Annotated in this window: 52 protein-coding genes and 3 tRNA genes (1 of these 55 only partly in view); 32 read left to right on the top strand and 23 right to left on the bottom strand. The window is 70.6% G+C overall.

The features are described 5' to 3' along the window. The 10 genes from dnaA to DEI93_RS00050 all read left to right on the top strand — a co-directional run bounded on the left by dnaA (position 1) and on the right by DEI93_RS00050 (position 11402). Positions 1 to 1455 (top strand): chromosomal replication initiator protein DnaA, encoded by a 1455-nt coding sequence (dnaA, locus tag DEI93_RS00005; protein WP_111010780.1) that lies wholly within the window; start codon positions 1 to 3, stop codon positions 1453 to 1455. 499 nt (positions 1456 to 1954) lie between these two features. Continuing rightward, positions 1955 to 3100, top strand: a complete 1146-nt coding sequence (gene dnaN, locus DEI93_RS00010; RefSeq protein WP_111119605.1) for a DNA polymerase III subunit beta — start codon at positions 1955 to 1957, stop codon at positions 3098 to 3100. 50 nt (positions 3101 to 3150) lie between these two features. Further along, entirely contained in the window at positions 3151 to 4035 is an 885-nt protein-coding gene (gnd, locus tag DEI93_RS00015; RefSeq protein ID WP_111119604.1) for a phosphogluconate dehydrogenase (NAD(+)-dependent, decarboxylating), read from the top strand. 23 nt (positions 4036 to 4058) lie between these two features. Then, positions 4059 to 5324 (top strand): DNA replication/repair protein RecF, encoded by a 1266-nt coding sequence (gene recF, locus DEI93_RS00020; RefSeq protein WP_111119603.1) that lies wholly within the window; start codon positions 4059 to 4061, stop codon positions 5322 to 5324. Between the two features lie 2 nt (positions 5325 to 5326). Next, positions 5327 to 5827, top strand: coding sequence for a DciA family protein (locus DEI93_RS00025; protein ID WP_111010819.1), 501 nt, complete (start codon positions 5327 to 5329; stop codon positions 5825 to 5827). Between the two features lie 168 nt (positions 5828 to 5995). Further along, positions 5996 to 7969, top strand: a complete 1974-nt coding sequence (gene gyrB, locus DEI93_RS00030) for a DNA topoisomerase (ATP-hydrolyzing) subunit B (RefSeq protein WP_111119602.1) — start codon at positions 5996 to 5998, stop codon at positions 7967 to 7969. A gap of 93 nt (positions 7970 to 8062) precedes the next feature. Then, the gene (gyrA, locus tag DEI93_RS00035; RefSeq protein WP_111026528.1) at positions 8063 to 10693 is read left to right on the top strand and encodes a DNA gyrase subunit A; all 2631 of its coding nucleotides are present in this window, start codon (positions 8063 to 8065) and stop codon (positions 10691 to 10693) included. Beyond that, complete coding sequence (locus DEI93_RS00040; protein ID WP_111010786.1) at positions 10686 to 11093, top strand: DUF3566 domain-containing protein; 408 nt, start codon at positions 10686 to 10688, stop codon at positions 11091 to 11093. The genes gyrA and DEI93_RS00040 overlap by 8 nt, the downstream gene beginning before the upstream one ends. Before the next feature lie 74 nt (positions 11094 to 11167). Next, positions 11168 to 11241 (top strand) — tRNA-Ile (locus DEI93_RS00045). Positions 11242 to 11326: 85 nt separating this feature from the next. Beyond that, positions 11327 to 11402, top strand: a tRNA-Ala gene (locus tag DEI93_RS00050). A 335-nt stretch (positions 11403 to 11737) separates the two neighbouring features. On the opposite strand, the gene DEI93_RS00055 is transcribed toward DEI93_RS00050, so the two are convergent. Beyond that, the gene (locus tag DEI93_RS00055; protein WP_111119601.1) at positions 11738 to 12328 is read right to left on the bottom strand and encodes a hypothetical protein; all 591 of its coding nucleotides are present in this window, start codon (positions 12326 to 12328) and stop codon (positions 11738 to 11740) included. 121 nt (positions 12329 to 12449) lie between these two features. Here DEI93_RS00055 and DEI93_RS00060 point away from each other — a divergent pair, with 121 nt between their 5' ends. After that, entirely contained in the window at positions 12450 to 13004 is a 555-nt protein-coding gene (locus tag DEI93_RS00060; protein ID WP_111010788.1) for a peptidylprolyl isomerase, read from the top strand. Then, the gene (locus tag DEI93_RS00065) at positions 13004 to 13858 is read left to right on the top strand and encodes a rhomboid family intramembrane serine protease (RefSeq protein WP_111011932.1); all 855 of its coding nucleotides are present in this window, start codon (positions 13004 to 13006) and stop codon (positions 13856 to 13858) included. The genes DEI93_RS00060 and DEI93_RS00065 overlap by 1 nt, the downstream gene beginning before the upstream one ends. Before the next feature lie 174 nt (positions 13859 to 14032). Here DEI93_RS00065 and DEI93_RS00070 read toward each other — a convergent pair whose 3' ends face one another. Beyond that, entirely contained in the window at positions 14033 to 14287 is a 255-nt protein-coding gene (locus DEI93_RS00070; RefSeq protein WP_111010790.1) for a cell division protein CrgA, read from the bottom strand. Between the two features lie 72 nt (positions 14288 to 14359). Between DEI93_RS00070 and DEI93_RS00075 the strand changes: the two genes are divergently transcribed. From DEI93_RS00075 to DEI93_RS00085, 3 genes are read left to right on the top strand one after another with little or no spacing between them, the layout of a single operon-like run. After that, positions 14360 to 15142 (top strand): class E sortase, encoded by a 783-nt coding sequence (locus DEI93_RS00075; protein ID WP_111119600.1) that lies wholly within the window; start codon positions 14360 to 14362, stop codon positions 15140 to 15142. Between the two features lie 8 nt (positions 15143 to 15150). Next, positions 15151 to 15312, top strand: a complete 162-nt coding sequence (locus DEI93_RS00080; RefSeq protein WP_181434571.1) for a hypothetical protein — start codon at positions 15151 to 15153, stop codon at positions 15310 to 15312. Then, positions 15309 to 15959: an anthranilate synthase component II gene (locus DEI93_RS00085; RefSeq protein ID WP_111011934.1), complete on the top strand. Its 651-nt coding sequence runs from the start codon at positions 15309 to 15311 to the stop codon at positions 15957 to 15959. The genes DEI93_RS00080 and DEI93_RS00085 overlap by 4 nt, the downstream gene beginning before the upstream one ends. Before the next feature lie 171 nt (positions 15960 to 16130). On the opposite strand, the gene pknB is transcribed toward DEI93_RS00085, so the two are convergent. From pknB to DEI93_RS00120, 7 genes are all read right to left on the bottom strand, one after another. Next, entirely contained in the window at positions 16131 to 17915 is a 1785-nt protein-coding gene (gene pknB, locus DEI93_RS00090) for a Stk1 family PASTA domain-containing Ser/Thr kinase (protein ID WP_258372221.1), read from the bottom strand. A 97-nt stretch (positions 17916 to 18012) separates the two neighbouring features. Then, positions 18013 to 19833 (bottom strand): protein kinase domain-containing protein, encoded by a 1821-nt coding sequence (locus tag DEI93_RS00095; RefSeq protein WP_111119598.1) that lies wholly within the window; start codon positions 19831 to 19833, stop codon positions 18013 to 18015. Beyond that, positions 19830 to 21284: a peptidoglycan D,D-transpeptidase FtsI family protein gene (locus DEI93_RS00100; RefSeq protein WP_111011937.1), complete on the bottom strand. Its 1455-nt coding sequence runs from the start codon at positions 21282 to 21284 to the stop codon at positions 19830 to 19832. Before DEI93_RS00100 ends, DEI93_RS00095 begins: the two co-directional genes overlap by 4 nt. A gap of 7 nt (positions 21285 to 21291) precedes the next feature. Then, a complete protein-coding gene (locus DEI93_RS00105) occupies positions 21292 to 22716 on the bottom strand; it encodes an FtsW/RodA/SpoVE family cell cycle protein (RefSeq protein WP_111010796.1) in 1425 nt (474 codons plus the stop codon). Beyond that, positions 22709 to 24037, bottom strand: a complete 1329-nt coding sequence (locus tag DEI93_RS00110) for a Stp1/IreP family PP2C-type Ser/Thr phosphatase (protein ID WP_111119597.1) — start codon at positions 24035 to 24037, stop codon at positions 22709 to 22711. Before DEI93_RS00110 ends, DEI93_RS00105 begins: the two co-directional genes overlap by 8 nt. Positions 24038 to 24043: 6 nt before the next feature. Further along, entirely contained in the window at positions 24044 to 24592 is a 549-nt protein-coding gene (locus DEI93_RS00115) for an FHA domain-containing protein FhaB/FipA (RefSeq protein WP_111010798.1), read from the bottom strand. Then, positions 24592 to 25269 carry an FHA domain-containing protein gene (locus DEI93_RS00120; RefSeq protein WP_111010799.1) on the bottom strand — a complete coding sequence of 226 codons (678 nt, stop codon included), beginning with the start codon at positions 25267 to 25269 and terminating at the stop codon, positions 24592 to 24594. The genes DEI93_RS00115 and DEI93_RS00120 overlap by 1 nt, the downstream gene beginning before the upstream one ends. A gap of 86 nt (positions 25270 to 25355) precedes the next feature. On the opposite strand from DEI93_RS00120, the gene DEI93_RS00125 reads away from it, so the two are divergent. Both DEI93_RS00125 and DEI93_RS00130 read left to right on the top strand, forming a co-directional pair. Then, positions 25356 to 25442 (top strand) — tRNA-Leu (locus DEI93_RS00125). A 92-nt stretch (positions 25443 to 25534) separates the two neighbouring features. Next, positions 25535 to 25849: a hypothetical protein gene (locus DEI93_RS00130; RefSeq protein WP_111119596.1), complete on the top strand. Its 315-nt coding sequence runs from the start codon at positions 25535 to 25537 to the stop codon at positions 25847 to 25849. 28 nt (positions 25850 to 25877) lie between these two features. Here DEI93_RS00130 and DEI93_RS00135 read toward each other — a convergent pair whose 3' ends face one another. Further along, positions 25878 to 26564: an SDR family NAD(P)-dependent oxidoreductase gene (locus DEI93_RS00135; protein ID WP_111049424.1), complete on the bottom strand. Its 687-nt coding sequence runs from the start codon at positions 26562 to 26564 to the stop codon at positions 25878 to 25880. 140 nt (positions 26565 to 26704) lie between these two features. Between DEI93_RS00135 and DEI93_RS00140 the strand changes: the two genes are divergently transcribed. Continuing rightward, positions 26705 to 27970, top strand: a complete 1266-nt coding sequence (locus DEI93_RS00140) for an MFS transporter (RefSeq protein WP_111035746.1) — start codon at positions 26705 to 26707, stop codon at positions 27968 to 27970. A 99-nt stretch (positions 27971 to 28069) separates the two neighbouring features. On the opposite strand, the gene DEI93_RS00145 is transcribed toward DEI93_RS00140, so the two are convergent. Continuing rightward, positions 28070 to 29089: a GlxA family transcriptional regulator gene (locus tag DEI93_RS00145; protein ID WP_111119595.1), complete on the bottom strand. Its 1020-nt coding sequence runs from the start codon at positions 29087 to 29089 to the stop codon at positions 28070 to 28072. 94 nt (positions 29090 to 29183) lie between these two features. Here DEI93_RS00145 and DEI93_RS00150 point away from each other — a divergent pair, with 94 nt between their 5' ends. From DEI93_RS00150 to DEI93_RS00165, 4 genes are all read left to right on the top strand, one after another. Further along, entirely contained in the window at positions 29184 to 29552 is a 369-nt protein-coding gene (locus DEI93_RS00150) for a cupin domain-containing protein (protein ID WP_111010377.1), read from the top strand. A 643-nt stretch (positions 29553 to 30195) separates the two neighbouring features. After that, on the top strand, positions 30196 to 31536 hold the full coding sequence (locus DEI93_RS00155) for an extracellular solute-binding protein (RefSeq protein ID WP_111119594.1): 1341 nt from the start codon (positions 30196 to 30198) through the stop codon (positions 31534 to 31536). A gap of 34 nt (positions 31537 to 31570) precedes the next feature. Beyond that, positions 31571 to 32530 (top strand): carbohydrate ABC transporter permease, encoded by a 960-nt coding sequence (locus tag DEI93_RS00160; RefSeq protein WP_111119593.1) that lies wholly within the window; start codon positions 31571 to 31573, stop codon positions 32528 to 32530. A gap of 1 nt (position 32531) precedes the next feature. Further along, positions 32532 to 33446, top strand: coding sequence for a carbohydrate ABC transporter permease (locus tag DEI93_RS00165; RefSeq protein ID WP_111010374.1), 915 nt, complete (start codon positions 32532 to 32534; stop codon positions 33444 to 33446). A gap of 147 nt (positions 33447 to 33593) precedes the next feature. Here DEI93_RS00165 and DEI93_RS00170 read toward each other — a convergent pair whose 3' ends face one another. The 3 genes from DEI93_RS00170 to DEI93_RS00180 form a co-directional block, all read right to left on the bottom strand. Next, positions 33594 to 34355, bottom strand: coding sequence for an SDR family NAD(P)-dependent oxidoreductase (locus DEI93_RS00170; RefSeq protein ID WP_111035744.1), 762 nt, complete (start codon positions 34353 to 34355; stop codon positions 33594 to 33596). Positions 34356 to 34440: 85 nt separating this feature from the next. Then, positions 34441 to 35241 carry a L,D-transpeptidase gene (locus DEI93_RS00175; RefSeq protein WP_258371927.1) on the bottom strand — a complete coding sequence of 267 codons (801 nt, stop codon included), beginning with the start codon at positions 35239 to 35241 and terminating at the stop codon, positions 34441 to 34443. An 89-nt stretch (positions 35242 to 35330) separates the two neighbouring features. Further along, positions 35331 to 36383: a hypothetical protein gene (locus DEI93_RS00180; RefSeq protein ID WP_111119592.1), complete on the bottom strand. Its 1053-nt coding sequence runs from the start codon at positions 36381 to 36383 to the stop codon at positions 35331 to 35333. 441 nt (positions 36384 to 36824) lie between these two features. Between DEI93_RS00180 and DEI93_RS00185 the strand changes: the two genes are divergently transcribed. The 7 genes from DEI93_RS00185 to DEI93_RS00215 all read left to right on the top strand — a co-directional run bounded on the left by DEI93_RS00185 (position 36825) and on the right by DEI93_RS00215 (position 46416). Beyond that, a complete protein-coding gene (locus tag DEI93_RS00185) occupies positions 36825 to 38702 on the top strand; it encodes an arabinofuranosidase catalytic domain-containing protein (protein WP_111011946.1) in 1878 nt (625 codons plus the stop codon). A 179-nt stretch (positions 38703 to 38881) separates the two neighbouring features. Then, entirely contained in the window at positions 38882 to 39925 is a 1044-nt protein-coding gene (locus tag DEI93_RS00190; RefSeq protein WP_111119591.1) for a LacI family DNA-binding transcriptional regulator, read from the top strand. Between the two features lie 124 nt (positions 39926 to 40049). Beyond that, positions 40050 to 41312, top strand: a complete 1263-nt coding sequence (locus DEI93_RS00195; RefSeq protein WP_111119590.1) for an ABC transporter substrate-binding protein — start codon at positions 40050 to 40052, stop codon at positions 41310 to 41312. Beyond that, positions 41309 to 42280 carry a carbohydrate ABC transporter permease gene (locus DEI93_RS00200; protein WP_220037869.1) on the top strand — a complete coding sequence of 324 codons (972 nt, stop codon included), beginning with the start codon at positions 41309 to 41311 and terminating at the stop codon, positions 42278 to 42280. Before DEI93_RS00195 ends, DEI93_RS00200 begins: the two co-directional genes overlap by 4 nt. Continuing rightward, positions 42270 to 43202, top strand: coding sequence for a carbohydrate ABC transporter permease (locus DEI93_RS00205; protein ID WP_111035740.1), 933 nt, complete (start codon positions 42270 to 42272; stop codon positions 43200 to 43202). Before DEI93_RS00200 ends, DEI93_RS00205 begins: the two co-directional genes overlap by 11 nt. After that, entirely contained in the window at positions 43202 to 44518 is a 1317-nt protein-coding gene (locus tag DEI93_RS00210) for a glycoside hydrolase family 1 protein (RefSeq protein WP_111119589.1), read from the top strand. The genes DEI93_RS00205 and DEI93_RS00210 overlap by 1 nt, the downstream gene beginning before the upstream one ends. Further along, positions 44515 to 46416: a glycoside hydrolase family 2 protein gene (locus DEI93_RS00215; RefSeq protein ID WP_111119588.1), complete on the top strand. Its 1902-nt coding sequence runs from the start codon at positions 44515 to 44517 to the stop codon at positions 46414 to 46416. Before DEI93_RS00210 ends, DEI93_RS00215 begins: the two co-directional genes overlap by 4 nt. 46 nt (positions 46417 to 46462) lie before the next feature. On the opposite strand, the gene DEI93_RS00220 is transcribed toward DEI93_RS00215, so the two are convergent. From DEI93_RS00220 to DEI93_RS00230, 3 genes are all read right to left on the bottom strand, one after another. Continuing rightward, positions 46463 to 47458, bottom strand: a complete 996-nt coding sequence (locus tag DEI93_RS00220; RefSeq protein ID WP_111049365.1) for a helix-turn-helix transcriptional regulator — start codon at positions 47456 to 47458, stop codon at positions 46463 to 46465. 140 nt (positions 47459 to 47598) lie between these two features. After that, positions 47599 to 48099 (bottom strand): MarR family winged helix-turn-helix transcriptional regulator, encoded by a 501-nt coding sequence (locus DEI93_RS00225; RefSeq protein ID WP_181436019.1) that lies wholly within the window; start codon positions 48097 to 48099, stop codon positions 47599 to 47601. Positions 48100 to 48157: 58 nt separating this feature from the next. After that, positions 48158 to 48529, bottom strand: a complete 372-nt coding sequence (locus tag DEI93_RS00230) for a VOC family protein (RefSeq protein ID WP_111010363.1) — start codon at positions 48527 to 48529, stop codon at positions 48158 to 48160. Between the two features lie 81 nt (positions 48530 to 48610). On the opposite strand from DEI93_RS00230, the gene DEI93_RS00235 reads away from it, so the two are divergent. Together DEI93_RS00235 and DEI93_RS00240 are read left to right on the top strand one after the other, a co-directional pair. After that, a complete protein-coding gene (locus tag DEI93_RS00235) occupies positions 48611 to 49267 on the top strand; it encodes a nucleoside/nucleotide kinase family protein (protein WP_111119586.1) in 657 nt (218 codons plus the stop codon). 32 nt (positions 49268 to 49299) lie between these two features. Next, a complete protein-coding gene (locus DEI93_RS00240) occupies positions 49300 to 50169 on the top strand; it encodes an SDR family oxidoreductase (RefSeq protein WP_111119585.1) in 870 nt (289 codons plus the stop codon). Positions 50170 to 50192: 23 nt separating this feature from the next. Here DEI93_RS00240 and DEI93_RS00245 read toward each other — a convergent pair whose 3' ends face one another. The 4 genes from DEI93_RS00245 to DEI93_RS00260 form a co-directional block, all read right to left on the bottom strand. Then, positions 50193 to 51437, bottom strand: coding sequence for an MFS transporter (locus tag DEI93_RS00245; protein ID WP_111035733.1), 1245 nt, complete (start codon positions 51435 to 51437; stop codon positions 50193 to 50195). Then, complete coding sequence (locus tag DEI93_RS00250; protein WP_111011957.1) at positions 51437 to 52087, bottom strand: HAD hydrolase-like protein; 651 nt, start codon at positions 52085 to 52087, stop codon at positions 51437 to 51439. Before DEI93_RS00250 ends, DEI93_RS00245 begins: the two co-directional genes overlap by 1 nt. 105 nt (positions 52088 to 52192) lie before the next feature. Further along, positions 52193 to 52888 carry an endonuclease NucS gene (gene nucS / locus DEI93_RS00255; protein ID WP_111119584.1) on the bottom strand — a complete coding sequence of 232 codons (696 nt, stop codon included), beginning with the start codon at positions 52886 to 52888 and terminating at the stop codon, positions 52193 to 52195. 13 nt (positions 52889 to 52901) lie between these two features. Continuing rightward, positions 52902 to 54200 (bottom strand): MFS transporter, encoded by a 1299-nt coding sequence (locus tag DEI93_RS00260; RefSeq protein ID WP_111119583.1) that lies wholly within the window; start codon positions 54198 to 54200, stop codon positions 52902 to 52904. Positions 54201 to 54287: 87 nt separating this feature from the next. Here DEI93_RS00260 and DEI93_RS00265 point away from each other — a divergent pair, with 87 nt between their 5' ends. Further along, the gene (locus DEI93_RS00265) at positions 54288 to 55418 is read left to right on the top strand and encodes a LacI family DNA-binding transcriptional regulator (protein WP_111011960.1); all 1131 of its coding nucleotides are present in this window, start codon (positions 54288 to 54290) and stop codon (positions 55416 to 55418) included. Between the two features lie 88 nt (positions 55419 to 55506). Here the strand turns inward: DEI93_RS00265 and DEI93_RS00270 are convergent, their stop codons facing one another. Continuing rightward, entirely contained in the window at positions 55507 to 56934 is a 1428-nt protein-coding gene (locus DEI93_RS00270) for an MATE family efflux transporter (RefSeq protein ID WP_258372220.1), read from the bottom strand. After that, a protein-coding gene (locus tag DEI93_RS00275; protein ID WP_111119582.1) for a uracil-xanthine permease family protein crosses the window boundary here: on the bottom strand, positions 56931 to 57267 show its end. 1091 nt of this gene lie beyond the right edge of the window; only the last 337 of its 1428 coding nucleotides appear in the window; the start codon falls outside the window, past its right edge; the stop codon is at positions 56931 to 56933. The genes DEI93_RS00270 and DEI93_RS00275 overlap by 4 nt, the downstream gene beginning before the upstream one ends.

Raw genomic sequence — 57267 nt, forward strand, 5'->3', positions numbered from 1 at the left:
ATGACGATCCCGGCACCCGTCGAGGACCTCTGGGCCTCGGTGCTCGGACTCCTCGAGGACGACGACCGGATCACCCCGCAGCTGCACGGATTCCTCAACCTGGTCGAACCGAAGGGCGTGCTCGCCGGGACGCTCTACCTCGAGGTCCCCAACGACCTGACGCGGGGCATGCTCGAGCAGCGGATCCGGGTCCCCATCACCGAGGCCGTCTCGCGCCTCGGTGACGACTCGGTCGCCAACTTCGCGATCACGGTGAACCCCGAACTGACCCCGGAACCCCGCACGGATCCGGTGGTCCCCGCGTACGCGGCATCGGCACCCGTCCCGCCGATGGAGCAGGGCACGGCCCCGCGCCAGTACGTCGAGGCCCCGTTCGTGCCCGCGCCGGTGGACAACCCGTCGAGCGCCGGCCGCCCGGACTCGCGCCTCAACCCGAAGTACAACTTCGACAACTTCGTCATCGGCGGTTCCAACCGCTTCGCACACGCCGCCGCCGTCGCAGTCGCCGAGGCCCCGGCGAAGGCCTACAACCCGCTGTTCATCTACGGCGACTCCGGCCTGGGCAAGACGCACCTCCTCCACGCCATCGGGCACTACGCCGAGAGCCTGTACCCGGGCATCCGCGTCCGGTACGTCTCGAGCGAGGAGTTCACCAACGACTTCATCAACTCGATCGCGAACAACCGCTCCGCGCAGTTCCAGCAGCGCTACCGCGACATCGACATCCTGCTCATCGACGACATCCAGTTCCTGCAGGGGAAGGACTCCACGCAAGAGGCCTTCTTCCACACCTTCAACACCCTGCACGACCACAACAAGCAGGTCGTCATCACGTCGGACCTGCCGCCGAAGCACCTGACCGGCTTCGAGGACCGCATGCGCAGCCGGTTCGAGTGGGGCCTGATCACGGACGTCCAAGCACCGGACCTCGAGACCCGCATCGCGATCCTCCGCAAGAAGGCGCAGAGCGACCACCTGCAGGTGCGCGACGACATCCTCGAGTTCATGGCGTCCAAGGTGTCGAGCAACATCCGCGAGCTCGAGGGGACGCTCATCCGGGTCACCGCGTTCGCGAGCCTGAACCGGACCGAGGTCGACATGGCACTCGTGCAGACGGTGCTCAAGGACCTCATCACGCTCGACGAGGACAACGTCATCGCACCGGTCGACATCATCACGCACACCGCGGACTACTTCAAACTGTCCGTCGACGACCTCTACGGCTCCTCCCGCTCCCAGGCGATCGCGACCGCCCGGCAGATCGCGATGTACCTCTGCCGCGAGATGACGAGTCTGTCCCTGCCCAAGATCGGGCAGCTGTTCGGCAACCGCGACCACACGACCGTGATGTACGCGAACAAGAAGATCACCGAGCTCATGAAGGAACGTCGGTCGATCTACAACCAGGTGACCGAGCTCACGAGCCGCATCAAGCAGGACCGCCGCTACAAGTAGCACCGCCAACGTCGACCTCGTACCCCCCTCCGCGCGCCGGCCGGGAGGCCCACCGCGGCCCGCCATGCGTCCCCCGGTCCGGCTCCGGGACGGCCGCGGGACGGCCGCGACGCCGCCTCCGGAGAGCACGACCGCCCGGTCTCCACAAGATGTGCACAACGTGTGGATAACTGTGGATGACACGCCGCTCCCCTGTTCATGGACGAGGGCCCAGCTGTGGACGTCGTCGGGATGGAGTTCCCGACGAGGTTTCCTCGTCCACGGCCGCTCCACACACTGCTCACAAGTCACACGGTTGTAGTTCCCCGTCCTGACAACGATCAACAGAGTTATCCACACTGTGCACAAGCGTTAAGACCATTACTCCTGGTTAACGATCTCTCTCAGGGGGCCAACCTTGTGGACGGTCCCCAGCGGCCGAACGACACGGATCCCGCCCCCGCCCGCTGTGCCACAATGGGGGCCGCCGTCACCGAACCGAAGGACAGGGGTCCCAGCTGTGCAGTTCCATGTCAACCGGGACGTCTTCAGCGAAGCGGTCTCCTTCGCGGTCAAGCTCCTCCCCCAGCGCACGACGCTCCCGATCCTGTCGGGTGTGCTCATCCACGCCGAGGACGACCACCTGACGCTCTCGTCGTTCGACTACGAGGTCAGTGCGCAGACCCGCATCCCGGCGCAGATCGACGACCCCGGCACCGTGCTCGTGTCCGGGCGCCTCCTCGCTGACATCGCCAGCCGCCTCCCGAACGCGCCGGTCGTGTTCAGCACCGACGAGTCCCGGATCACGGTCACGTGCGGATCGGCACACTTCACGCTCCTGAGCATGCCCGTGGCCGAGTACCCGACCCTGCCCGAGATCGGTCCCCAGACGGGCGTCATCCCGGGCAACGCCTTCTCCGAGGCCGTCGCGCAGGTGGCGGTCGCCGCCAGCCGTGACGACGTCACCCCCGTCATCACAGGTGTGCAGCTCGAGGTCGGCGACACCGACCTGTCCCTCGTCGCGACGGACCGCTACCGGGTCGCCGTCCGGACGATCGCATGGGACAGCGGCCGCGTCGGCGCTGACCCGATGCACGCCCTGGTACCCGCGCGTACCCTCCAGGAGGTGGGACGCACCTTCGGATCAGCGAGCACCGTGTCGGTGTCGATCAGCGGCAACCAGGACCGCGAACTCATCGCGTTCCGTGCCGACGACAAGACCGTCACCTCGCTGCTCATCAAGGGCAACTACCCGCCGGTCCGCCGGCTGTTCCCCGACACCGTCCCCGACCACGCGGTGCTCAACACCGCGGAACTGGTCGAGGCCGTCCGTCGCGTCTCCCTCGTCCTCGAGCGCGAAGCCGCGCTCCGATTCACCTTCTCGGTCGACGGGCTCACGCTCGAGGCGATCGGATCCGAACAAGCGCAGGCATCAGAGTCGATCGACGCGCAGTTGACCGGAGAGGACACCGTGGTCTCGCTGAAGCCGCAGTTCCTCCTGGACGGGTTGAACGCGGTGCACTCCGAGTTCGTCCGCATCTCCTTCACCAAGACGGAGAACCCGAACAAGCCGGGGCCTGTGCTCATCACGGGACAGACCTCGCGTGAGGACGCGGCCGCGGACGGCTACCGGTACCTGCTCCAGCCCAACCTCCTCCTGCGCTGACGCCGGGGCACCACCGGGCGTCGCGCGAACTCAACGAGAAAAGGGAAATCATGCACATCGGTCTTGTCGGCCTCGGGAAGATGGGCAACAACATGCGTGCCCGCCTGCGCAACGCAGGGATCGAGGTCACCGGTTACGACGCCAACCCCGCCGTCTCCGATGTCGCCAGCCTCGCGGACCTCGCGGCGGCTCTGCCCGGCCCGCGCCTCGTGTGGGTCATGGTCCCCCACGGCAAGATCACCGACGACGTGATCTCGGGCCTCGCCGACGTCCTCGACGCGGGCGACCTCGTCATCGACGGTGGCAACTCGAAGTGGCTCGACGACGAGGTGCACGCCAAGCAGCTCGACGCCAAGGGCATCCGCTACATGGACGCCGGTGTGTCCGGTGGTGTCTGGGGCCTCGACAACGGTTACGGCCTCATGGTCGGTGGCGCGGACGAGGACGTCGCGACGGCGATGCCCGTGCTCGACGCGCTCCGCCCCGAGGGTCCGCGCGAAGAGGGCCTGGTCCACGCCGGTCCGGTCGGTGCCGGCCACTACACGAAGATGGTCCACAACGGCATCGAGTACGCGATCATGCAGGCGTACGGCGAGGGCTACGAGCTCCTCGAGGCCAAGGACCTGGTCAAGGACGTCCCCGGGACCTTCAGGGCATGGCAGCGCGGGACGGTCGTGCGTTCCTGGCTGCTCGAGCTGCTCGTGCGCGCGCTCGACGAGGACCCCACGCTCAAGGACCTCGAGGGCTACGTCGAGGACTCCGGTGAGGGTCGCTGGACGCTGGAGGAAGCGATCGAGCACGCCGTGCCCATGCCCGCGATCAGCGCCTCGATCTTCGCGCGCTTCGTGTCCCGTCAGGGCAGCGAGTCGCCGACGATGAAGGCGGTCGCCGCCCTCCGCAACCAGTTCGGCGGCCACGCCGTCAAGAAGGCCTAGCGGTCCTCGCTCGTCCGGCCCGCGTGCACGTCGACCATCTCCAGCTGACCGACTTCCGGAACTACCGGGAGGCGGACGTCGACCTCGCACGCGGGCCGAACCTGTTCGTGGGCCGGAACGGACAGGGCAAGACCAACCTCGTCGAGTCGATCGGGTACCTGTCCACCCTCGGTTCGCACCGGGTCCCGACCGACGCCGCGCTCGTGCGACAGGGGTGCGACGCGGCGATCGTCCGGGCACGGCTCGCGTACGAGGAGCGCACGATCCTCGCCGAGGTGCAGATCAACCGGACCGGCTCGAACCGCGCCCAGGTGAACCGGGCACCCATCAAGCCCCGGGATCTCCCCCGCTACTGCACGAGCGTGTTGTTCGCCCCCGAGGACCTGGCCCTGGTGCGCGGCGAGCCCGCCGGCCGGCGCCGGATGCTCGACGAACTCCTCGTGCTCATCGCCCCGCGCATGCAGGGGGTGCTCGCGGACTACGACCGGACGCTCCGCCAGCGGAACACGCTCCTCAAGTCGGCGCGCGGTTCGGGTGTCAGCGGCGCCGCGATGTCGACCCTGGACGTCTGGGACGACCGCCTCGTCGCGCTCGGGTCCGAGGTCATCGCCGGGCGCGACCACCTGGTCCGACGACTCGCACCGTTCGTCGCCGAGGCCTACGCGGCGGTCGCGGGTGCGGCCCACGAGGCGTCACTCGCGGGCGTCCTCAGCATCCGGGGCGGCGACCCGGAGACCGAGCAGGAGCTCGGGAGCGAGATCGAACCCGTGACGGTGGCCGCCGCGGCGGACGGGTTCCGAGCCGGCCTGGCCCGTCGGCGCCGGGACGAGCTCGACCGCGGACTGACCCTCGTCGGTCCGCACCGAGACGACGTCCTCTTCCGGCTCAACGGGTTACCGGCCCGTGGCTACGCCAGTCACGGCGAGTCGTGGTCGTTCGCACTGGCGGTCAAGCTCGCGGCCGCGGCCGTGCTCCGCGCGGAGTCGTCCCTCGGCGATCCGATCATCGTGCTCGACGACGTGTTCGCGGAACTCGACGAGACCCGCCGCGGCCGACTCGCGAACGCGGTGTCCGGGTACGAGCAGGTGCTCATCACGGCGGCCGTCCACGGTGACGTGCCGCCGGTCCTCGCCGCGCACACGGTGCACATCGACTCCGGGAGGATCGTGGACGCGCCGGACGACGCCGCGGCGGTCGCCGAGACGGGGACCCCGGCGACCGGATCGACGGACGGGACCGACGGGGCGGACGCGCACCGTTCCTCCCGTCCGGCCGCGCAGGAGGTGTGACGGTGCCACGACCGGACCGGCCGACCGAACCGACGCGGTTCTACCTCCACCTGAAGGCGGTGTTCGGTGACCCCGCGAAGCGATCCGTCGACGCGCGTCGGCGTCGTCGACGCGAGGCCTCCGCGGACTCGGAGCCCTACGGCGTCGGACGCGAGCCGCGGGGGCTCGGCGACGTGGTGGGGAACCTGACGAGCGAGCTCGGGTGGACCGAGCCCCTGGCGCAGTCCGAGGTGATCGCCGCGTGGCCCCATGTCGTCGGCGCCGAGCTCGCGGCGCACTCGGAGCCGGTGTCGATCGACGACCACGCGCTGCTCATCCGGTGTGACTCGACCGCCTGGGCCACACAACTCCGACTCATGCGCGCGCAGATCACGACGACGATCGCGGAGCGCTACCCGGAGGCGGGGGTCGAGTCGGTGCGCGTTCTCGCCCCGGACGCCCCGACCTGGAAACGCGGTCTCAGATCGGTCCAGGGGCGCGGCCCTCGCGATACCTACGGTTGAGGCGACAAATCAATCCTCTGGGAGCGGAATCGGCCCGCAGATCGGCGTCTCAGCCCTCGGGAGCAGGCCTGCTGCGGTAGACTCGTGGGGTTGCACGCGGGCGCTGGCGCACGCCGGACACGCCGTGCTGCACGACCGAATCGCAGGCGGGCAGGAGCCACAACGACCATGTCATCAGAATCTGGCGACACCCCTCAGGACAACGCGTACGGTGCCGATCAGATCCAGGTGCTCGAAGGCCTCGAAGCGGTCCGCAAGCGCCCCGGCATGTACATCGGCTCCACCGGACCACGTGGGCTCCACCACCTCGTCCAGGAGATCGTCGACAACTCGGTCGACGAAGCCCTGGCGGGGTACTGCGACCAGATCGACATCGTCATCCGCGAGGACGGCGGCGTGCGCGTCACCGACAACGGCCGTGGCATCCCGGTCGACATCCACCCGAACGAGGGCATCTCGACCGTCCAGCTCGTGCTGACGGTCCTGCACGCCGGCGGTAAGTTCGGCGGCGGCGGGTACGCGGTGTCCGGTGGCCTGCACGGTGTCGGGTCGTCGGTCGTGAACGCCCTGAGCTCGGAACTCGACGTCGAGGTGCGCCGACAGGGCCACGTGTGGCGGCAGAGCTACACCGACGGCGTGCCCGTCGCGCCGCTCTCCCAGGACGAGGAGACCGACACCACCGGCACGACGATCACGTTCTGGCCGAACGCGGACATCTTCGAGACCGTCGACTTCGACTACGAGACCCTGCGCACGCGGTTCCAGCAGATGGCGTTCCTCAACAAGGGGCTCCGGATCACGCTCCACGACGAGCGTGTCCCCGACGAGGGCGAAGAAGCACGGAAGGACGTCTTCCACTACGAGCGCGGGCTCGTCGACTACGTCGAGCACCTCGTCAGCACGAAGAAGGCCGAGGTGATCCACCCCGACGTGATCTCCCTCGAGTCCGAGGACACCGACCGGAAGATCTCGCTCGAGCTCGCCATGCAGTGGAACACCTCGTACCAAGAGAGCGTCCACACCTTCGCGAACACGATCAACACGCACGAGGGCGGCACCCACGAAGAGGGCTTCCGCGCCGCGCTCACCTCGCTCGTCAACAAGTACGCGCGCGACAAGAACATCATCAAGGAGAAGGACGACAACCTCACGGGTGACGACATCCGCGAGGGGTTGACCGCCGTCATCTCCGTCAAGCTCGCCGAACCGCAGTTCGAAGGACAGACCAAGACGAAGCTCGGCAACACCGAGGCGAAGTCGTTCGTCCAGCGTGTCGTCGGTCAGGAACTCGGCGACTGGCTCGAGCGCAACCCGACGCAGGCGCGCGACGTCGTCCGCAAGGCGATCCAGGCCTCCCAGGCGCGCATGGCGGCGCGGAAGGCGCGCGAGACCACGCGGCGCAAGGGCCTGCTCGAATCCGGCGGGATGCCGGGCAAGCTCAAGGACTGCCAGTCCAAGGACCCGACGGTCAGCGAGATCTTCATGGTCGAGGGCGACTCGGCCGGCGGATCAGCGGTGCAGGGGCGCAACCCGCTCACCCAGGCGATCCTCCCGCTGCGCGGCAAGATCCTCAACGTCGAGAAGGCCCGACTCGACCGCGCGCTGGCGAACCAGGAGATCCAGTCGATGATCACGGCGTTCGGTGCCGGCATCGGCGAGGACTTCGACCCGGACAAGGCGCGGTACCACAAGATCGTGCTCATGGCCGATGCCGACGTCGACGGCCAGCACATCACCACGCTGCTGCTGACGCTCCTGTTCCGCTACATGCGTCCGCTCATCGAACGTGGCTACGTGTACCTCGCGCAGCCCCCGCTCTACCGACTCAAGTGGTCGAACTCGGCCCACGAGTACGTGTTCAGTGACCGCGAGCGCGACGTCCTGCTGCAGGCCGGTCTCGCGGCGGGCAAGCGGATCCCCAAGGACAACGGGATCCAGCGCTACAAGGGCCTCGGCGAGATGGACTACAAGGAGCTCTGGGACACGACGATGAACCCGGACACCCGCACGTTGCTCCAGGTCACCCTCGAGGACGCCGCCGCGGTCGACGGCGTGTTCGCCACCCTCATGGGCGAGGACGTCGAGTCGCGTCGTCAGTTCATCCAGCAGAACGCCAAGGACGTCCGCTTCCTGGACATCTGAGGCACCGCGCGCCCCGCGCGCCCCGACCACCTGCCGGCGCGACGCCCGAGCAGGACGGAACCACGGCCTCCCGGCCGATGAGAGAGGCAGCACATGGCTGACGACAACGACAACGGCGGCGACGAGCCCGAGGTCGTGCACGGCGACGCCGGCGACATCGTGCTCTCGGGCGACCGCATCTCGCAGGTCGACCTCCAGCTCGAGATGCAGCGGTCCTACCTCGACTACGCCATGAGCGTCATCGTCGGGCGTGCGCTCCCGGAGGTCCGTGACGGCCTCAAGCCCGTGCACCGGCGCGTCCTCTACGCGATGTACGACGGCGGGTACCGCCCGGACCGCGCCTTCTCCAAGTGCTCGCGCGTGGTCGGCGACGTCATGGGGCAGTTCCACCCGCACGGCGACTCCGCCATCTACGACGCCCTCGTCCGCCTGGTGCAGCCGTGGAGCCTCCGGTACCCGCTCGCGCTCGGCCAGGGCAACTTCGGGTCCCCCGGCAACGACGGTGCCGCCGCCCCGCGGTACACCGAGACGAAGATGGCTCCGCTCGCGCTCGAGATGGTGCGGGACATCGAGGAAGACACCGTCGACTTCCAGGACAACTACGACGGCCGCACGCAGGAACCGTCGATCCTGCCGTCGCGCTTCCCGAACCTGCTCGTCAACGGGTCGGTCGGCATCGCGGTCGGCATGGCCACGAACATCCCGCCGCACAACCTGCGTGAGGTCGCCGAGGGCGCGAAGTGGGCGCTCGAACACCCGGACGCGACGCGTGAGGAGCTCCTCGAGGCGCTCATGCAGCGGATCAAGGGCCCGGACTTCCCGACCGGCGCGCAGATCCTCGGCGTCCGCGGGATCCAGGACGCCTACCGCACGGGCCGCGGTTCGATCACCATGCGCGCGGTCGTCAACGTCGAGGAGATCCAGGGTCGGACCTGCCTCGTCGTGACCGAGCTGCCGTACCAGGTGAACCCGGACAACCTCGCGGTCAAGATCGCGGAACTCGTCAAGGACGGCCGCCTGGCGGGCATCGCGGACATCCGCGACGAGACCTCCGGCCGCACGGGACAGCGGCTCGTGATCGTCCTCAAGCGCGACGCGGTCGCCAAGGTCGTGCTCAACAACCTGTACAAGCACACGCAGCTGCAGGAGAACTTCGGCGCGAACATGCTCGCGATCGTCGACGGTGTCCCGCGCACGCTCGCGCTCGACGGCTTCATCTCGGCGTGGGTCGACCACCAGGTCGAGGTCATCGTCCGGCGGACCCGCTTCCGGCTCCGCAAGGCGGAGGAGCGGGCGCACATCCTCCGCGGGTACCTCGCCGCCCTCGACGCGCTCGACGAGGTCATCGCGCTCATCCGCCGGTCGCCGACGGTCGAGGAGGCCCGGGACGGCCTCATGGCGCTGCTGTCGGTCGACGAGGTCCAGGCACGCGCGATCCTCGACCTGCAGCTCCGTCGTCTCGCCGCTCTCGAGCGACAGCGGATCCACGAGGAGGCCGAGGAGCTCGAGCGCCTCATCGCGGACTACCAGGACATCCTCGCGCGTCCCGAGCGCCAGCGCGTGATCATCGGCGAGGAGCTCGACGAGATCGTCGCCAAGTTCGGCGACGACCGCCGCACCGAGGTGATGTTCGGGTTCGACGGCGACATGAGCGTCGAGGACCTCATCCCCGAGGAGGAGATGGTCGTCACCATCACGCGTGGTGGCTACGTCAAGCGCACGCGCAGCGACAACTACCGGTCCCAGCACCGCGGCGGCAAGGGCGTCAAGGGCGCCCAGCTCCGAGCGGACGACGTCGTCGACCACTTCTTCGTCACGACGACGCACCACTGGCTGCTGTTCCTGACCGACAAGGGTCGCGTCTACCGCGCCAAGGCGTACGAACTCCAGGAGGCCGGGCGCGACGCCAAGGGCCAGCACGTCGCCAACCTGCTCGCCATGCAGCCGGACGAGCAGATCTCGCAGGTCCTCGACATCCGCGACTACGAGGCAGCCCAGTACCTCGTGTTGGCGACCCGCGACGGCCTGGTCAAGAAGACCGCGCTCACCGAGTACGACACGAACCGCACCGGCGGGATCATCGCGATCAATCTCCGCGAGGGTGACGCACTCGTCTCCGCACTCCTGGTGGACGAGTCCGACGACCTCCTCCTGGTCTCGCGGCACGGCATGTCGCTCCGGTTCACCGCGACGAACGACGCCCTGCGTCCGATGGGCCGCTCGACGTCCGGCGTCAAGGGCATGACCTTCCGTGGGGACGACTCGCTGCTGTCCGCGTCGGTCGCGCACGACGAGGGATTCGTGTTCGTGATGACGGAGGGCGGCTACGCCAAGCGCACCGCCGTGGACCAGTACCGCGTGCAGGGGCGCGGTGGTCTCGGCATCAAGGTGGCCAAGCTCGCGGTCGACCGGGGTGACCTGGTCGGCGGTCTCATCGTCAGCGGGGACGACGAGGTGCTCGTCGTGCTGGCTTCCGGCAAGGTGGTAAGGTCTGCCGTGGCCGAGGTCCCTGCCAAGGGGCGCGACACCATGGGCGTCGTGTTCGCACGCTTCGCCGACGACGACCGGATCATCGCAGTGGCCCGGAACAGTGAACGGAACCTGGACGACCAGGCCGACGCCGAGATCGAACCCGCGGGCCCGGTCGAAGCAGTGAGCCCCGCCGAGGCAACGGACGAGCCCGCCGACCCGCAGGCCGGAGAGGACCAGTCAACGAATGAGTAGTGTCGCCGAGAAGCTCCAGCGCAAGACGAAGCGACCCGTCGGCACCAAGCAGGTCCGGCTGCGCCTGGTGTACCTCGACTTCTGGTCGTGCGTGAAGCTGTCGTTCCTCATCGCGCTGGCCGGCAGCATCGTGATCGTCGTGGCGACCATGCTCGTCTGGATCATCCTGAACCAGACGGGTGTGTTCACCCAGATCGACAAGCTGCTGCAGGACGTCACGGGCAAGAACAACTACTCGATCATGGACCAGTTCTCGCTGGGCCAGGTCATGGGGTTCTCGATCGTCGTCGGGATCCTCAACGTGGTCGTCGGCACGGTACTCGGCGCGATCGTGAGCGTGCTGTACAACCTCAGCGTGCGGATCACCGGTGGTCTGCTCGTCGGGTTCACCAACAACTGACCCGGATCACCGGTCTGGAGGCCCCACCCGATTCGCGCCCGCGGCGCGCGTCATGTAGGCTTTCATCCGGTCTCGGGGCTATAGCTCAGGCGGTTAGAGCGCTTCGCTGATAACGAAGAGGTCCTAGGTTCAAGTCCTAGTAGCCCCACTCCGACGGTTCGCCGTCATCGTGACTGCACCACCGAGCCCGTATGACCCGTCGGCTGCTCCTCCGGTAGCATGGCCGACCATCCGGGGCCTTAGCTCAATTGGCAGAGCACCGCCTTTGCAAGGCGGGGGTTAGGGGTTCGATTCCCCTAGGCTCCACCAGCTGTCTGGGCTGCTCGGCGCTTCGCGCCTTCGCAGCCCGCTGGTTCAGTGCTTCATGCGCGCCGCCGCCCCTGCGGGGCGACGTCGCGGGGCGTGCCTGAGCGCTCCGTGCTCGGCGCTCGGCGCGCGGCGCCGGCCCAGTGCCTTCGGTCCGGGCGTCCCTTCCGGTCCTCCTCTTGCGTGAGATCGCAGGAGGTGCCGCTTCGGACCGCGCCGAAACGACATCTGCTGCGATCTCGGCGGAGGGCTGCCGGCGACGCCGGGTGAGATGGCCCTCCCGGCATGACGAACGGCCCGCGCCGAGTGGCACGGGCCGTTCGTGTGGTGCGATCCGATCAGGCGGCGGGCTTGTCCGCCGCGTCCGCGTCGTCGGCGACCCACAGGTCGTCGTCGGCACGGAGGGTCTGGTACGCCGCGTACGCGGCTCCGATGACGGCGACGGCACCGACGACGATGAGCGCGACGCCGCCGAAGCCGAGTCCGCTCTTCTGCTTGGGCGCGGCCTTGACCACCGTCTTGGCGGCCTTGCGGCCCTTCTTCGAGGCCTTGGCCGCCTTCTTGGTGGCGTCGGCGACGATCTTGCTCACCTTCGGGTCCTTGGCCAGGTCCACGACGCTCATCGCGGACCCGAGGGTCGACACGAGGCTCGGGACGACCTCGGTGGTCAACCGGGTCTTGGTGGCGGTCGCCGCGGACGTCGCCGCGTGCACGCCGGTGGCGACAGCGGGCTTGACCCCGTTGTCGATGGCGTCCTTGACGCGGGGGCCGAGGTCGTTGCGAGCGGCGTCGGCAGCGTGCAGTCGGGCCTCGGCCAGGATGGCGTTCGCGTGCTCGAGGACCTTGCGCTGCTCGCCGAGGAGGGTGGTCGTCTGACCCTTGAGCTTCTTGATCTGCTTCTTGCGCTTGCGGGAGAGTTCCATGGTCATGAGCTACCTCCATCGGATCGGGCGGTGAGATGCCCATCCTGCCACCGGAGACCCTGGCAGGTCACGGTGCCTCGTCTGGAAGTACCATGAACGACCCGGGAGCGCATGCGAGAATGGCAACATGTCTTCGCACACCGCTGTTGCAACCATCCACACCAACCTCGGCGACATCCGCGTCAACCTCTTCGGCAACCACGCACCCAAGACGGTCGCGAACTTCGTCGGACTCGCCACGGGCACGCAGGAGTGGACGCACCCGGGTACCGGCAAGGTGTCGACGGACAAGCTGTACGACGGCGTCGTGTTCCACCGCATCATCAAGGACTTCATGATCCAGGGCGGCGACCCGCTCGGCCAGGGCATCGGCGGCCCGGGCTACCGGTTCGACGACGAGATCCACCCGGAGCTCACGTTCCAGCAGCCGTACATCCTGGCGATGGCGAACGCCGGCACCCAGGGTGGCCGCGGCACCAACGGCTCGCAGTTCTTCATCACGACCGTCGCCACCCCGTGGCTGCAGGGCAAGCACACGATCTTCGGTGAGGTCGCCGACGACGAGTCGCGCGCGGTCGTCGACGCGATCGAGGCCGTGCCCACCGACGGCCGCGACAAGCCGCGTGAGGACGTCGTCATCCAGAGCATCGACGTGACCGACTCCGCTGGCGCCGGGGCGTAGTGACCGACTTCTCCCAAGACCGAGCGAACTTCTGCTACCGGCACCCGGACCGGCAGAGCTTCATCCTGTGTCAGCGCTGCGGGCGGACGATCTGCACCGAGTGCCAGACGCCGGCCGCCGTCGGGGTGCACTGCCCCGAGTGCGTGCGTGAGCAGCGCGCGCAGTTCTCGTCGAACCGCCGGACCGTCGGCCCGAGCACGTTCACGGTGGCACGGCGTCGCTTCGGCATGATCGACCAGAAAGCGACGACGGTCATCGTCGTCGTCAGCGTCGCCATCTGGCTGCTGCAGATGCTGACCGGCGGGACGAACGGGCCGGTCACCGCCGCGCTCGACTACAACCCGTACTGGCTGCCGACGCAGCCGTGGCGGTTGATCACGACGATGTTCGTGCACGGCAGCTTCCTGCACATCCTGTTCAACATGTGGGCCGTGTGGATCTTCGGCCGCATGCTCGAGCAGATGCTCGGGACCTGGCGGTTCGTGGCGCTGTACTTCATCAGCGGTCTCGTCGGTTCGGTGGCGGTGACGGTGCTGGCGCCGCAGACCACGGTGATCGGCGCCTCCGGGGCGATCTTCGGACTGTTCGCGGTGTTCTTCGTGCTCCAGCGGAGTCTCGGCGGCAACGCGGTCCAGATCCTGGTCATCATCGGGCTCAACCTGGTGATCGGGTTCCTGGTCGCCGGCGTCGCATGGCAGGCGCACGTCGGCGGCGTCGTCGCGGGGTTCGTGACGGGGTTCATCTTCACCCGGACCCGCAATGTCCGACGGCGTGGGCTCCAGATCACCCTGCTCGTCGCCGAGGCCGTCGTCGCGGTCGCCATCGCCGCAGCGGCCTACGCCGTGTACACGTGAGCACCGTCGGGAGGTTCGACACACGAAGGCCCGCGGACCGTCCGGTCCGCGGGCCTTCCGCCTCCCCCCGAAGAGGGGGATGAGTTATCCACAGCCATGTCCACATTGGGGATAATCACAGCTGTGTAAGTCCACTAGGCTCCGCCGTCACCCGGCGGACAGATCGTGTTCGCCTCAGCGCCACTTCGTCGTCATGAGGAACCCGATGAACATGATCCCGAAGCCGATCAGGATGTTGAGCGACCCGAGCGTCGGCACGGGGAGCGTTCCCTGCGAGACGTAGAACACGATGACCCAGGCGAGGCCGACGAGCATGAAGCCGAACATGACCGGCTTGAACCACACCGGGTTCGGTGCACCGCCGGCAGTGTCGACCGAGTCGGCTCGGGCCTGCCGGGCGGGCTTCGTACGGTCCTTCTGCTTGGCCATGGCCGGTATCCTACCGTCAACACATCTGCCACCCGCTCGGGTGGGTGGGCTGTCGGACGGGGGACGAACCACATGACCGTGACCGAGGTGCCCGTCGAGGGCGACGCTCACGCCCCGTCCCCGGACGCGGGCGGCCGTCGTCGACGCCGAGGCCACGTGACCGTCCTCGGTGTCCTGGGCGACCTGCTCATCACGGCGGGTGTGCTCGTCCTCCTGTTCATCGCCTGGCAGCAGTGGTTCAACGACCTGGTCGTCGCCAAGCAGCACGAACACCAGGCCCAGCAGTTCAGCAAGTCGCTCGGCGCGATCTCGACGCCAGCGCCCACCCCCACGCAGGGGTACGGTCCGCCGAAGGTCAGCGCGCAGCCCGGCAACACCAAGGTGTTCGGCGTCATGTACGTGCCCCGGTTCAGTGCGACCTACGCCGTCCCCATGGCCGGCGGCACGACCACGGCGGGCACACTCGACACGATCGGCATCGGGCACTACGACCACACCCAGATGCCCGGGCAGGTCGGGAACTTCGCCGTCGCCGGTCACCGCACGACGCACGGCGCCCCGTTCAACCAGATCGCGAACCTCCAGGTCGGCGACAAGATCTACCTCGAGACCGCGGACGGCTTCTACACCTACACGTTCCGCAACCTGGAGTACGTGCCGCCGACGCAGGTGACGGTCCTCGACCAGGACCCCGACGACGTCGGCGTCGCGACGAAGGACCGGATCATGACGATGACGAGCTGCAACCCGATGTACTCGGCGCAGGAGCGCATCGTCGCCTTCAGTGTGTTCGATTCGTGGCAGCCACGGTCCGCGGGAGCGCCGACGGCCATCGCGTCCGAGGTCAAGGGTTAGGAGACCACATGTACGGTGCGCTCTGGCGGGTCCTGCCCGGTCCGGTGTGGGTACGGATCGTCGAGGTCCTGGTCCTCGTCGCGATCGTCCTCGCCGTCCTCGACCTGTGGGTGTTCCCCTGGGTGCAGGAGCTGATCCCCACCCCCGACGTGACGGTCGGCCACCGATGAGCCGGATCCTGGTCGTGGACAACTACGACAGCTTCGTCTACACGCTCAACGGCTACGTGCAACAGCTCGGTGCCGAGACCGACGTGGTCCGCAACGACGCGATCGATGCGGACGCCATCGCCGACCGCATCGCCGAGTACGACGGCGTCCTGCTGTCGCCGGGGCCCGGCGCTCCCGCCGCCGCCGGTGTCTCGATCCCCGCCGTGCATGCTGCGATCGGTGCCGACGTGCCGTTGCTCGGGGTGTGCCTCGGACACCAGGCCATCGCGGAGGCACTCGGGGCCACGGTGACCCACGCCGAGGAACTCATGCACGGCAAGACGTCGAGCGTGATGCACGACGACAGCCCGCTGTTCGTCGGCGTTCCGCAGCCGTTCACGGCGACCCGGTACCACTCGCTCGCGGTGGTCGACGGCACGGTGCCCGACGAACTCGAGGTCACCGCGCGGACGACCGGGGGTGTGATCATGGGAGTCCAGCACCGGGAGGCTCCGGTGTTCGGCGTGCAGTTCCACCCGGAGTCCGTCCTGACCGAGGGCGGGTACCGCATGGTGGGGAACTGGCTCGAGCTGACCGGGCTCGCGGGTGCCGCCACGGCCGCGGACGGACTCGGTCCGCTCATCACGTCGCCCTCGACGGACCGCTGAGGGCGACGCGCGGACCGCTGAGAGTGACCCGCGGGCGACCTGCGGGTCACGCGGCCCGATGAGGGTCACGCGATCTCCGATGAGGGCCACGCGATCTCGGATGAGGGTCACGCGATCTGGAGAGGACCACGCGGTCCGCTGGAGGCGGCGCCCCGGACGGTCGACGCGCCGTCAGTGGTCGTCGTCGCCGTTCCCGGAGTCGCTGCTCTGGGTGGGTGCCGGCGTCGATGTCTGCGTGGGCTGCGCGGAGGCGGCACAGTACGTCAGCTGCACGGTCGAGCCCTGCGGCTGATCGCCCGGCGGGAGCGACTGCTGCGTCACGGTGCTGCCCGTGCAGGTGTAGTCCGGCTGCGGCTGCACGGTGAGCCCGAGGCCGGCGAGTGTCGCGTTCGCCGTCGAGAAGGGCTGCTTCGTGACGTCGGGCAGCTGGATCTTGCCGTTCGAGACGACGATGTTCACGACCGAGCCCTTGTTGACGGTCGTGCCCGAGCCCGGGTCGGTGCTGAGGACGGTGCCTGCGGGCACGGTCGCCGAGTACCCCGAGTTGCTGCTGCCGATCTTGAGGCCCTGCGACTTCAGGGTGGTCTCGGCGGCGTCCTGGGACTGGTTCGTCACGTCCGGTACGGCGACCTGCGCCGGGCCCGCCGAGACCACCACCCGGATGTTCTGCTGGGGCGCGACGTTCGTGCCGGCGCCGGGCGTGGTGCGGATGATGGTGTCCTTCGGGACCGACGTCGAGTTCTTGTCGACGCGGACGGCGACGAGATGGCGCTTCTCCAGGGCCTTCTGCCCGGTCTGCCAGGTCGCGCCGGCCACGTTCGGCACGGACACCGACGAGGACACGGACGACGTGGATGGCTGGAGGTTCGCGACCCACCAGACGACGGCGATCACGACGGCTGCGATGACGATGACGCCGAGCCAGATCCACGCCACGGGCGGTCGGCTCTGCGTCCGCTGCGGGCGGGCGTCATCGGGGTCGTCGAGCTCGCGGAAGGCCGCGTCGGCGCTGTCGGAGGTCCGGGGGTCGACGCCGAACAGGACGGTCGAGGCGTCGGCGGCGGCCGGTAGCCGACGCGTCGCGGGGACGTGCCCGGACGCGGCCTGCTGGAGGTCACGGCGGAACTCCGCGGCGCTCTGGAACCGCTGCGACCGGTCCTTCGCGAGGGCGCGCAGCGTGACCGCGTCGAGTGCGGGCGACACGGCTGGGTTCACGGTGCTCGGAGCGGCGGGCTGCTCGCTGACGTGCTGGTACGCGACCGCCACGGGCGAGTCCCCGCGGAACGGCGGACGACCGGTGAGCAGCTCGAACAGGACGATGCCCGTCGAGTACAGGTCGGTGCGGGCGTCGACGGTCTCGCCGCGGGCCTGCTCGGGGGAGAAGTACGAGGCGGTTCCGAGGATCGCGGTCGTCTGGGCCACGGTCGCCGAGGTGTCGGTGATGGCCCGCGCGATCCCGAAGTCCATGACCTTGACCTGGCCGGAGTGCGTCACCATGACGTTCGCGGGCTTGATGTCCCGGTGCACGACACCCGCACGGTGGCTGTACTCGAGCGCGGTGAGGATGCCCTCGGTGATGCGGACGGCCTCGTCCGGAGCGAGCGGGCCGTCGGTGAGGATGTCGCTGAGCGGACGGCCCTCGACGAACTCCATGACGATGTACGGCACCTGGACCTCGGCGCCGGAGGGCTCGGTCACCGTTTCCTCACCGGCGTCGTACACGCGGACGATGGTCGGGTGGGCCATGCGCGCGGCGGCCTGGGCCTCTTGCCGGAAGCGCGTGCGGAACGAGGGGTCGTTCGCCAGGCTCGGCTTGAGGAGCTTGACCGCGACCCGACGACCGAGCCGGGTGTCGTTGCCGATGTGGACCGTCGCCATGCCGCCCCGGCCGATCGTGTCGCCGATCTCGTACCGGCCGGCGAGGAGGGAGATCCCCGCGGTCACACCTTCTGCCACGTGTCCTCCGAGTGTCCGTCGCGATCAGTGTACGGCAGGGGTTCCTGACGGATCGCTGGCGCGGGCGACCCGGTGGCGAACCGTTATCGGAAGGTCATCAGCGGTGCAGACCGACCCGGTTCGCGATCTCATCGAGCACGCTGTTCGCGTCGTCGTTCGAGGTGCCGGGGGTACCCGGGGTCCCGGCGGAGCTCGGTGTGGGCGTGCTCGTCGCAGCCGGCTGGTACTGCACGGTGAGCGGCTGGGACGAGCCCGACTGCAGGTCCCCGCAGTTGACGGTGTAGGTGAGGGACACCGTTCCGGGCGAGCCGGCGGAGACGCGGACCGACGTGCCGCGGGTCGCACCCGAGGACGCCCCGGAGCCGTCCGTGCCGTTCTGGATCGTGTACGAGTACCCGGTGAGGCTGTAGCCGGTCGGGCACTGCGTGTACGCCGGCCAGGTCGCCGTGAAGGTGCCGTCCGACGAGATCGGCGAGGCGGTGGCCGTGGACGGGGTCGGCGCCGACGGCATGGGCCCGTAGGCCTTGACGGTGATGGTGGAGCCGTACGGCAGGTTGCCGGTGGGGTCGATGGACTGCACCGTGTTCTCCGGCGTCGTGCTCGACGCCGGATCGCCGGTGACGACCTTGACGGTGAACCCTTCGGCGCGCAGCGCGGCCGCCACGTCGTCGACGTTCTTGCCCGTGTAGTCGCCCTCGTTCACCGTGACGGTCTGGGGCTGCGCGGTGGTCGGCGTGGAGCTCGGGCTGTCGCTCGGCTCGGACCGCTTCGGCGTGGACGCGTGCGATGGGGTCTCCGACGCGCTCGGGTCCTGCTGGTTGCCGCGGTTCGCGAACACGATGCCGCCGATGACGAGCGCCGCGACGAGGAGCGCCCCGAGGACGATGAGGGGCCACAACCAGGGCCGGCGCTTCCGGCCGTCGTCGTCGGGGGTCGGCGGGGTGCCGGGGCCCCTGGGCACGGCCGGCCCCGGCGTCGGAGCGAGTCGCTGGGTGGCCTGGGTCCCGATGATGCTCGTGGCGTCGTCGTTGCCGACCGGCGGGTTGAAGGCGACCGTGGCTGCGCCGAGCGCCGGCACGGCAACGGTGGCCGCGGCGACGTCACCACGTCGGAGTGCCTGCGCCGCGCGTGCGAGGTTCGCCGCGGTCGCCGGGCGGTCGGCGGGCTTCTTCGCGATGCAGGACATCACCAGATCGCGCACGGGCTCGGGGATCGACGCCGGGAGCTCCGGGGGCTGCTCGTTGATGTGCGCCATCGCGATCGCGACCTGGGACTCACCCGTGAACGGACGCTTGCCCGCGAGGCACTCGTAGGCGACGATCCCGAGCGAGTAGATGTCCGTCGAGGGCGACGCCGGGTGACCGCTCGCCTGCTCCGGCGACAGGTACTGCACGGTGCCCATCACCTGACCCGTCGCGGTCAGGGGGACCTGATCGGCGATGCGCGCGATGCCGAAGTCCGTGATCTTCACCCGGCCGTCCGGGGTGATCAGGAGGTTGCCGGGCTTGATGTCCCGGTGCACCAGCCCGACCGCGTGCGCGGCCTGCAGGGCGTTGGCCGTCTGCGCGACGATGTCGAGGACCTTGTCGACGGGGAGTGTGTGCTCACGCTCGAGCAGCGTCGAGAGCGCCTCGCCGGGGACGAGTTCCATGACGAGGTAGGCGCTGCCGTCCTCTTCGCCGTAGTCGAAGACGTTCGCGATGCCCTCGTGGTTGACGAGTGCCGCGTGTCGGGCCTCCGCGCGGAAGCGCTCGAGGAACCCGGGGTCGCCGAGGTACTCGTCCTTGAGGATCTTGAGCGCGACGGTGCGACCGATGACGAGGTCGGTCGCCTGCCACACCTCGCCCATGCCGCCGATCGCGACGCGGGAGGAGAGCTGGTACCGCCCACCGAAGGTGAGTCCGCTGGTGGGTCTCATTTGTTCAGCACCGCCTCCATGACTTTCTTCGCGATCGGAGCCGCGACCGTGTTGCCCACGCCCTGTTGTCCGAGTCCGCCGCCGTTCCCCACGACCACGGCGACGGCGACCTGCGGGTCCTTCGCGGGGGCGAACCCGGTGAACCAGAGCGTGTAGGGATCGCCCGTCCCGTTCTCGGCGGTGCCCGTCTTGCCCGCCACGTCGACCCCGTCGATTCTCGCATTGGTGCCGGTGCCGTTGTCGACGACGCTCTCCATGGCCTTGGTCAGGTCGGAGGCGACGTCGGACGAGATCGGGTCGCCGTACTGCTTGGCCTGGAACGGGACCACCGTCTTCAGGTCGCTCGTCGTGATCTTGTCGATGAGCGTGGGGCTCATCACCCGGCCGCCGTTCGCGATGCCGGCCGACACCATCGCCATCTGGAGCGGGGTCACCCGGACGCTCTGCTGACCGAAGGCACTCCGCATGAGCTCGGCGGTGCCGTCGGTCTGCGGGTACTGGCTCGGCGTGCTCGCCATCGGCACGTGGATGCTGTCGCCGAAGCCGTACTGCTTGGCCATCGCGTTGATGGCGTCGTAGCCGAGCTTCTGGCCGAGCTCCGCGAACGGGATGTTGCACGAGTTCTGGATCGCGACGGCGATGGTGACCGTGTTGCCACCGCCGCAGGACCCGCCTTCTGCGTTGTTGATCGTGCGGCTCGTGCCCGGCAGGGTCAGTGTCGACGGGTTCGGCAGTGTCGAGTCGAGGTCGTAGTCACCGCTCGCGAAGGCGGCGGACGCGACGATCAGCTTGAACGTGGACCCCGGCGCGTACAGGTCGCCGGCGATCGCGCGGTTCTGCAGCGGCTGGCTCTCGGCGGACAGGAGGGCGTGGTACTGGGCCAGGACCTGCTTCGTGTCGTGCACGGCGAGGGTGTTGGGGTCGAACGACGCCTTCGACACCATGGCGAGGATCTTGCCGGTCTTCGGCTCGATGGCGACGACCGCGCCGGTGTTCGAGCCGAGTGCGTCGAACGCGGCCTGCTGCACCTGCGGGTCGATCGTCAGGTTGACGTCGTCGCCCTGGACGTCCTGCCCGGTGAGGATCGAGTTGATGTTGCTGAAGAAGCTGTCGGAACTCGTGCCCGCGAGGTAGGAGTTCTCGGCGCTCTCGACCCCGGTCTCGCCCTGCCCGATGGTGAAGTACCCGGTCACGGCGCTGTACAGGTCGCCGTTCGCGTAGGTGCGCTGGTAGTTGTACTGGTCGTCCACGGGCTTCGACTCGGCGATGGGGGTGCCGTCGACCAGGATCGCCCCGCGCTTGGTCGAGTAGCTGTCGAGGATCGTCCGGGAGTTCCGGGAGTCGGCCCGGAGCTGCTGGGCCGAGAAGAACTGGATGCTCGTCGTCGACACGAAGAGCGCGACGAACATGAGCACGACCACGGTCGAGATCGAGCGGAGTTGGCGTTTCACGGGCGGGTCACCGTCCTGTCCTCGTGTCGATGGCGGCCGTGGCGACGCCCTGCTGCACCCGCTGCTCCGCCGGGACGGAGTCGGTGAGGCGCAGGAGCATCGCCGCGATGATCCAGTTCGCCACGAGTGAGGAGCCACCCGCGGCCATGAACGGCGTGGTCAGACCCGTCACGGGGATGACGCGCGTGACACCGCCGATCACGATGAAGGTCTGCAGCGCGATGACGAAGCCGAGCCCGACCCCGAGGAGTCGGCCGAAGTCGTCCTGGCCGGCGTACGCCACGCGGAACCCGCGCGAGACGAGCAGGAGGAACAGTCCGAGGATCGCGAAGACGCCGACGAGCCCGAGTTCCTCGCCGATGGCCGAGAAGATGTAGTCGCTCTGGGCGAGCGGGGTCAGGTACGGGCGTCCCTGGCCGAGGCCCGTGCCGGTGATGCCGCCGTTGGCGAACCCGAACAGACCCGTCACGAGCTGGTAGCTCCCGGAGAACTGCCGGTTGTAGATGGTGTTGTCGAACGGCTCGAGCCAGGCCTGGAACCGGCCGTGCACGTAGGTGAGGGTCTGCGCGGCGATGAGCGCGCCTCCCACGAACAGGATCAAGCCGATGATCACCCAACTCGCGCGGCCCGTGGCCACGTAGATCATCACGAGGAACAGGCCGAAGTAGAGCAGCGAGGTCCCGAGGTCGCGCTGGAACACGAGGACGCTCATCGCCGCGCCCCACACGATGAGGATCGGCCCGAGGTCGCGGGCCCGCGGCAGCTGCACGCCGAGGATCCGGCGGCCCACGATCGACAGGCTGTCGCGCGCCGTCACGAGGTACCCGGCGAAGAACAGCGCGAGCGAGATCTTGGCGAGCTCGCCCGGCTGGAACGAGAACGGTCCGATGCCGATCCAGACGCGCGCGCCGTAGATGGTGCGTCCGATGCCGGGGAGCATCGGCAGCAACAACAGCACGATGCTGACGAGCATGAAGATGTAGCGGTAGCGCTGGAGGAAGCGGTGGTTCCGGACGAGCAGGAGCACCAGGATCGCCATCACCATGGCCATGCAGGTCCAGGCGATCTGCCGGACCCCGGCGCTGCCCCATCCGGTGGCGCTCGGTGTGTGCAGGTCGATCCGGTAGATCTCGGCGATCCCGATGCCGTTGAGCACGAGGGCGATCGGCAGGATGAACGGGTCCGCGTTCTTCGCGACGATGCGGAGGACCACGTGCATCACGAGGGCCAGCACGAGGATGGCCGCGCCCTCGATCAGGATCGGCACGTCGATCCGGTTGTGCACGCCGAGCTGGACGAGCAGCATCGCGCCGGCGCAGATACCGCAGGCGATGACGAGGAGGCCGAGCTCCAGGTTGCGGGCGCGCGCCGGTTCGCGCAGCTTGATGGTGATGGTCTGCGTCAGGGACTGGCGGGCGGCGATGTCAGCCATGCGCGCCTCCCGTCGGCGTCGGCGTCGGCGTGGGTGTGGACGTCGGCGTCCCGGTGCCGTCACCGTCCGCGTCGGACTCGGCCGCGGCCTCCAGACGGCGGATGATGGCCCGCGCGTCCGACAGGGACGACGCGTTGATGGTCTGGCGGACGTTCTCACGCGTGTACGCGGGCAGGTCGCCGACCCGGAGGTCCGAGTCCTCGTACACACTCGACAGGTGCACCGGACCGATGCCCTGCTGCACGCCCTTGAAGATGGCCACGTTGCTGCCGTCGGCGCCCACGTAGTAGTGCTGTTGGGTCCACCGGTAGCCGAGGAACACGACGCCGACGAGCACGACGACCGCAGCGACCAACGCGATCGTCCACGAGATGCGACGACGCAGGCGCCGGCGGCGGTCCTCCGCGATGAGCTCGGCGAAGTACTGGTCGGACTCGGGCTCGAAGTGTGAGTCCTCGGGCGCCGTCGTGACCTTGAGGGGGTGGAGCAGGATCGTCGGCAGCCGGATCGGCTTGCGGCCCGTCGACGCCTCGAACGTCAGCGGCGCCGCGGCGGACCCGACGGTCGTCGCGGCGTCGTCGACGTCGTCCGGGACGTCCTCGGTCACGTCCATCACCACGACGGTGACGTTGTCCGGTGCGCCGTGGTCGAGGGTCTCCTTGACGAGGCGCTGCGTCACCTGGTTGGCGTCCATCTCGGACGCGAGCGCGTGGCGGATGCGTTCCTCGGCGAGGTAGCTCGACAGGCCGTCGGAGCAGAGCAGCCACCGGTCACCGGGCTGGATGTCCATGACCGCGGTGTCGACCTCGGGCGCCGCGTCGACGTCGCCGAGCACCCGCATGAGGACGGACCGCCGCGGGTGGACCGCGGCTTCCTCCGGCGTGATGCGCCCGCTGTCGACCAACCGCTGCACGAAGGTGTGGTCGGCGGTGATCTGCTTGAGCTCGCCGTCCCGGAAGCGGTAGATGCGGGAGTCGCCGATGTGCGCGATCGCGATCTGGTCGCCCACGCGGATCATCGCGGACACGGTCGTGCCCATGCCCGTGAGCTCCTGGTGCTCGAACACCGTCTCGGTGATGAGCTGGTTCGCCGCGATGAGCGCGGCCTGCAGCGCGAACTCCGCGTCGTGGGCCGACGGGAACTCGCGGTCGACCTCACGGATGCGGCGGATCGCGATCGCGGAGGCGACGTCACCCCCCGCGTGCCCGCCCATGCCGTCGGCGACCGCGAACAGGTACGCCCCCGAGTAGCCGGAGTCCTGGTTGTTCGCGCGGATCCGGCCCACGTGGGACACGGCGGCACTGAGGGTACGGGCTGCCATCCGGCGCTACCGCCGCAGCTCGAACGTCGTCGTCCCGATGGTGATCGGGGTGCGCTCCCGGACCGGCATCGGCGCGGAGACGCGCTGGCCGTCGAGGAAGGTGCCGTTCGTGGAGTCGAGGTCGGTGATGAACCACCCCTCGGGGCGGAGGTCGAGGCGGGCGTGGTTGGTGGACGTGTAGTCGTCGCGGATGACGACGTTGCTGTCGCTCGCTCGACCGATCGTGATCGGACCGCGCCCGAGGGGCATCTCCATGCCCTCGCGCGCGCCGTCGGTGATGACGAGTCGGGTGGCGACCTGCGTGGCGGACGCGGGTGGGCCTCCAGGCCGGATGGCCTCGGTGAACGCGCCCGGATCCGCGCGGCCAGCCGTGGCGTTGGTCGGCAGTGGCGGCGTGCTCGGACCCTGCTGCTGGTTCTTGGCGTCGGTCGGGATGGACCGGGTGCGTTGCCCGAACAGGTCGCTCCGGAGGGCGAACACGATCGCGAACACGAACAGCCACAGCACCGCGAGGAACGCGAAGCGCAGCACGAGGAGTGTCAGGCTGCTCGTCATCACGCTCCTCCGTCGGCTTCCGGGACCACCCGGAACACCATACGGGTCCGTCCGATCTCGATGGTGGAGTCCGGCTCGACGATCGCACGCTCGAAGCGCTCTCCGTTCAGCTTGGATCCGTTCGTCGAGCCGAGGTCCGTCGCCTGCGCGTGCTTGCCGTCCCACACGACCTCGACGTGCCGACGGCTCGTGCCGGTGTCGGCGACCGTGATGTCGGCGTCCGAACCGCGACCGATGACGGTGCGGCCGACCTTGAGGTGATGGCGCTGCGATCCGATGTCGAGCACGCCGGCCCACGTGACGTCACGACGGACCGTCGTGGAGTCGACCTGCAGGATCCCGGTCGAGAGCGTGCCGTCCTGCCGCAGCGTGATCTGGACCGGACCGGAGAACGAGTAGTTCTGTGCGACCGCGTGCTGCTGGACGAGGCCGGTGAGCTCGTCGATGAGCGGCCGGCCGATGTCGTTCATGCGCGAGTAGTCCGGCGGCGCGAGCCGGACCGTGAACTCGTTCGGCACGAGGATGCGCTCGCGCGTGACCACCGCCGCCTTGGTGTCGAGCTCGCGTCGGAGCGCCGCCGAGATCTCGACCGGCTGCACGCCCGAGCGGAAGGTCTTCGCGAACGCGCCGTTGACCGCGCGCTCGAGCCCTCGCTCGAAACTGTCCAGTAGGCCCATGGGTCTCCCGTGATCGCGGTCGCCGACTCATGCATGGTAGTGGTTGGCGTGGGTTCCTTCCTGTGCGTGCTAGAGTCGTCCGGCTGGCGCGAGTGGCGGAATTGGTAGACGCGCACGGTTCAGGTCCGTGTGCCCGTGAGGGCGTGGGGGTTCAAGTCCCCCCTCGCGCACCAGGCATGAAGGCCCCGGGAACACCCGGGGCCTTCGTCGTTCCCGGGGATGCTGGAGCCCTCCGGACGGCCTGTCCGACCGCGCCCTGCGGTTCGTGGACCCCACCACCGACGCCGCCGACGGGCCGGGTGACGCCGACGCACTCCGCGAGCGGTGCCTCCAGACCCTGCGGTCAGAACGGGCGTCGCTCCGGGCGACATCCGTCGTCACCGCCACTCGTGCGCCCGACGGTGCTGCCCTGTTCCGGTTCGACCTCGAGCACGCGGACGGCTCGGCGGTGACGGCCGTGCTGCGCGCCACGGTCGACCCGTCGACGCGGGAGCCCAGGTACGGGGAGCTGCGGGCGGATCGCGGACCCGCGTTGGTCCAGCCGGGAGGCACGGCACCGGTCGTCGACGCCGCCGTCTGATCCGCGGGACCGACGGGGAACGGGCGCGTCAGAGCACGACGGACCCGAGCACCCGGTGCGCGATCGAGATGGACTCGCCCGAGACGACCGAGCGCGGGGACGACAGGAACGCGACGAGGTCGGCGATCTGCTCCGGGCTCGACTCGCCGCCGCGGCCCGGGGCGACCTGGGCCGCGGGCGTGTCGGTCACGGTGCCGGGGTTGACGACGTTGAGCGTCACCCCGGAACCGGCGAGCTCGTCGGCCAGGTTCTTCGCGATGACGTTCGTCGCCGCGTTCCGCACCGAGGTCGTGACGTTGCCCGTGAGGTAGGCGTTCTGGCCGCTGAGCACGACGACGCGTCCGTGTCCGGCGGCGCGCATGCCGGGGAGGACCGCGTTCGCGACCCGGAGGAAGCCCAGGGCCTTGCCGTCGATGGCGTGCAGCACCTGCTCCGGGTCCGACGCGCGTGCAGGGTCGAGCGTGCCGGCAGCGGGGGCCGCCGTGACGACGAGGACGTCGATGTGGCCGTGGCGGTCGACGACCTCGGCCACGGCGCGCTCGACGGAGCCGGCATCGCCGGTGTCGAGCCGGACGGTGTCGGGTCCGGGGTCGGCGCTCCGCGACGCGATGACGACGGACGCGCCTTCGCGGCGGAGTCGGTCGGCCACGGCGCTGCCGATGTAGCCCTGTCCGCCGACGACGAGTGCGACGCTGTCCGTGAGTTCGAGGTCCACGACGCCACGGTATGCCCCACGCGGGGTCGAGGTGCGGGTCGTGCTCATGAGGTCGTGCTCGTCCGGTCGTGCTCGACGCCCCGGATTCGGCATGCCGGGCATGAAGTACCGTGCCGGTACCGGATCAGAGCAGGAGCAGCATGACCACCCCCATCGCGAGCGCACCGCGGCGCTTCGCCGCCCTGCGCGATCGGCACTCGCGCCCCTACCTGTTCACCGCGGGTCTGTCGATGATGGGCGACAACATCGAGCACGTCATCACCTACTGGGTGCTCTGGCAGCGGTTTCACTCGCCGGCGCTCGTCGGGTTCGAGGTCGTCAGTCACTGGCTGCCGTTCCTGCTGCTCTCGGTGTGGTTCGGCACGCTGGCCGAGCGGTACGACTGCCGCCGGCTCATCCAGATCGCACAGGGCATGTTCATGCTCGTGTCGGTGGCCTGGGGTGTGCTGTTCCTGACCGGGACCCTGCACATCTGGGAGGCCTGCCTGCTCCTCGTGCTGCACGGCATGGCCGGCGCACTGTGGGCACCCGCGGAACAGCTCCTGCTGCACGACTTCGCCGAACCGGCGGAACTGACGAGCGCGGTGCGGCTCAACGCGACGTTCCGGAGCCTCGGGATCCTGTTCGGGCCGGTCGTCGGCTCGGCGTTGCTGCTCGGGCTCGGGTCGACGTGGGGGATCTTCGCGAACGTGCTGTTCTACGTGCCGATGACGCTCCTCATGCTCCGGACGCCGTACACCGGCCACACCCGGAGCGGGTACGTGCACCGCGCCCGCGTCTCGCTGCTCGACACCGGCAAGGTGCTCCGGAGCGTCGGCGGCGACCGCGTGCTCATCGGGATGATCGTGCTCGCCGGCCTGACCGCGCTGTGCATCGGCGGGGCGCTGCAGGTCGCGATCCCGTCGTTCGCCGACGCCCTGGGGGCCGGGGACGCCGGGCTCGCGTACGGGTTGCTGCTGTTCGCCAACGGTGCCGGGGGTGTGCTCGGCGGGTTCCTGCTCGAGGCGACGGGCGCGATCAAGCCGAACACACGGGCGGCGGTCGCGGCCGGTGTCCTGTTCGGGTTGACGACGATCGCCGTCGCGGTGACCGGGAACTACGTCGTCGCGGTGCTCGCGCTGCTCGTGGGCGGCGTCGCGAACATGGCCGGCATGTCGATCGGGCAGGCGGTCGTGCAGCTCCGGGCGCCGCTCGACCAGCGCGGCCGCGTGGTCGGGGTCTACAACATGTTCGGCAGTGGCCTGCGCACGGGCAACGGCATCACGCTGGCGGTGCTCGGTGCGGCCGTCGGAGTCGGCTCGGCGGTCGCGATCGGTGCCGCGGTGCTCGTCGTCGGGACGCTCGTGGTGGCGCTCGTCATCGCACGGCGGGATGCTGCCGAGCGCGGTGGTGTCACCGAGCGGTGAACCGCGTTCGTCCGTTCGAACACCACGATCGCGGTGTTCGAACGGCAGCGGGGTGTTCGACGCACGGCGGCGACCGCGGCGGGCGACCGCGGCCGGCGATCAGCGCGCTGGGACCGCCGCCCGGAACCGCGCCCGCACCACCGAGGGCGTCGACCCCGTGTGCCGCCGGATCAGCGCGCGGAGGTTCGCGGTCGTCCCGAGTCCGCTCCGCTGTGCCACGAGGTCCAGGGGCAGGTCGTCCCGCTCAAGCAGCCGTTCCGCCAGGAGCACCCGCCGCCCCGTCAGCCAGGCGAGCGGCGTGCTGCCGACCTCGGCACGGAACCGCCGGTGCAGCGTGGTGACCCCGACGTGCGCGTGGGCGGCGAGGTCCGCGACGGTCAGGGGCTCGGCCAGGTGCTCCTCGGCCCAGTCGAGCGTCGCCGACAGGGGTGTGTGGGTGACGCGCGGCACCGACCGCTCGACGAACTGCCGCTGACCGCCGTCGCGGAAGGCCGCGAACACCAGGCGTCGGCTCACCTGGTTCGCCACCTCGGCGCCGTGGTCGTTCCGCACGATGTGGAGGCCCAGGTCGAGCGCCGCCGCGCTGCCGGCGGACGTCAGGACGTCGCCGTCGTCGACGAACAGCACGTCGGGGCGGAGGTCGACGTCGGGGAACCGCGCCCGGAAGTCGTCGGCGAGCTGCCAGTGCACCGCCGCGGGTCTGCCGGACAGGAGGCCCGCCTCCGCGAGCGTGTACGCCCCGGTGCACAGACCGACCATGCGGGCGCCGCGGTCGTGGGCCTCCCGGATCGCGCGGAGGACCGCCGGGCGTGAGGCGGTCTCGACGTCGGGACGGTTCGGCACGATCACGGTGTCCGCCGTCGCCAGGGCGGACAGGTCGTCGTCGGCGGTGATCCGGAACAGGCCGTCGCGCATGGTCGTCCGGCGACCCGGCGCCACGATCCGCAGGGTGTATGGCTCGAAGCCGAGGTCCTGGGCACGGCGGGCACCGAACACCTCGCAGGCGCACGCCATCTCGAAGGGGTTCGAGCCCTCGTCGACGACGAGCACCACCCGGTGCGGTGTCCCACGACCACGCGGGACGGTCCCGGCGTCGGCTTGCAACGATCCTTGCGACATCGGGCATTCCTACCACGCTCGACCGCCGCTGCCGATCCCTACGCTGACGGGCGGAGACGGGCGCACGGCCCGGCCCGAGGACGAGGAGGACCACGTGGACGACAAGGTGACGCTGGCGGACGAAGCGGCGACGTTGACCGAGTTCTGGTCGCAGCGTGTCCTCGCCGAGGCGAACGGGCAGCTGTTCAAGGTCGCCAAGGGCATCGGCTCCACCCGGTGGCACGCGCACGACGACCAGGACGAGACGTTCCTGCTGCTCAGCGGACGCCTGCGCATCCAGTTGCGGGACCGCGACGTCGACCTCGCGCCGGGCGACCTGTTCGTCGTGCCGCGGGGGGTCGAGCACTGCCCGGTGGCCGATGAGGAGGTCCGGTTCCTCATCGTCGGCCCCGAGGTGACCTCGACCGCGGCCGGTGGCAAGCCGGAGTGGAGCGAGGACGGCGGGACGCCGCCGGTGTCCTGACGCAGCGGCACCGGGACGAACCGGTGCGTTCCCGTCGAACACCCGGATGACGGTGTTCGAACGGCATCGGGGTGTGCGACAGCGGCAGCGGGGTGTTCGAACGGCAGCGGGGTGTTCGAGCGGCAGCGGGGTGTTCGAGCGGCAGCGGGGTGTTCGAGCGGCAGCGGGGTGTTCGACAGCGGCAGGGTGTGCAACGGCAGCGGGCTGCGAGGTCATCGCCGACGCACAGCCGGTGCACCGATGCCGGACAGGAACGCGCGCCGCTCGTGTGAGCGCTCTCGACACGCTGTGGCAAGAGGGTGTTGCAACTCCATTCCATCGTTGTAAAGTCACCCCAGACCCGCCGCGCCGTCGGTGGGATCGGTCCGTCCCGATGGAGTGATGCCATGACCGCAACCCGAACGACCCTCGACGCCTCCGCGTCCGGGGCCCCCGTGCTGCGCACCGCGCCGCGGGGAGGGTCCTCCGCGGGCCGCACCCCACGCCCGGCGACCGGACGGGAGGACCGGCACCGGTCCTCCAGACAGGATCCGGCGCAGCGCCGGTGACGCACTGAACCCACGTCCGCTTCCCTGGCGGACGAGCACCCAACGCAGCACCCCGGCGACCCGTCCACGGGCACCGGAACGACGAGGAGGTCGAAATGGCAACGGGAACGGGAGCCTTCACGAGGCGGGGATTCCTGACCGCGGGCATCGCCGCGGCAGGAACGGTCGCACTCGCGGGCTGCAGCAGCCCCGTGTCGGCAGGACTGGTGGGCAGTCAGCTCAACCCCGAGCAGCTCATCTTCTGGAACCTGTTCGGTGGTGGTGACGGCAACCGCATGCAGCAGATGGAGGCCGGCTACCGCAAGGGACACGGCGGATCGGGATCCCTGCAGGCGACGACGTTCGCCTGGGGCAACCCCTACTACTCCAAGCTGACACTGGCCACCGTCGGGAACAAGCCGCCGGACGTCGCGGTCGCGCACCTGACGCGGGCGAAGCCGCTCTACGACGGTGGGATCCTCGAGCCGATCACCGAGGACGACCTCGCGCTCGTCGGACTCAAGGCGAGCGACTTCAACGCCAAGTCGTGGGCCGCGCAGAAGACCGACGGGAACAACATCGCCATCCCGCTCGACACCCACCCGATCGTCATGTTCTACAACGAGGACGTGTGCCGGAAGGCCGGGCTGATCGGCAGCGACGGCAAGCTCAAGGACCTCAACGGTCTCGACGCGTTCGAGAGCGCGCTCGCCGCGGTGAGCAAGGTCACGGGTGGCAACGCGATCACGGTCGCGAACGTCAGCGAGACTGCGACCCCCTGGCGTGTGTTCTGGACGTTCTACAACCAGATCAACGGCGTCACGCCCTTCCTCTCCGACAACGGGGCCAAGCTGTCCGTCGACGAGGACGCCTTCAACAAGGTGAACGAGCGGATGCAGACCTGGGTGAAGAACGGCTGGCTCAACAAGGGCCTCGACTACGCCGGCGCGCAGACGCAGATGTTCACGGGCAAGGCGGGCTTCTACCTCGAGGGCGAGTGGGAGATCAGCACGGCCCAGTCGATCAAGGGCCTGAAGTTCGGCATGGTGCCGATCCCGCAGATCTTCGACAAGCCGGCCGCGCAGGCCGACTCGCACACGTTCGTCCTGCCGAAGAAGGCGCGGACCCTCGACCAGCGCAAGCAGCACATGGGGTTCATCAAGACCATGCTCGAGCAGAGCATGACCTGGGCGCAGGGCGGTCACGTGCCGGCGTACCAGCCGACCGCGACGAGTGCGGCGTACCACAAGCTCGAGCCGCAGGCCGACTACGCCTCGGCCGCCAAGGTCGCCGTGTACGACAACCCCGCCTGGTACGGCGGGTCCGGTTCCACCTTCGAGGCCACGGTGGGCGCCCAGCTCGCGCTCGTGCAGCAGGGTTCGACGTCGCCGCAGGGCGCCATGTCGGCCATCAAGCAGCAGCTTGCCGTCTACCTCAGCACCCCCAGCCCACTGTGACCCCCTCACCCCAGAACCCCGGAGGTACGACGACGTGACCGCCACCGCACCCGTAGCGAACCGTCCCACGCTCACGACCCACGTCCCGAAGTCGCGGCCGCGGCGCGCGGCGCTCGATCGACAGGACGGGCGCAAGGCCTGGTTGTTCCTGGCCCCGTTCGGACTCTTCTACCTGGCGTTCCTGCTCGGACCGACCGTGTGGATGATCATCACGAGCTTCTTCAACACGTCGACCGTCCACGCGGGCCTCGGTAGCTTCGCCGGGTTCGCGAACTACGGCGAGATGCTGACCCGCGCCGACTTCTGGAGCGCGCTGTGGCACACGCTGCAGTTCACGATCTACACGACACCGCCGCTCGTCATCCTCGCGTTCGTGTTCGCGGTGCTGACGAACCGGATCCGTCGGGGCCAGTGGTTCTTCCGCCTCGCGTTCTTCCTGCCCTACATCCTGCCGTCGGCGACGATCTCGCTGATCTGGGTGTTCATCTTCACGCCGGGCACCGGCCTCTGGGCGCTGGGCGAGAGCTGGCTCGGCATCACGCCGGGGGCGGGTGTCCTCGCGTCGCCGAAGACCGCCATGATCGGCATCGCGCTCGCCACCGTCTGGTGGACGCTCGGCTTCAACTTCGTGCTGTACCTGGCGGGCCTCCAGGAGATCCCGCGTGAGCTGTACGAGGCGGCCGCCGTCGACGGCGCGTCGAACTGGCAGCAGATCCGATCGATCACGCTGCCCCTGCTCGGCCGGACCACGACCCTCGTGATCCTGCTGCAGATCATCGCCAGCCTGAAGATCTTCGACCAGGTCTACCTGATGACGAGCGGCGGGCCGGGCATATCGACGCAGGTGGCCCTCGGGCTCATCACGAACACCGGCTTCACCGACAACCGCATCGGTGCGGCGTCGGCGGCGTCGGTCCTGCTGTTCATCGTCATCGTCGCCATCGCGGTCATCCGACAGGTGATCGACCGCTCCGCAGCTCGGAAGGAGGCCTGAGATGGCCACGACCACCACAGCGCCGACCAGGACCCGCAGCAAGTCCCCGGTCTCCGCGGCAGCACCGGCGCAGAACGCGACGCGCATCGGTGTCAGCGGCCGGACGTTCAACATCGTCGCCGGCATCGTCCTGACGGTCTTCGCGATCATCTGGCTCATCCCGAGCCTGTTCGCACTCAAGACGTCGCTGTCCGACAACGGCACCGCGGCACTCGGCGCCGGCGCGATCCTGTCGCACTGGAACCCGACACTGCACTCGTACGCGTCGCTGTTCCAGGCCGGCGACATCTGGAACTGGTACCTGGCGAGCGGCATCACCTCGGTGATCACCGCGATCCTCACCGTGCTGTTCGCGTCGATGGCGGCGTTCGCGCTGTCCCGGCTGAACTTCCCGGGTCAGAACCTCGCGTTCCTGCTCATCATCCTCGGCATCATGATCCCGGGGCAGGTGCTCATCGTCCCGATCTTCCAGGAGCTCGGCGCGGTCAGCCTGCTCAACACCTACTGGTCGGTGATCTTCCCGCAGGTCCCCGCGGTGATCGCGGTGTTCATCTTCAAGCAGTTCTTCGACGGCATCCCCCGGGAGCTCGAGGAGGCCGCGCGCATCGACGGCGCCGGGCTGTGGAAGGTGTACTGGTCGGTCATCATGCCGCTGTCCCGTCCGGTCATCGCCGCGGTCGTCATCCTGACCTTCGTCGGTGTCTGGAACAACCTGCTCCTGCCGCTGTTCGTGCTGTCGAACCCGAACCTCATGACGATCCCCGTCGGGCTCGCCACGGTCCAGGGCTCGTTCGGTCAGCGGTACGCGGACATCCAGGCGGGTGCGATCCTCGCGGCACTGCCGCTGATCATCCTGTACCTGATCTTCCAGCGGCAGATCGTCGAGGGTGTGACCGGCAGCGGCCTCAAGGGCTGACGCCACCCGCACCACCGGTCCTCGAGAGGCCCCGCTCCGGCGGGGCCTCTCGTCGTGCCCGGAGCAGCGGCCGGCGGGGGTCACCCGCGCTGGTCCCACCGGCCGGGAGGGACGGGTCATGCCGGTGCCGCGCCTCCCGGCCGTCGGTCAGGAGGCCCGGCGCGACGCCAACCAGTCCGTGAACTCGGTCGCGACGATCCGTGCGTCGTGGACGTCGGCGGCCTCGTCGGACGCGAGCCACCGGATCGGGGCCCGCATGACGTCGGGGGAGAGGACGGCGAGTGCCTCGGGCCGGGACGTGCCCTCGAGCATCCCGGTCGCCGTCGCACCGCCCGGGAGGAGGATGTTCGCTCGGACCGGGGTGCCGGCGAGGTCCGCGGCGATGATCCGGGCGAGGGCCTCGGCGCCCGCGCGGGAGGGTCCGTACGGGACGAAGCCGCGGCGGTTCATCGTGCCGTGGTTCATGCTGATCGTGACCACGCGGCCCGTGCCCGTCGCGAGCATCCGCGGCACGACCGCCCGTGCGACGAGGAAGTAACCCGTCAGGTTGGTGTCGACGACGTCGCGGAAGCCATCGGGGGAGACCTCCCAGAAGTCCTGCGGCGTCGTCATGAACGCGGGGTTCACAGTGCGCATGCCGATGCCCGCGTTGTTGACGAGCAGGTCGATGCCGTCCAGCGCCTGCCACGCGGTGGCTGTGCCCTGCTCCACGGACCGGTCGTCGCGGCTGTCCATGGCGATCCCGATCGTGTCGCCGCCGATCTCACGCGCGGCGGCGGTGACCCGGGCCTCCGAGCGGCCGGTGACCGCGACGCGGGCGCCCGCCTCGACGAGTCCCTCGGCCATCGCGCGGCCGAGGCCCGACGTGCCGCCGGTGACGAGTGCGCGGACGGTGTGCAGGTCTTCCATGGCGGCCTCCCGGAGGTGTGGTGCGGTGCTCCCTCGATACGCCGTGGGGATGGCAGCGGACCGGGTGCCGGGGGTGGGGGGCGGGTCAGATGATCGTGATCGGGGTGCCGAGCGGCAGGAGCTTCGTGAGCGCCGTGATGTCCGCGTTCTGCATGCGGATGCACCCGTGGCTGGCGTCCTTGCCGATGCTCGACGCGTCGTCCGTGCCGTGCAGGCCGATCTGCCCCGGACCGCCCCCGAAGCTCGTGAGCACGTCGGAGAACGCGGAGAGCCCGTACGCGTAGGGCCCGTACCCGGCGTTCGTCGGCTTGAGGAGCTCCGTCAGGTAGAACGACCCGTGCGGGGTGGGGGTCCCGCCGGTGCCGGACGCGACCGGGTAGGTGGCGACGGGCCTCCCGGCGCGGTAGACGGTGAGGGTGTTCGTCTCGGTGACCGCGACGAGGTGGTAGGCGACGGTGCTCAGCGCGACGTCGCTCGCGCGGACCCACCCGGTGCGGCCGTTCGGACGCGTCGGGACGTCGACCTCGACCCACCCGGACTGCTGCGCGACGACGAGGAACACGAGCGGGGCGCCGTTCGACTGCGGGTTGGGGAGGGTCGTCGTGACCGCGCCCCCGGCGGCGGCGTGGACGGCGACGCTGGCGACCTCCGCCGTCGCGATGGTCGCCGAGGCCGCGATCGGCGGGGTGCTCGGTGCCGTGGCGTCCGCGCTGGGGCTCGGCGAGGCGGTCGGACGCTGACCGAGCGCGCCGCCGACGTGGACGGTCGGCGTCGGTGTCGGGGTGTGACCGGCACGCGCGTGGTGCGGGTGGGCACCGGAGCAGCCGGCGAGGAGGAGCGTTGCCGTGACCGCGGCGACGGTCACGGGAGCGAGACGGCGGAGCACGGCGGGCCTTCCGGGGACGAGGTGGTGCCGGACAGCGCTGATCCGCCGGACGACGGGCGTCCGGCGGATCAGCGTGTGCGCGGAGGGGGTCAGCCGGTGAAGGTCGCCGTGGTGGTGACCGGCGTCGCGACCGGGGCGGGCGGGGTGGTCGGCGTCGTCACGGCCGGGTCTGCCGTGACGTCGAGCACGAACCCGACGAAGATGCCCGAGTTCTCACCGACGAGCGTGAGCGCGTAGGTGCCGGCGGTCGCGTCGGGGTCGGTGACCGTGCCGACGACGCTGCCGTCCGCGCCCGCGGTGAGGGTGACACCGGTGTCCGTGGCCGTGCCGTCCTCGGCGACGAGCGCGACGCCGACGGGCTCACCGGGCAGGAACCCGTTCGGCTGGGAGACCGCGACGCCGGTGGTGGCGAAGTCGCTCACCGACAGGGTCGCGGGCGTGATCGTGCCGGCGTCGGAGGGCCGCGGCGTGAAGTAGTCGTTCTGCCCGTCGAAGGCGATGCCCGTGACGGTGGCCGGACCGGTGGCGTCGGAGACGCCGTACTCGCGGATCGTGGCGTCGGGGCTCGTCGCGGCGAACTGCGCCTGGAACTGCGCGAGCGTGGCCGGGGTACCGGCGGGGATGGTCCCGACCGGGGTGAACGAGGTGTACTCGCCGTCGATGCCCTCGTCACCCGCCGTGACCGCGACGAGCGCTGCGTAGTTCTGGTCGGCGATCTCGCCGTCGCCGTCGAGGTCCACCACGAGGGTGAAGTCGGCGTCGCCGCTGCTCACGAGGTCGGCGGTGCCGAGGTCGGTGTCGGTCGAGCTGGTGATCGACGTGAGGTCGCTCGCCGGGTGGCCGTCCGTCGAGTGCAGGAGCACGCCCGGTCCGGAGAACGTCAGGCCGGACGGGCCGAACGTCGGCGTCGTGAACCCCGTCGCGGTGCCGGTGTACCACGTGCCGGTCGGCGGCTCGCCGGTGCCGCTGTAGGTCTGGAGGTCGGCGCTCGTGATCCAGGTCGACGACTGGGTCGAGGCGTCGAGCAGGCGGGGGCTGACGCCGGCGGTGGTGGCGGCGTCGGCGGTGGCGGTGCCGGTGAGCACGGCGGCGCCGGCGACGGCGGTGGCAGCGACCGCTGCGAGGACGGGGAGACGCTTCACGGGTGGTTCCGTTTCGGGACGGGCGGATCGGGTCCGCGGTTTCGGTGGTGGCGCGCCGTGGGTCGGCGGGCCGGTGCCGCCACGTCTCGGGCCGACGCGGCGGCAGAACCGAAAAGCCCTCAGAACCTCCGGATCTGTGAGGACCCTATCCCCAACCGGGCCGCAGCGGTACTCCCGATCGGATGTCAGAACGGAGCGTCGCACACGACATGTCGCACGCTCGGCCGCGTGCTCCGCGTGCTCCGCGTGCTCCGCGTGCTCCGCGTGCTCCGCTTCCTGCGCAGCCTCGCGGAGCTGTGCGCGACGGCGACGGGGAACTGGGGGATGCGCCGGATCATTCCCCTGAGTATGATTTCGCTTGGTTAATCGTTTAAGCGGCGATCCCACCCGACGCCGCGATCGACCACTCCAGCAACGACGCTCGGAAGGAACTGCATCACCATGCACATCGGGTCATCACGGATCCCCCGTCTCAGGCGGATCCCCACAGCGCTGCTCGGAGCCCTCGCCCTCGTGGCGGGCACGCTCTTCGCAGCAACGGCCGGCGCCGGTGGCGCCGCAGCCGCCACGTCGCTCCCGTGCGACGTCTACGGCAGCGCGGGGACCTCCTGCGTCGCCGCGTACAGCTCGACGCGGGCGCTGTCCGCGTCGTACAACGGGCCGCTCTACCAGGTGCAGCGCGCCTCGGACGGTGCGACGACGAACATCGGCCTGCTCTCGGCCGGTGGGTACGTCAACGCGGCGACGCAGGACACGTTCTGCGCCGGGACGACGTGCACGATCCCGAAGATCTACGACCAGACCGCGAACCACAACGACCTGACGGTCGCGCCCGCGGGCGACGCGGGTGCGGCCAACCACGCGGCGAACGCGACCGCACTGCCCATCACCGTCGCGGGGCACGAGGCCTACGGGTTGTACATGCCCCCGCAGGTCGCGTACCGGATCCCGAGCACGGCGGCGAAGGGCACGGCGCGTGGCGCGAGCCCCGAGTCGATGTACGAGGTCGCGAGCGGCACGAACAGCAACAACGGCTGCTGCTCCGACTTCGGGAACGTCGAGACGCAGGAGAAGGACACCGGCCAGGGGCACATGGACGCCCTGAACCTCTCGACGCTCAACGCGCCCGGCAGCTCGGGCAAGGGGCCGTGGGTGCAGGCGGACCTCGAGAACGGCGTGTTCCAGGGCGGGACACCGACCTACACGCCGAACACCGGCAACAACAGCAAGTTCGTGACCGCCGAGCTCAAGAACAACGGGACGAACAAGTTCGCCCTGAAGGGTGGGAACAGCCAGACCGGCTCGCTGACGACCTGGTACGAGGGCCCGGAGCCCGCTGGTGACTACACGCCGATGAAGCTCGAGGGCTCGATCGTCCTCGGCGCGGGCGGCGACAACTCGAACCGCGGCACCCAGTCGTTCTTCGAGGGCGTGATGACGACGGGCTACTCCACGGACGCGGCCGACAACGCCGTGCAGTCGAACATCGTCGCGCAGAACTACCAGGGCGTCAGCACGGGCGGTGGTCCGGGCTCGCAGATCGTCGGACCCGGCGGCAAGTGCGTCGACGTGTCGGGCGACGACACGGGTGGCAACCTCGCCGTGGTCCAACTCTGGGACTGCTCGGCGCTCGCAGCGGACCAGCACTGGTCCGGGACGGCGTACGGCACGGGCACGCTCGGCACGCTCGGGCGTTGTCTCGACGCAGACGGCAACGGGACCGCGAACGGGACGCACCTGGAGCTGTACGACTGCAACGGCGTCGGCGGCCAGCAGTGGATCGTGCAGGGCGACGGGTCGATCAAGAACCCGCAGTCCGGGCGGTGCCTCGACGACCCGTCCGGGAACACCGCGAACGGCACGGCGCTCCAGCTGTACGACTGCAACGGGAACGCGGCGCAGAAGTTCACCGTCGCGGTCCCGATCATCGGCAACGGCGGCAAGTGCGTCGACGTCGCCGGTGACGACCTGCAGCAGAACGGTCAGCAGGTGCAGCTCTACGACTGCCTGACCATCGAGACCGCGCAGCCGGCCGCGCAGGACCAGCAGTGGACGGTCGACCAGGCCGACCACACCATCCGCACGCTCGGCCGGTGCCTCGACGCGGACGGCAACGCCACCGCGAACGGCACCCACGTCGAGCTCTACCAGTGCAACGGCGTCGGCGGGCAGCAGTGGATCCCGCAGGCCAACGGGTCGATCCTCAACCCGCAGTCGGGGCGCTGCCTCGACGACCCGTCGGGCAACACCGCGAACGCCACCGCCCTGCAGCTGTACGACTGCAACGGCAACCAGGCGCAGGTGTTCACCGTGAACTGACGCCCGCGTCGCGAGCCTGTGGCGTGCCTCCAGACCGGGAGGCACGCCACAGGTGTGTCGAGCCGGCTCGCGATCCGCGGGGCGGGCTTGTTGAATCGATAAAGCAGCGCTACAGTTCCAGGAGTCGAGGCGGTTAATCGATAAAGCAGCCCGACCAACAGCCGTGCGAGGAGGCACTGATGGCGAAGTCCGTGACGCTCAAGGACGTCGCGCAGCGCGTCGGCGTGACCGCTGCCGCCGCCTCGATGGCGCTGTCCGGCCACGAGCGCATCAGCGCCGCCACCCGGGACGCCGTGCGTCGCGCCGCTGACGAGCTGGGGTACGTGCCGAGTTCCGCCGGGCGCGCGCTCCGGAACCAGCGGGCCGGCGCCGTGGCCCTCGTCGTCCCGAACAGCTCGCACCACGTGTTCGGGCACATGTACTTCATGCACGTGCTCACCGGGATGTCCCGGGCCGCCAGCGCGCACGACGCGCAGGTGATCGTCTCGACCAACGCGGACGAGGAGGGTGGCGTGGCCGCCTACGAGCGCGTCATGCGCTCGCGGAGCGCCGACGGCGTGATCGTCACCAGCGCGGCGATCGACGACCGGAACATGGAGCGGCTCGTCGCGTCGGGCCTCCCGGTCGTGCTCATCGGCAACGCACCGTCCCTGCCCGATGCGGCCAGCGTCGGGATCGACGACGTCGCTGCGACGCGGCGGATCACCGAGCACCTCATCGACGCACACGGGCGCCGCCGGCTCGTCCACGTCACGGGCACACTCGACCACCAGACCGGACTCGACCGACGCGAGGGGTTCCTCGCCGCCGTCCGCGTCCACGGCGTCGAGGTCGACGCGCTCGTGGTCGAGGGGGACCTCGGCGAGGAGTCCGGTGCCGACGCGATCCGGGCCCTGCTCGACGCGGGCAAGGAGTTCGACGGCGTCGTCTTCGCGAACGACGACATGGCGACCGGCGGCATGCGGGTGCTCCGCGCAGCCGGCGTGGACGTGCCGGGAGCCGTGTCCGTGGTCGGGTTCGACGACTTCGGTCTCGCCCGTGTCACCACGCCCGCGATCACGACCGTCCGGGTCCCCGCCGAGGAGATGGCCCGTCTGGCCACGGAGCGGCTGTTCGACCTCGTCGACGGCACGAGCGACGGTCCGACCCACCGCGAACTCCCGGTGTCGATCGTGGTCCGCGAGTCGTGCGGCTGCGGCCCGGAGCACCGCGCCGAGGACTGAACCGCCCGACCACCGGCACGTCGCCGGCCCCCGTCCCCCTCAGACCCGTTCCCCTGCCCACCATCACATCCCACCTCCGTGCCGTCCCCTCCCGAGGACGGTCCACAACGCAAAGGAGCGTTCCATGAAGAAGCGCAACACGGCCCTCGTCGTCGCCGCCGGAGCCGCCGCTGTGGCCCTGGCCCTGTCCGGCTGTTCGACGTCGTCATCGTCGTCGGCGAGCGGACCGGTCACCCTCAAGGTCTGGACCGGGTTCACCGGTGGAGACCGCCCCGGGTACGCGCAGATCGTCAAGGACTTCGAGGCGTCCCACCCGGACATCAAGGTCCAGATGACCGTGCAGCCCTGGGACACCATCCAGCAGAAGCTCCCGTCGGCATGGCTGACCGGGCAGGGTCCGGACATCGCCGCGGTGTCGAGCGACCCGAACGCGGTCGCGCAGTACGTCAAGACGAACTCGGTGCTCGCCCTGACGGACACCGGCAGTGGCAAGGACCAGATCAACACCTCGAAGCTCGCGCCCGGCACCGTCAAGGAGTTCACGTACAAGGGCAAGCTCTACGGGATCCCCGCGAACTTCGCGACGCTGAGCCTGTACTACAACAAGAAGCTGTTCCAGCAGGCCGGCATCACGAACCCGCCGAAGACCATCGACGAGCTCGCGCAGGACGCGAAGAAGCTGACGACCGATGGCCACTACGGCATCTCGCTCGCGGACAACCAGACGATCCAGATGTGGCCCGTCCTGCAGTGGCTCGAGGGCGGCGACATCGTCAACGGCAAGGGCTGCTCGGTGCTGCAGACGAGCGCCGGCCAGAAGAGCCTGTCCACGTGGGCCGACCTCGTGGCGAAGGACAAGGTGAGCCCGGTGGGGCAGACGGGTGCCGAGGCCGACTCCCTGTTCTCTGCGGGCAAGGCCGCCATGGAGATCAACGGGCCGTGGGCCGCGCCGGGTTACAAGAGCGCGGGCGTCGACCTCGGGATCGCGACCATCCCGACCGGGGTCGACGGCACGTCCGTCACGCTCGGGTCGACCGCGCCGCTGTCGGTGTCGGCCAAGACGAAGTACCCGAAGCAGGCGCAGGAGTTCCTCGCCTACTGGACGAGCAAGTCGACGCAGGAGAAGTTCTCGCTGAAGACCGGGTTCCCGCCGCTGCGCACCGACATGACCGACGACGCCAAGCTCACGGCCGACCCGACGGTGTCGGTGTTCGCGTCGCAGGTCGGCAACGCCCGCCTGTACCTGCCGCACGTGCCCCAGGCGACCAAGGTCGACTCGGACGGCTACGTGCCGCTCATCGGCAAGATCACGCGCGGGACCTCGGTCGCGAGCGCGACCAAGGACGCCGCGCAGACGATCGACGGCCTCACGGGCTGCTCGCAGTGACCAGCCACACCTCGGAGCGGGTCCCGTCGCGCAGCACGCGCGACGGGGCCGGCACCACCCCAGGGTCGCGCAGCGGTGGGGAGGGCCGGCGCGCGACCGCTCGTCGGTTCCGGTTCCAGCCGGCCTGGCTCTTCATGGCGCCGAGCCTGCTGATCCTGGGCGTGTTCGTGATCTTCCCCATCTTCCGGTCGCTGTACTACAGCTTCTTCGACTGGACCGTCGGGGCGAGCACGGAGCCGTTCGTCGGGTTCGGCAACTACGTCGAGCTGTTCCACGACCACCAGTTCTGGAACGCGCTCGGCGTGACGCTCGAGTTCACGATCGTGTCCGTGGTGCTCCTGCTCGTGTTCGGATTCCTGTCGGCCCTGGCGCTCCAGGGCGAGGGGATCGCGACGCGCATCGTCCGGTCGATCTTCTTCTTCCCGACGATCGTCTCGCTCGTCACGATCGGCCTGGTCTGGAAGTTCCTGCTCGACCCGGACATCGGGCTCGTCGGCGGCCTCACCGCGGCGCTCGGTCTGCCCTCGATCGGGTGGCTCCAGTCGACGACCCTCGCCCTGCCGACCGTGATCTTCGTGTCGGTCTGGAAGAGCGTCGGCTTCGCCATGATCCTGTTCGTCGCGGGCCTCAAGGGCGTTCCCGGCGAGCGGTACGAGGCGGCCCAGCTCGACGGCGCCGGCCGGTGGGCCACGGTGTGGTCGATCACGATCCCGAGCATCCGGCCCACGCTGCTGTTCACCTCGATGATCCTGACCATCCAGTCGTTCCAGGTCTTCGACCTCGTCTACGTCATGACCGGCGGCGGCCCGGTGTTCCACACCGACTCGCTGGTCAACCTGCTCTACCGCGACGGGTTCGTCGACTACCAGACCGGGTACGCGTCCGCGATCTCGTGGGTGCTGTTCGCGATCATCATGCTCATCTCGCTCGTCCAGCTCAGATTGTTCAGGTACAACGATGTCGACTGACACCTCCGTGGCGGACGTGCCCCGGACCTCCCGTTCGTCACGCGGCGGCGACGACCGCGGCGACCGGTCCACGCCCACGCAGCGCAGGCAGCACGGGCCGCGGCCCGCCGTGCGCACGGTGGACGTGCTCAAGTGGGTCTACCTCGGCGTCGGGGTCGTGTTCGCGCTCGTGCCATTCATCTGGATGGTCTCCGGGTCGTTCCGGAGCGAGAGCGACCTGTTCCACAACCCCGCGAGCCTGTTCCCGACGAGCATCACCATGCACGGGTACGTCGGCGTCTGGCAGCAGCTGTCGTTCGTCCGGCTGCTCGTCAACACGTTCGTGTTCGCGGGCGTGACGACGGCGCTGACCCTGCTGTTCGACTCGATGTGCGCCTACGCCCTGGCGCGGATGCGGTTCGTCGGTCGGAACGTCGCGTTCGTCATCGTCATCGCGACCCTCATGGTGCCGTTCCAGGTGACCCTGATCCCCGTGTTCGTCGAGCTGTTCCACTTCGGCTGGCTGAACACCTACCAGGGGCTCATCGTCCCGCGGGCGACGAGCGCGTTCGGCATCTTCCTGTTCCGGCAGTTCTTCGTCAGCATCCCGCCGGAGCTCGACGAGGCGGCGCGCATCGACGGCGCCGGGCACTGGCGGATCTACTGGCAGGTCGTGCTCCCGCTCGCCAAACCGGCGATCGCCACCGTCGCCGTGCTCAACGGCATGAACCTGTGGAACGACCTGCTCTGGCCGCTCGTCGTCACGACGTCGAACGACATGCTCACCCTGCCGGCCGGCCTGACGCTGTTCGGCGGCCAGCACGTGACCGACCACGCGATCCTGCTCGCCGGTGCGACCATCTCGCTGGTCCCGATCGCGATCGCGTTCTTCTTCGCACAGAAGTACTTCGTGGCCGGCGTCGCGACGAGTGGACTGAAGTGATGGGCGACTTCACCTGGGTCCTCGGGATCGAGGACACCTCGGTCCACCCGCCGGCGCACTTCGCGATGGCGCCGCTCGACGAGTACGACCTGACGGAGCACACCGAGCACTGGCGCGCGGACCTCACCGCCGCGCGCGACCTCGGCGCGGGGGCGGTCCGGTACGGCGTGAACTGGCCGCTCGTGCACACCGCGCCGGACACCTACGACTGGAGCACCCTCGACGAGCGGCTCCGGTTCGCGGTCGAGGAGCTCGGGCTGACGGTGATCGCCGATCTCGTGCACTACGGCACGCCGACCTGGCTCGACGGCTCGTTCGCCGACCCGCGCTACCCCGACGTCGTCGCGGCGTTCGCGGGTGCGTTCGCGGCGCGCTACCGCGGGTTGGTCGACCACGTCACACCCTTGAACGAACCCGTCACGACGGCGTCGTTCTGCGGCCTCCGCGGCGTGTGGCCGCCGGCGCTGACCGGCTGGGACGGCTGGGTGCGCGTGACGCTCGCGCTGGCCGAGGGGATCACCCGGTCCGTCGCGGCGATCCGGGCGGCCAACCCGGCCGCGGTCATCGTGCACGTCGAGGCGTCGTCCCTGTTCGCCACGGACGACCCCGCCCTCGCGGGCGAGGCTGAGCACCTGACCGCGATCGGCACCGTGCCGACGGATCTGGTGCTCGGGCTGGTCGGCGTGCAGCACCCCATGCACGGGTGGCTGCTCGAGCACGGCGCCGCACCCGAGCAGCTCGCGCGTCTCCGGGCCGACCCGGCACGCATCGACGTGCTCGGCGTCAACTACTACCCCGACCTGTCCCCGCGGACCCTCGTCGCCGACGGCACCGACGTGGTGCAGATCGCGACGGACCGCTGGACCGACGGGCTCGTGACGAGCCTGCGCGGGTTCGAGGCGCGCTACGGCCTGCCCATGATGGTCACGGAGACGAGCATCGAGGGCACGGACGAGGTCCGGACGGCCTGGGTGCGCGACTCGGTCCACGCGGTCCAGGAACTCGTGGCGGGCGGCATGGACCTGCGCGGGTACACCTGGTGGCCCCTGTTCGACTTCGTCGACTGGTCGTACGCGTCCGGCGGTCGGAACGTCGAGGAGTTCGCGGTGCCCGACGAGGTCGTGGCCGCCCGGGTCGTCGGCGGGCGCAAGACCCCGTCGCTGCGCCGCATGGGGCTGGTCCGGCTCGAGGAGCAGGCGGACGGCTCCCTGCAGCGCGTCCCGACCGGGGCGGCAGCGGCGTTCGGGACCGAGACCGGCGCGCCGGCCAACCGCCTGTACAACGTTGTAACGGCTGCGGCAGACTGGACGCCATGACGACGCTGCGCGGCGAGGAAGCCGCTCCCCGGACCCTGTCCGTCCCCGAACCGGCGAGCCGCCAGGACGGCACCCACCCCCGGCCGCAACTCGTCCGTCCGGCCTGGGCCGACCTCGACGGGCCGTGGTCGTTCCGCCACGACGACGGCGACGAGGGCCTGGGCGCGGGCTGGTCGGCGGGCTTCCGGCCCGAGCACGGGGCGACGGACCGCACGATCACGGTGCCGTTCCCGCCCGAGTCGGTCGCGTCGGGCATCGACGAGCCGGGATTCCACCCCGTGGTCTGGTACGCGCGCAGCATCTCGGCCGGGGACCTCGAGCGTGCCGGGCGCTCGGCCGACGCGTCCCGGGTGCTCCTGCACTTCGGTGCGGTCGACTACCGCGCGACGGTGTGGCTGGACGGGGTGCGCCTCGGCGAGCACGAGGGCGGGCACACGCCGTTCTCGTTCGACGTGACGCACGTGCTCGACGCGGGCACGGACGTCGACGCCGCCACCGACACCACGCACACCCTGGTCGTCCGCGCCGAGGACGACCCGCACGACGTCACGCAGCCCCGCGGCAAACAGGACTGGCACGAGCACCCGCACGTGATCTGGTACCGCCGCACCACGGGGATCTGGCAGACCGTGTGGCTCGAGGCGGTCCCCCCGGTGTCGGTCGCGGCGCTCCGGTGGGAGACCGAGTTCCCCGGCTCGGTGGTCCGGGGCACGGTCCGGATCGCCGGTCGGGTGACCGCGGGCACGACACTGTCGGTGTCGCTCCGCCACGAGGACGGTGACGAGGACCTCGGCAGCGCCTCCGTCGTCGTGCCGGCGGGCGCCACGACCGTGGACGTGGTCGTCCCCGTCGCGCGGCAGACGAACGGGCAGGCGTACGACGAGATCGTGTGGACGCCGGAGACCCCGCGGCTCATCGACGCCACCGTCGTGCTCGGGCACCCCGACGGGTCCGGGGACGTCGTCGCGTCGTACCTCGGGTTCCGGTCGGTCGCGGTCGACCGGGGGGCGTTCCTGCTCAACGACCGGCCCTACGACGTCCGGAGCGTGCTCAACCAGGGCTACTGGCCGGACTCGAACCTCACCGCGCCGAGCCCGGCCGCGTTCCGTCGTGAGGTCGAGCTCATCAAGGAGCTCGGGTTCACCGCGACCCGGATCCACCAGAAGATCGAGGACCCGCGGTTCCTGTTCTGGGCGGACCGCCTCGGCCTCCTCGTCTGGGGCGAGGCGCCGGGTGCCTACGCGTTCACCCCGACGGCGGTGCAGCGGCTCATGCGGGAGTGGATGGACGCCGTCGAGCGCGACGTGTCCCACCCGTGCATCGTGACCTGGGTGCCGGCGAACGAGAGCTGGGGCGTGCAGCACATCGCGCACGAACCGGCACAGCAGGCGTACGCCCGGGCGCTCGCCGACGTCACGCGGGCGCTCGACCCGTCACGGCCCGTGATCTCGAACGACGGCTGGGAGCACGCCGCGTCGGACATCCTCAGCGTGCACGACTACGAGGCCTCGGGCGAGGTCCTCGCCGCGACCTACGCCGAGGACGCCGCCCGCACCCGCTTGCTCGCCGGGATGGGCCCGGCCGGCCGGCGGATCCTGGTCGGCGACGCCGAGGACCAGGGCCAGCCCGTCATGCTCACCGAGTTCGGGGGCGTCCAGTACCAGCCGGGTGCCGACCGGGACGACGCCTGGGGGTACTCCGTCGCGGTGGACGGTGACGACTACGTCGACCGGATCACCGCGCTGTACGACGGCATCCGCGCCAGTTCGTTCCTCGCCGGGTCCTGCTACACGCAGTTCACGGACACGCTGCAGGAGACGAACGGGCTGCTCACCGCGGAGCGCGAGCCGAAGGTGCCGATCGAGCGGATCCGCCGCGCCGTCGCCGGACGCGACTGATCGCGGCCGGGAGGGACGTGGCGGGTCCCGCCCCGTCCCTCCCGGCTCAACCGCGCAGCGTGGCGCGGGGATGCTCCCCGAACCGCGCGCGGTACGCCCCCGCGAACCGTCCGAGGTGCGTGAAGCCCCACGCCTGCGCGACCCCGGCGACGGTCGTCCCCGGTACGCCCTGTTGCAACTCCGCGTGGACGCGGTCGAGGCGGGCCTGCCGTAGGTACCCGAGCGGTGTGGTGTCGAGTACGCGTCGGAAGCCCTCCTGCAACGCCCGCACGCTGAGGTGCGCCGCGGCCGCGATCTCGGTGGTGCCGATCGGCTCGTGCACATGGGCCTGCACGTACTCCACCGCGGCGCGGATCCGTGCGTTCCGCGGCAGGAGCACCGCGGACGGCAGGGCGTCGGCGAGGGGCGGGTAGAGCCCGAGGAACGCGATCGCCGTCATCCGCGTGAGTTCGTCCCACAGCAGGGGACTGACCGGGCCGGAGCGCATGGTGTTCGACACGAGTCCCACGGTGCCCTGCCAGCTGCGGACCGCGGCGTCGGTGGGGGCGGCCGTGTGGTCGAACCGCAGGTCCTCGCCGGCGAGGCCTTGCTCGCGGGCGATGCGGTCGACGTGGTCACGCCCCAGGTGCACGAGCTTCTGGTCGTAGTCCGTGAACCGGAACACGAAGGACCGATGCGCCGGGAACAGCAGCGGCCGCCCGGGGACCATGCGCAGGTCGTCGTGGCCGAGGTCGACCGTCGACCGCCCTGCCGTCAGCCACTGCACGACGTAGTCGCCGCCCGGCGGGATGTCGCCCTGGATCTCGCCGTGCATGCGCGAGGTCCGGAGTGTCAGGTCCGTGTCGCCCATCGCGGCGTAGCGGTAGCGGTAGGGCGTCGCCCGCGTCGGTGCCGAGGACCAGGCCGCGCCGGCGTAGAGCCGGGGCAGGTCGTCCATGGCCTGGTCGGCGTCGAGGCCGTGGGCCTCGATTCGGATGGGAGTGGCCGCCGCACCGGTCGTGGTGTCCATCGCTCCCGTGGTGTCCTCGCCGCTCGCGGGCATCCGTCGGTCCTCGACGCAGGGCGACGAGTCGGGGAGACCGCGCAGTGACGAGGATAGGCGGAAGGAGGAGGAAAAGCAAAGAATATTGGACAATCCGACCGGGGTACCCCGGTCGTTCAGCGGTGGCCCGTGCCCCCGGATCAGCCTTGGGGCACGCCGAGTTCCAGCGCCCGCACGACCCGGTCGAGCAGGCCCACCAAGCGCTTGCGGTCCCGCGGGCCCAGCTCGTCGAGCACCACGCGCAACGCGTCCTGCGTCTCCCCGACCGCCTCCCGCATCGCGGTCTTCGTCGTGTCGGACAGGCAGATCAACTTGCTGCGGCGGTCCGTCGGATCGACGTCACGGAGCACGTGGCCGCGAGCCTCCAGGCGCTCGAGGATGACGCTCGTCGCGGCGCTCGTCATGCCGACGTGCTGCGTGAGGTCCTTGACGCGGACGGCACGACCGACCGCCTCGGCCCGCGCGACGAACTGGAGGACGACGAGGTCCGTGCCCCCGACACCGAGCCGCGCGCGGAGCCGTGAGCGGAGCGCCGCATCCGCCGCCTCCACGCGGGTCAACGCCGCCACGACGTCGATCGCCTCGTCGATGCGTTCGTCCTCCCGACGCGTGCGGTCGTCGTCGGCGGTCGGCTCGGACACGATGCTCCCCGGGGTCGTTCGATCTTCGAACAGTTTGCCACCGCGACCGTCGATGCGCTCAGCTGTCCTCCACCACGCTCATGACGTTGCCCGACGGGTCCGTGAACCAGGCGATCAGCGGCCCGCCGTGGCGGTTCACCCCCGAATCGTCCGTCAGCCCCTCGTACTGCTCGAACACCACGCCCCGCTCCGTCAGGTCCGCGACCGTCGCGGGGACGTCCGGCACCGGGAAGTTGAGGACCGTGAACGACGCCGGCTCGTGCGCGTCGCCCTTCGGGTACACGAGCACGGGCGTCCCGCCGCCGACCTCGAGCATGAGCATGCCGTTCGCCTCGTGCACCGACAGTCCGAGCACGTCCTCGTAGAACGCCCGCGCCTCGGCGGTGTCCCGCACCGAGAACCCGCTGAACGCCCTCGTCGCATCGATCATGGCCGACAGTGTCCCTCCGACCGTGCCGGAGCACCAGACCCGCGCCCTGGCATCCGGACCGTCGGGTGGGAGACTTGCGACATGCCGCCCACCCCCGCCGCCCTCGACGTCGCGGCCGCGGTGGAGCGGGCCCTCGCGCTCGTCGCCGACCCTCCGCCCGCCGGGAGGGCCGTGCTCGGCATCGCGGGCAGCCCCGGCTCCGGCAAGTCCACCCTCGCGCGCCGTGTGGTCGCCGCCGTCACCGCGGCGCACGGGCCGGGCGTCGCCGTCCAGGTGCCCATGGACGGGTTCCACCTGGCGAACACCGCGCTCGCCGCCCTCGGTCGGTCCGACCGGAAGGGCGCGATCGACACCTTCGACGCCGCCGGGTACGTCGCGCTCGTGCGCCGGCTCGTCGCCGCCGACGAGGACGTCACGTGGGCGCCCGACTTCGACCGGCGGGTCGACGAGCCCGTGGCGGGCAGCATCGCCGTGCCACGCGCCGTGCGACTCGTGGTCACCGAGGGCAACTACCTGCTCGACCGGGACGAGCCGTGGGCACTGCTGCCGGGCCTCCTGACCGAGACCTGGTTCTGCCGGACCGACGACGCCGTCCGGATCGACCGGCTCGTCGGACGCCACATGCGGCACGGCCGCGACCACGCGGCGGCCCGGGCCTGGGCGACCGAGGTCGACGGCGCGAACGCCCGGCGCATCGAACCGACGGCCGACCGCGCCGACCTCGTCGTCACCACCTGACCCCCACCGCACCCGACCGGGAGGACCGGCACATGTCCGACACGACGCCCAGCACGGCGGATCCCCAGCCCGTCATCGCCGTCACCGGTGCCACCGGGCACGTCGGCGGTGCCGTCGCGCGGGCGCTCGCCGCTGGCGGTCGACCGTTCCGCGCGGTCGTCCGCGACCCAGCCCGGGCACCCCGGCTCGCCGGAGCCGAGGTCGCCGTGGCCGCCTTCGCCGACGCGGACGCCGCTCGTGCCGCGCTCGCCGGTGTCGACGTCCTGCTCATGGTCTCGGCGGCCGAGGCGGAGGACCGCCTCGAGCAGCACCGCGCCTTCGTCCGCGCCGCTGCCGGGGCCGGGGTCCGCCACGTCGTGTACACGTCGTTCGTCGGCGCGGCGCCCGACGCCACCTTCACGCTCGGGCGCGACCACCACGCCACCGAGGAGGCGATCCGCGCGTCAGGCATGACGTGGACGTTCCTCCGCGACTCGTTCTACCTCGACTTCGTGGAGGAGCTCGTCGGCGAGGACGGCGTCATCCGCGGTCCGGCCGGGGACGGTGCGATGGCGGCGGTCGCTCGCGCGGACGTCGCGCGGGTCGCGACCACGGTCCTCCTGGACCCGGACCAGCACGCTGGAGCGACCTACGCGCTCACCGGGCCCGAGGCCGTCACCCTGGCCGAGGCAGCGGCGATCGTGTCGGACGTCCGCGGCCGCACGGTGACCTACCACCCCGAGACGCTCGACGAGGCGTACGCGTCACGGGCGCGCTGGGACCCCGCTCCGTGGCAGGCGGACGCCTGGGTGAGCACGTACACCGCGATCGCCGAGGGTGCGCTCGCGGCCGTCAGCGGTGACGTCGAGCGGGTGACCGGGCGGCGCCCGATGTCCCTGCGCGAGGTGCTCGCGGCGGGCTGAGGACGGTCCTCGACACGACGCCGCTAGTCGACGTTCCGGGCCGCGATGGTCCCCGACACCCCGAGCACGAGCACCGCACCGACGACGACGAGCAGGGGCACGGTCCAGCCGCCCGAGACCTCGTGCAGCGTCCCGGCGACGAGCGGACCCGCACTGCCGAGCAGGTACCCGCCGCCCTGCACCAGCGCGGACATGCGGCGCGCGTCGGCGTCGGTCGTCACGAGCCGCACGACGATGATGAACACGACCGTGATGCCACCGCCCTGGGCGGCACCGCCGCAGATCGACCAGAGGAGCCAGAGCTGCGGTGCGAGGAGCAGCCCGAGCGGCATCGCGAGCCAGAACAGACTGACGAGCACGATGATCGAGCGGGGCCGCCAGCGGGACGCGAGCACGGGGACGCCGAGGGCCCCGACGACCGCGAGGATCTGGAAGACCGAGGAGCTCGCGCCCGCCGAGGCCGTGTCGAACCCGATCTCGTCGTGCAGGAGCGTCGGGATCCACGCGGTCAGGGCGTAGTACGAGAACGCCTGACCCGCGAACGCCAGGACGAGGCCCCACGTGACGAGCCGCCGCGCCGGGGCTGGTGCGGTGGCGTGCCGCTGGGTCTCCGGGACGAGGACCTGGTCGATCGGGCCGGTGACCGGGAGCGGCTCGGCGCTCGCGGTGATCGGACCTCGGAGTGCGGCGCGGACGCCGACCGCGCGCGACCACGCGGCAGCCGCGATGAGCACGAACACGCCCCAGATCGCGATCGCGACGGGCCAGCCGACGACCGCGGCGAGGGGGGCCGTGCCGAGCGAGGTGATCATCGACCCGACGTTGAGCGCCGACGTGTAGACGCCGGTCACGATGCCGACGCGCTCGGGTGAGGAGTCGCGGCGGATGACGACGGGCACGACGACGTTCCCGATCGTGATCGCGATGCCGATGAGCGCCGTCCCGGCGACGAGGGCCCACGACGTGCCGGCGGAACGGAGGAGCGTGCCGGCGAGCACCCCGACGAGCGACGCCGTCACGGCACGCTCCGGGTCGAGGCGGGCGATCACCCACGACGCCAGCGGGGTCGCGAGCGCGAAGCACAGCACCGGGATCGTCGTGAGGAGCCCGGCGACCGTCGGGGTCAGGCCGAGGTCGTGCCGGACGTCGCCGATGACCGGGGCGACCGCCACGACGGGACCGCGCAGGTTGAGCGCGATGAGCACGATCGCCGCGGGCAGGAGCCACGCGGCCCGCTCGCGGACCCGGGCGCCGGTGCGGTCGGACATCACAGCAGGATGGGGAGCAGGTCGAGCGGCTCGGCGGCCCGGGCGATCGTGCCGGCGGCCTCGGCGGGGGAGCCGTACCCCCACTCGGCGAACACGACCGGGACGCCGTGGGCGGCGGCGCCCTCGACGTCGTGGTGTCGGTCGCCGACGAGGACCGGCCGCGACACGTCGACCCCGCGCGCGGCGAGCCGGCGCAGTGCCTCGGCGACGACGTCGGCCTTGGCGCTGCGGACCTCGTCGTCACTCGCGCCCGTCACGACGTCGAGGTACGGCAGGAGCCCGAAGTGCTCGAGGATGTAGGTCGCCGGGGTCTCGGGCTTGCTCGTCGCGGTCGAGGTCGGCACGCCGGCCTCGTGCACGCGCCGCAGGACCTCGGGCATCCCCGGGTACACCCGCGCGTCGAGGGTGCCGTGGGCGAGGTAGTGCTCCCGGTAGACCTGCAGCGTGTGCTGGACCTGGTCCTCGTCCATCCCCATGCTGCGGAACGAGTCGAGGATCGGCGGCCCCACGAAGCTGAGGAGCGTGGCGGGCGACGGCACCGGCACCCCGATGCGTTCGAACGTGTACGTGAGGCTCGACGTGATCCCGGGCGCCGAGTCGCAGATCGTGCCGTCGAGGTCGAACAGGATCGCGGAGAACGGGCTGGACATCGGTTCCAGCCTATGGGACGGGCGCTGCGTGGCCGTGGTGGGTGGGGCCTCCCGGCCGGGAGGCACGTCCCCACCCCGTCGCGTCGCTCGCGGAGCGCGCGTGGTTCAGAACAGGCGTGTGTGCCCGCCCTCGATGCCGCGCATGGCGTCGTAGTCGAGGACGAGGCAGCGGATCCCGCGGTCCTCGGCGAGGGTGCGGGCCTGCGGCGCGAACGTCTGCGCCGCCAGGACGCCCTGGACCGGGCGGAGGTGCGGGTCGCGGTTCATGAGCTCGAGGTACCGCGTGAGCTGCTCGACCGCGTCGATCGTGGCGTTGCGCTTCATCTCGACCGCGACGGCGGCACCGGCGGCGTCGCGGGCCAGGATGTCGACGGGGCCGATGGCGGTCATGTACTCGCGACGGACGAGCGTGTGGCCGTCGCCGAGGAGCTCGATCTGCTCGGCGAGGAGCTGCTGCAGGTGAGCCTCGACGCCGTCCTTGACGAGCCCCGGGTCGACGCCCATGTCGTGGGACTCGTCCGAGACGACCTCGTGGATGCTGACGATGAGGCGGTCCTGCGTCTTCTTCTGCGTGACCGTCCAGACCTCGGTGATGCCCGCGGCCGCCTGGTCCTCGTCGGGCTCGGCCGTGCTGATCGTGCAGGGCGGGCTCATCCAGTTGAGCGGCTTGTAGCTGCCGCCGTCGGAGTGGACGAGGAGCGAGCCGTCCGACTTGAGCATGAGGAGCCGGGTGGCCAGGGGGAGGTGGGCCGAGAGTCGTCCGGCGTAGTCGACGGAGCAGCGGGCGATGACGAGACGCACCCGACGAGCCTAGTCAGCGCCGGCCGACGTGTTCGTCCGTGTCGAACCGGTTCGTTCCGGTCGAACCGCCGGATGTGGGTGTTCCACCGGAAGGGCGCGGTTCGACCTGGGGGCGGGTGCGCTCGCGGGCGGCACCCGACGCGAGCCCTGCGAGGACGATGAACACGACCACGACGAGCAGGGCGTGCAGGAGCCCGAACTGCTTGCCGAGGAACCCGATCACGGGCGGGCCGGCCAGGAACGCGACGTAGCCGATCGTGGCGACGGCGCTCACGCGGATGGCCGCGTTCCGGGGGTCGTCGGCGGCGGCGGACATCCCCATCGGGAACCCGAGCGATGCCCCGATGCCCCAGAGCACCACGCCGACGATCGCCAGAGGCACCGACGGCACGAGGATGAGCACGAGCAGGCCGACGAGGGCGAGCGCCGCACTGCCGCGGAGCACCGGCACCCGGCCGAACCGGTCGATCACGAACACACCACCCGCGCGACCCACCGTCATCGCCGCGACGAACACCGACAGCACGGCACTGCCCTCCGCGTTGGTCAACCCGTGGCCGTCCACCATCGCGAGGGGCAGCCAGTCGTTCGCGGCGCCCTCGGCCAGGGCCATCCCGAGCACGATGAGCCCGATGAGGATCGTGGCCGGTGACGCCCACACCTGCCAGCGGTTGAGGACGGCGACGGGCGAGGTGTCCGTCGACTCGGGGTGGGGCTCGGCACGCTCGTCGCGGAGTCGAGTGACGGCGACGACCATGCCGATGCTCGCGAGGACGCCGATGCTGCCGATGTGGATCCACACGGGGACGTCCGCGGCCTCGGCGGCGGCGCCGAGTGTCGCCCCGAGGAGGGTCCCGACGCTGAACGCGGCGTGGAACAACGGCATGACGCTCCGCCCGCCGGCACGTTCGGCGCTGGCCCCGGAGACGTTCATCGACACGTCGCACAGACCGTTGCCGAACCCGAACGCAGTGAGGCAGCCCCAGATCGCCCAGAACCCCCAGCCGGCCGAGACGGCGATCGACGCGCTCACCATGCCGACGACGAGCAGGACCGCGGCGACCTGGATCCCGCGTCGTGCCCCGAGCCGGGCGACGATGTGGCTCGCCGCGGACAGCCCCACGATGGAGCCGACCGACATGCCGAGCACGAGCAGCCCCATCTCGGACGTCGAGGCGTGCAGCGAGTCGCGGACGCTCGGGACCCGTCCGAGCCAGGTGGCCATGTCGAGGCCGGAGAGGGTGAACACGACGAACACGGCGTTGCGCCAGGTCCGCGTGCCCGGGGTCCGGGTGCTCGTCGGCGTGGTCACGCGGCCTCCTCGTCGTCGATCCGGCGCGGGCGGTCATTCGTCGCTCGAATCGATTCGACCCAGGATCGGTCGTTACGCTACCGAGCCATGGACAACGCGGCAAGGGAGACCGGCGCGTCGGACGTGGGCACCGCCTCCAGGCCGCGTGGTGACGCCCGACGGCCGACGCTCGCCGCCGTCGCGCGCGCGGCGGGGGTGGCACCGTCGACCGCCTCGCTCGCGTTCAGCGGTGCCGGTCCGGTCGCCGCGGAGACGAAGGAGCGCGTGCTCGCCGTCGCGGCCGAGCTCGGGTACGACGGCCCGGACCCTCGCGCACGATCGCTCCGCCGCGGCCGGTCCGGGGTGGTCGGCGTCGTGCTCGACGACCGCCTCAGCGACGCCTTCCGCGACCCGGTGAACGTACAGACCCTCGACGGGATCGCCGAGGTCGCCGGTGCCGCGGGCGCCTCGTTGCTGCTCGTGCGGAGCCCGCTCGACGGCGCGGAGGGGTTCGGGCCGCTCGTCGACGCCCCCATGGACGCGGTCGTGCTCATCGGCTGCAACGTCCGGATCGACGCCGCGGTCGCGGTCCTCCGGCGGCGCGAGATCCCCGTCGTCGCGGTCGAGGCCGAGCACATCGCCGGTGCCGTGCCGATCATGCTCGACAACCGGGACGCGTCACGGCGGGGTGCGGAGTACCTCCGCGACCTCGGCCACACGGACGTCGCCGTCGTCGCGCTGCCGATCGACCCGGACCGCACCCGCGGGCCGCTCACGCCCGAGCTCGCCGGCCGGGCGACGTCGTTCATCGCCCTCGAGCGCCTCCGCGGCGTGCACGAGGTGTTCCCCGACGCCGCCGCCGTCGTCGCGGGCGGCAGCGCGGTCGAGGAGGGCCGCCTCGCCGGGGCGACCCTGTTCGCGGGACCGTCCCGGCCGACCGCCGTCGTCGCACAGAGCGACCTGCTCGCCGTCGGGGTCATCGTCGCGGCGCTCGACGCGGGGCTCCGCGTGCCGCAGGACGTCAGCGTGGTCGGGTTCGACGGCATCCGGATCGACGACAGCCTGCTGCACCGCTCGCCCGTCCAGACCCTGACGACACTCGTGCAGCCCGCCGTGCAGAAGGGTCAGGCCGCCGCGCGGGCCGCGCTGGCGATGCTCGAGGGCGAGGAGCCCGAGCCCGCGGCCTTCCGGAGCGAGCTGCGCGTCGGGGACACCGTCGGGCCGCCGCCGGTGCACTGAGCCGGGACACGGTCGGGCCGCCGCCGCTGCGCTGAGCCGCGCCGCTGCGTGAGCCCCGCCGCGAGGCCGTGCCGGGCCGCTCCCGCGGTCAGGACGCCATCGCGCGCCGGATCCACCCCGGCCGATGCGCCCGCACGCCGAGCGTGATCGCCCGGATGCCGATGTACCCGAACGAGAACGCCGCCCAGAGCGGCACGGGACCGGCGTGGATGCCGCCGGGAGGCGCCGCGTCGGCCCCGTGGGACCCGGCCCCCTGCGACACCACCCACAGCAGCGGCAGGTACACGACCAGGTTCACGAGCCCCGCCAGCGCCAGGTACCGCGCGTCGCCGGCACCGATGAGCACGCCGTCGAGCACGAACACGTACCCCGCCACCGGCAGCCCGATCGCGGTCACCACGAGCAGCGCGGGCAGCAGGGACCGGACGGTCGCCGCGTCCGAGAACACCGGCCCGAGCACCCCGCTCAGCGCGGCCGTGAGCAGCCCGAGCAGCACCCCGCCCGCGACGCCGAGCACCACGAGGCGGGTCGTCACGAGCCGGACCCGATCGGCTTGCCGCGCTCCGAGCGCGTGCCCGACCAGGGCCTGGCCGGCGATCGCCAGGGCGTCGAGCGCGAACGCCAGGGTCGAGAACACCGTGAGGGCCACCTGCGTCGTCGCGAGTCCGGTGACCCCGAGCCCGGCGGCGACCGACACCGTCGCGAGCATCGCCACCCGGAGCGACGCCGTCCGGAGGAACAGCCACGCGCCGGAGCGGAGCGCCCGCACCACGCCGGAGACCCCGGGGCGCAGCGACGCGCCGGTGGAACGGGCCCCCCGGACCGCGATCACGACGTACACGGCCGCCATCGCCCATTGGACGACCACGGTCCCGAGCGCGGAGCCGGTCACCCCCATCCCCGCCCCGTAGATGAGCACCGCGTTCAGCCCGCCGTTCACGACGAACCCCACCGTGGCCACGACCAACGGCGTGCGCGTGTCCTGGAGGCCCCGCAGCAGTCCGGTGGACGCCGTCACCACGAGGATCCCCGGGAGGCCGACGAGCGACACGAGCAGGTAGGTCGTCGCGGTGTCCGAGACGCTGGCCTGCGCGCCGAACAGCCCCACGAGCGGGCGGGCGAGCGGCCACCCGACGAGCGCCAGGACGACCCCGAGTCCGAGCGCGAGCCACATGCCGTCGAGGCCGGCGTGCACGGCGCCCCGGCGGTCGCCGGCTCCGAGCGCCCGGGCGACCGCCGGCGTCGTCGAGTACGCCAGGAACACGAGCAGCCCGGTGGCCGTCTGCAGCACGCTCGACGCCAGTCCGACCGCCGCCAGGGGTGTCGCGCCGAGGTGCCCGACGAGCGCCGTGTCGGTCATGAGGAACAGCGGCTCGACGACGAGCGCGCCGAGGGCCGGCAGTGCCAGCCGGACGATGTCGCGGTCCACACGGGAGGCGCGGCCCCGCCCGCCCCGTGGCGGACGTCCCGGGGTGGCCGAGCGGGCGGTGTCCTCGGGGCCGGGGTCTGGCGTCACCGCCGGTCGGTCGGCGTGTTCCGCGCGGTCGGCGCGGTCGCGGGTCCGCTCTCGGTGCCGGTGCCGGTGCCGGTGCCGGTGCCGGTGGGGGCATCGAGTCCGTCCCGCGGACCGGTGTCGGGCCTCCCGATCGTGTCGGCGACGTCGGCGGCGCCCACCGCGTCCGTCCCGCGTGCCCGACCGATCAGGTCCATGAGGTGGTAGACGACGATCGCGGCGACGGTGCCGATGACGATGCCGCCGAAGGTCGCGCCGCCCACTCCGAACGTGAAGTCCGCGATGCCCATGACGAGCGCGATGCCCGCCGTGAGCTGGTTCTTCGGCCGGGCGAAG

The sequence above is a fragment of the Curtobacterium sp. MCBD17_035 genome (assembly GCF_003234815.2).
Taxonomy (GTDB): domain Bacteria; phylum Actinomycetota; class Actinomycetes; order Actinomycetales; family Microbacteriaceae; genus Curtobacterium.

Excerpts from the sequence above, each read along its gene's own strand:
- gnd (WP_111119604.1), top strand. The coding sequence starts at position 3,151 with ATGCACATCGGTCTTGTCGGCCTCGGGAAGATGGGCAACAACATGCGT.
- DEI93_RS00230 (WP_111010363.1), bottom strand. The coding sequence starts at position 48,529 with ATGATCGATGCGACGAGGGCGTTCAGCGGGTTCTCGGTGCGGGACACC.
- dnaA (WP_111010780.1), top strand. The coding sequence starts at position 1 with ATGACGATCCCGGCACCCGTCGAGGACCTCTGGGCCTCGGTGCTCGGA.
- DEI93_RS00220 (WP_111049365.1), bottom strand. The coding sequence starts at position 47,458 with ATGCCCGCGAGCGGCGAGGACACCACGGGAGCGATGGACACCACGACC.
- DEI93_RS00195 (WP_111119590.1), top strand. The coding sequence starts at position 40,050 with ATGAAGAAGCGCAACACGGCCCTCGTCGTCGCCGCCGGAGCCGCCGCT.
- DEI93_RS00205 (WP_111035740.1), top strand. The coding sequence starts at position 42,270 with ATGTCGACTGACACCTCCGTGGCGGACGTGCCCCGGACCTCCCGTTCG.
- DEI93_RS00105 (WP_111010796.1), bottom strand. The coding sequence starts at position 22,716 with ATGGCTGACATCGCCGCCCGCCAGTCCCTGACGCAGACCATCACCATC.
- DEI93_RS00265 (WP_111011960.1), top strand. The coding sequence starts at position 54,288 with ATGGACAACGCGGCAAGGGAGACCGGCGCGTCGGACGTGGGCACCGCC.
- DEI93_RS00140 (WP_111035746.1), top strand. The coding sequence starts at position 26,705 with ATGACCACCCCCATCGCGAGCGCACCGCGGCGCTTCGCCGCCCTGCGC.
- gyrA (WP_111026528.1), top strand. The coding sequence starts at position 8,063 with ATGGCTGACGACAACGACAACGGCGGCGACGAGCCCGAGGTCGTGCAC.
- DEI93_RS00215 (WP_111119588.1), top strand. The coding sequence starts at position 44,515 with ATGACGACGCTGCGCGGCGAGGAAGCCGCTCCCCGGACCCTGTCCGTC.
- DEI93_RS00115 (WP_111010798.1), bottom strand. The coding sequence starts at position 24,592 with ATGACGAGCAGCCTGACACTCCTCGTGCTGCGCTTCGCGTTCCTCGCG.
- DEI93_RS00060 (WP_111010788.1), top strand. The coding sequence starts at position 12,450 with ATGTCTTCGCACACCGCTGTTGCAACCATCCACACCAACCTCGGCGAC.
- DEI93_RS00245 (WP_111035733.1), bottom strand. The coding sequence starts at position 51,437 with ATGTCCGACCGCACCGGCGCCCGGGTCCGCGAGCGGGCCGCGTGGCTC.
- DEI93_RS00075 (WP_111119600.1), top strand. The coding sequence starts at position 14,360 with ATGACCGTGACCGAGGTGCCCGTCGAGGGCGACGCTCACGCCCCGTCC.
- DEI93_RS00145 (WP_111119595.1), bottom strand. The coding sequence starts at position 29,089 with ATGTCGCAAGGATCGTTGCAAGCCGACGCCGGGACCGTCCCGCGTGGT.
- DEI93_RS00240 (WP_111119585.1), top strand. The coding sequence starts at position 49,300 with ATGTCCGACACGACGCCCAGCACGGCGGATCCCCAGCCCGTCATCGCC.
- DEI93_RS00170 (WP_111035744.1), bottom strand. The coding sequence starts at position 34,355 with ATGGAAGACCTGCACACCGTCCGCGCACTCGTCACCGGCGGCACGTCG.
- DEI93_RS00165 (WP_111010374.1), top strand. The coding sequence starts at position 32,532 with ATGGCCACGACCACCACAGCGCCGACCAGGACCCGCAGCAAGTCCCCG.
- gyrB (WP_111119602.1), top strand. The coding sequence starts at position 5,996 with ATGTCATCAGAATCTGGCGACACCCCTCAGGACAACGCGTACGGTGCC.
- DEI93_RS00210 (WP_111119589.1), top strand. The coding sequence starts at position 43,202 with ATGGGCGACTTCACCTGGGTCCTCGGGATCGAGGACACCTCGGTCCAC.
- DEI93_RS00095 (WP_111119598.1), bottom strand. The coding sequence starts at position 19,833 with ATGAGACCCACCAGCGGACTCACCTTCGGTGGGCGGTACCAGCTCTCC.
- DEI93_RS00250 (WP_111011957.1), bottom strand. The coding sequence starts at position 52,087 with ATGTCCAGCCCGTTCTCCGCGATCCTGTTCGACCTCGACGGCACGATC.
- DEI93_RS00085 (WP_111011934.1), top strand. The coding sequence starts at position 15,309 with ATGAGCCGGATCCTGGTCGTGGACAACTACGACAGCTTCGTCTACACG.
- DEI93_RS00110 (WP_111119597.1), bottom strand. The coding sequence starts at position 24,037 with ATGGCAGCCCGTACCCTCAGTGCCGCCGTGTCCCACGTGGGCCGGATC.
- DEI93_RS00235 (WP_111119586.1), top strand. The coding sequence starts at position 48,611 with ATGCCGCCCACCCCCGCCGCCCTCGACGTCGCGGCCGCGGTGGAGCGG.
- DEI93_RS00080 (WP_181434571.1), top strand. The coding sequence starts at position 15,151 with ATGTACGGTGCGCTCTGGCGGGTCCTGCCCGGTCCGGTGTGGGTACGG.
- DEI93_RS00185 (WP_111011946.1), top strand. The coding sequence starts at position 36,825 with ATGCACATCGGGTCATCACGGATCCCCCGTCTCAGGCGGATCCCCACA.
- DEI93_RS00190 (WP_111119591.1), top strand. The coding sequence starts at position 38,882 with ATGGCGAAGTCCGTGACGCTCAAGGACGTCGCGCAGCGCGTCGGCGTG.
- DEI93_RS00155 (WP_111119594.1), top strand. The coding sequence starts at position 30,196 with ATGGCAACGGGAACGGGAGCCTTCACGAGGCGGGGATTCCTGACCGCG.
- DEI93_RS00120 (WP_111010799.1), bottom strand. The coding sequence starts at position 25,269 with ATGGGCCTACTGGACAGTTTCGAGCGAGGGCTCGAGCGCGCGGTCAAC.
- DEI93_RS00040 (WP_111010786.1), top strand. The coding sequence starts at position 10,686 with ATGAGTAGTGTCGCCGAGAAGCTCCAGCGCAAGACGAAGCGACCCGTC.
- DEI93_RS00055 (WP_111119601.1), bottom strand. The coding sequence starts at position 12,328 with ATGACCATGGAACTCTCCCGCAAGCGCAAGAAGCAGATCAAGAAGCTC.
- DEI93_RS00070 (WP_111010790.1), bottom strand. The coding sequence starts at position 14,287 with ATGGCCAAGCAGAAGGACCGTACGAAGCCCGCCCGGCAGGCCCGAGCC.